49 protein-coding genes (2 of these 49 running past the window's edge) are annotated in these 56,388 nt (G+C 66.5%); 31 read left to right on the top strand and 18 right to left on the bottom strand.

Annotated features, from left to right (window positions below; all coding sequences use genetic code 11):
- The 5 genes from AC1RQC_RS01990 to clpB all read left to right on the top strand — a co-directional run.
- On the top strand, positions 1–827 hold the 3' portion of the coding sequence (locus AC1RQC_RS01990) for a branched-chain amino acid ABC transporter permease (protein WP_043347191.1). Its footprint begins 250 nt before the window's first position; 827 of the gene's 1,077 nt are visible here — the last part of the coding sequence; its start codon lies off the left edge, out of view; the stop codon is at positions 825–827.
- 62 nt (positions 828–889) lie between these two features.
- On the top strand, positions 890–2,437 hold the full coding sequence (locus AC1RQC_RS01985; protein WP_492882350.1) for an acyl-CoA synthetase: 1,548 nt from the start codon (positions 890–892) through the stop codon (positions 2,435–2,437).
- 121 nt (positions 2,438–2,558) lie between these two features.
- On the top strand, positions 2,559–4,730 hold the full coding sequence (locus tag AC1RQC_RS01980; protein WP_492882349.1) for a D-(-)-3-hydroxybutyrate oligomer hydrolase: 2,172 nt from the start codon (positions 2,559–2,561) through the stop codon (positions 4,728–4,730).
- Positions 4,730–5,659 (top strand): MaoC/PaaZ C-terminal domain-containing protein, encoded by a 930-nt coding sequence (locus AC1RQC_RS01975; RefSeq protein ID WP_492882348.1) that lies wholly within the window; start codon positions 4,730–4,732, stop codon positions 5,657–5,659. The genes AC1RQC_RS01980 and AC1RQC_RS01975 overlap by 1 nt, the downstream gene beginning before the upstream one ends.
- Positions 5,660–5,856: 197 nt before the next feature.
- Positions 5,857–8,445, top strand: coding sequence for an ATP-dependent chaperone ClpB (gene clpB / locus AC1RQC_RS01970; protein ID WP_492376398.1), 2,589 nt, complete (start codon positions 5,857–5,859; stop codon positions 8,443–8,445).
- Between the two features lie 179 nt (positions 8,446–8,624).
- Here the strand turns inward: clpB and AC1RQC_RS01965 are convergent, their stop codons facing one another.
- Both AC1RQC_RS01965 and AC1RQC_RS01960 read right to left on the bottom strand, forming a co-directional pair.
- Positions 8,625–8,987, bottom strand: coding sequence for a hypothetical protein (locus tag AC1RQC_RS01965; RefSeq protein ID WP_459371228.1), 363 nt, complete (start codon positions 8,985–8,987; stop codon positions 8,625–8,627).
- A 109-nt stretch (positions 8,988–9,096) separates the two neighbouring features.
- A complete protein-coding gene (locus AC1RQC_RS01960; RefSeq protein WP_492376175.1) occupies positions 9,097–9,738 on the bottom strand; it encodes a hypothetical protein in 642 nt (213 codons plus the stop codon).
- A 537-nt stretch (positions 9,739–10,275) separates the two neighbouring features.
- Here AC1RQC_RS01960 and AC1RQC_RS01955 point away from each other — a divergent pair.
- Positions 10,276–10,986, top strand: coding sequence for an RNA ligase family protein (locus AC1RQC_RS01955; protein WP_492882347.1), 711 nt, complete (start codon positions 10,276–10,278; stop codon positions 10,984–10,986).
- 77 nt (positions 10,987–11,063) lie between these two features.
- Positions 11,064–12,188, top strand: coding sequence for an AAA family ATPase (locus AC1RQC_RS01950; protein ID WP_492376190.1), 1,125 nt, complete (start codon positions 11,064–11,066; stop codon positions 12,186–12,188).
- A 48-nt stretch (positions 12,189–12,236) separates the two neighbouring features.
- Here the strand turns inward: AC1RQC_RS01950 and AC1RQC_RS01945 are convergent, their stop codons facing one another.
- From AC1RQC_RS01945 to AC1RQC_RS01935, 3 genes are all read right to left on the bottom strand, one after another.
- Positions 12,237–13,100 (bottom strand): cytochrome c, encoded by an 864-nt coding sequence (locus AC1RQC_RS01945; RefSeq protein ID WP_492376177.1) that lies wholly within the window; start codon positions 13,098–13,100, stop codon positions 12,237–12,239.
- A gap of 125 nt (positions 13,101–13,225) precedes the next feature.
- Entirely contained in the window at positions 13,226–15,955 is a 2,730-nt protein-coding gene (locus AC1RQC_RS01940; protein WP_492376178.1) for a UPF0182 family membrane protein, read from the bottom strand.
- 381 nt (positions 15,956–16,336) lie between these two features.
- Positions 16,337–17,239 (bottom strand): LysR family transcriptional regulator, encoded by a 903-nt coding sequence (locus tag AC1RQC_RS01935; RefSeq protein WP_492882346.1) that lies wholly within the window; start codon positions 17,237–17,239, stop codon positions 16,337–16,339.
- A 285-nt stretch (positions 17,240–17,524) separates the two neighbouring features.
- On the opposite strand from AC1RQC_RS01935, the gene AC1RQC_RS01930 reads away from it, so the two are divergent.
- The 4 genes from AC1RQC_RS01930 to AC1RQC_RS01915 all read left to right on the top strand — a co-directional run bounded on the left by AC1RQC_RS01930 (position 17,525) and on the right by AC1RQC_RS01915 (position 22,187).
- Complete coding sequence (locus AC1RQC_RS01930; RefSeq protein WP_492882345.1) at positions 17,525–18,505, top strand: hydroxymethylglutaryl-CoA lyase; 981 nt, start codon at positions 17,525–17,527, stop codon at positions 18,503–18,505.
- Positions 18,495–19,649, top strand: coding sequence for a CaiB/BaiF CoA transferase family protein (locus AC1RQC_RS01925; RefSeq protein WP_492813976.1), 1,155 nt, complete (start codon positions 18,495–18,497; stop codon positions 19,647–19,649). The genes AC1RQC_RS01930 and AC1RQC_RS01925 overlap by 11 nt, the downstream gene beginning before the upstream one ends.
- A gap of 69 nt (positions 19,650–19,718) precedes the next feature.
- Positions 19,719–20,708: a Bug family tripartite tricarboxylate transporter substrate binding protein gene (locus AC1RQC_RS01920; RefSeq protein WP_492376182.1), complete on the top strand. Its 990-nt coding sequence runs from the start codon at positions 19,719–19,721 to the stop codon at positions 20,706–20,708.
- Positions 20,709–20,930: 222 nt separating this feature from the next.
- Complete coding sequence (locus AC1RQC_RS01915) at positions 20,931–22,187, top strand: serine hydrolase domain-containing protein (RefSeq protein ID WP_492882344.1); 1,257 nt, start codon at positions 20,931–20,933, stop codon at positions 22,185–22,187.
- Here the strand turns inward: AC1RQC_RS01915 and AC1RQC_RS01910 are convergent.
- Both AC1RQC_RS01910 and AC1RQC_RS01905 read right to left on the bottom strand, forming a co-directional pair.
- Positions 22,184–23,473, bottom strand: a complete 1,290-nt coding sequence (locus tag AC1RQC_RS01910; RefSeq protein ID WP_492376184.1) for an EAL domain-containing response regulator — start codon at positions 23,471–23,473, stop codon at positions 22,184–22,186. The genes AC1RQC_RS01915 and AC1RQC_RS01910 overlap by 4 nt on opposite strands.
- Complete coding sequence (locus AC1RQC_RS01905) at positions 23,470–26,220, bottom strand: ATP-binding protein (RefSeq protein WP_492882343.1); 2,751 nt, start codon at positions 26,218–26,220, stop codon at positions 23,470–23,472. Before AC1RQC_RS01905 ends, AC1RQC_RS01910 begins: the two co-directional genes overlap by 4 nt.
- Positions 26,221–26,517: 297 nt before the next feature.
- Here AC1RQC_RS01905 and AC1RQC_RS01900 point away from each other — a divergent pair, with 297 nt between their 5' ends.
- The 4 genes from AC1RQC_RS01900 to AC1RQC_RS01885 all read left to right on the top strand — a co-directional run bounded on the left by AC1RQC_RS01900 (position 26,518) and on the right by AC1RQC_RS01885 (position 30,302).
- Complete coding sequence (locus tag AC1RQC_RS01900; protein WP_492882342.1) at positions 26,518–27,732, top strand: helix-turn-helix transcriptional regulator; 1,215 nt, start codon at positions 26,518–26,520, stop codon at positions 27,730–27,732.
- A gap of 231 nt (positions 27,733–27,963) precedes the next feature.
- Positions 27,964–28,476 carry an AmiS/UreI family transporter gene (locus tag AC1RQC_RS01895; protein ID WP_174427428.1) on the top strand — a complete coding sequence of 171 codons (513 nt, stop codon included), beginning with the start codon at positions 27,964–27,966 and terminating at the stop codon, positions 28,474–28,476.
- A 151-nt stretch (positions 28,477–28,627) separates the two neighbouring features.
- Positions 28,628–29,860, top strand: coding sequence for a formamidase (gene fmdA, locus AC1RQC_RS01890; protein WP_492376187.1), 1,233 nt, complete (start codon positions 28,628–28,630; stop codon positions 29,858–29,860).
- Between the two features lie 118 nt (positions 29,861–29,978).
- A complete protein-coding gene (locus AC1RQC_RS01885; protein ID WP_492813986.1) occupies positions 29,979–30,302 on the top strand; it encodes an FmdB family zinc ribbon protein in 324 nt (107 codons plus the stop codon).
- A gap of 41 nt (positions 30,303–30,343) precedes the next feature.
- Here the strand turns inward: AC1RQC_RS01885 and AC1RQC_RS01880 are convergent, their stop codons facing one another.
- Positions 30,344–31,012: a hypothetical protein gene (locus tag AC1RQC_RS01880; RefSeq protein ID WP_492882341.1), complete on the bottom strand. Its 669-nt coding sequence runs from the start codon at positions 31,010–31,012 to the stop codon at positions 30,344–30,346.
- Between the two features lie 189 nt (positions 31,013–31,201).
- Positions 31,202–32,179, bottom strand: a complete 978-nt coding sequence (locus tag AC1RQC_RS01875; RefSeq protein WP_492882340.1) for a D-2-hydroxyacid dehydrogenase — start codon at positions 32,177–32,179, stop codon at positions 31,202–31,204.
- Positions 32,180–32,399: 220 nt separating this feature from the next.
- Here AC1RQC_RS01875 and AC1RQC_RS01870 point away from each other — a divergent pair, with 220 nt between their 5' ends.
- The 3 genes from AC1RQC_RS01870 (at position 32,400) to AC1RQC_RS01860 (ending at position 34,963) form a co-directional block, all read left to right on the top strand.
- Positions 32,400–33,299, top strand: coding sequence for a LysR family transcriptional regulator (locus AC1RQC_RS01870; protein WP_492371720.1), 900 nt, complete (start codon positions 32,400–32,402; stop codon positions 33,297–33,299).
- Between the two features lie 117 nt (positions 33,300–33,416).
- Positions 33,417–33,800, top strand: coding sequence for a VOC family protein (locus AC1RQC_RS01865; RefSeq protein WP_492882339.1), 384 nt, complete (start codon positions 33,417–33,419; stop codon positions 33,798–33,800).
- Positions 33,797–34,963 carry a glycerate kinase gene (locus AC1RQC_RS01860; RefSeq protein WP_492882338.1) on the top strand — a complete coding sequence of 389 codons (1,167 nt, stop codon included), beginning with the start codon at positions 33,797–33,799 and terminating at the stop codon, positions 34,961–34,963. The genes AC1RQC_RS01865 and AC1RQC_RS01860 overlap by 4 nt, the downstream gene beginning before the upstream one ends.
- Here the strand turns inward: AC1RQC_RS01860 and AC1RQC_RS01855 are convergent.
- Both AC1RQC_RS01855 and AC1RQC_RS01850 read right to left on the bottom strand, forming a co-directional pair.
- Positions 34,960–36,648, bottom strand: coding sequence for a methyl-accepting chemotaxis protein (locus tag AC1RQC_RS01855; protein ID WP_492371603.1), 1,689 nt, complete (start codon positions 36,646–36,648; stop codon positions 34,960–34,962). The two genes, AC1RQC_RS01860 and AC1RQC_RS01855, sit on opposite strands and share 4 nt — an antisense overlap.
- 297 nt (positions 36,649–36,945) lie before the next feature.
- On the bottom strand, positions 36,946–37,884 hold the full coding sequence (locus tag AC1RQC_RS01850; protein ID WP_492882337.1) for a LysR family transcriptional regulator: 939 nt from the start codon (positions 37,882–37,884) through the stop codon (positions 36,946–36,948).
- 98 nt (positions 37,885–37,982) lie between these two features.
- Here AC1RQC_RS01850 and AC1RQC_RS01845 point away from each other — a divergent pair, with 98 nt between their 5' ends.
- A complete protein-coding gene (locus tag AC1RQC_RS01845; protein WP_492882336.1) occupies positions 37,983–38,345 on the top strand; it encodes a hypothetical protein in 363 nt (120 codons plus the stop codon).
- Between the two features lie 24 nt (positions 38,346–38,369).
- Complete coding sequence (gene tam, locus AC1RQC_RS01840) at positions 38,370–39,140, top strand: trans-aconitate 2-methyltransferase (RefSeq protein ID WP_492826450.1); 771 nt, start codon at positions 38,370–38,372, stop codon at positions 39,138–39,140.
- A gap of 46 nt (positions 39,141–39,186) precedes the next feature.
- Here the strand turns inward: tam and AC1RQC_RS01835 are convergent, their stop codons facing one another.
- Together AC1RQC_RS01835 and AC1RQC_RS01830 are read right to left on the bottom strand one after the other, a co-directional pair.
- On the bottom strand, positions 39,187–39,528 hold the full coding sequence (locus AC1RQC_RS01835; protein WP_492371607.1) for a zinc ribbon domain-containing protein YjdM: 342 nt from the start codon (positions 39,526–39,528) through the stop codon (positions 39,187–39,189).
- A 155-nt stretch (positions 39,529–39,683) separates the two neighbouring features.
- Positions 39,684–40,259, bottom strand: coding sequence for a MarR family winged helix-turn-helix transcriptional regulator (locus AC1RQC_RS01830; protein ID WP_492882335.1), 576 nt, complete (start codon positions 40,257–40,259; stop codon positions 39,684–39,686).
- Positions 40,260–40,534: 275 nt separating this feature from the next.
- Here AC1RQC_RS01830 and AC1RQC_RS01825 point away from each other — a divergent pair, with 275 nt between their 5' ends.
- A complete protein-coding gene (locus AC1RQC_RS01825; protein WP_492882359.1) occupies positions 40,535–41,533 on the top strand; it encodes a tripartite tricarboxylate transporter substrate-binding protein in 999 nt (332 codons plus the stop codon).
- A gap of 232 nt (positions 41,534–41,765) precedes the next feature.
- Positions 41,766–42,728, top strand: a complete 963-nt coding sequence (locus AC1RQC_RS01820) for a Bug family tripartite tricarboxylate transporter substrate binding protein (RefSeq protein ID WP_492882334.1) — start codon at positions 41,766–41,768, stop codon at positions 42,726–42,728.
- Positions 42,729–42,744: 16 nt separating this feature from the next.
- On the opposite strand, the gene AC1RQC_RS01815 is transcribed toward AC1RQC_RS01820, so the two are convergent.
- Positions 42,745–43,674, bottom strand: coding sequence for a LysR family transcriptional regulator (locus tag AC1RQC_RS01815; RefSeq protein ID WP_492371610.1), 930 nt, complete (start codon positions 43,672–43,674; stop codon positions 42,745–42,747).
- 133 nt (positions 43,675–43,807) lie between these two features.
- On the opposite strand from AC1RQC_RS01815, the gene AC1RQC_RS01810 reads away from it, so the two are divergent.
- The 3 genes from AC1RQC_RS01810 to AC1RQC_RS01800 all read left to right on the top strand — a co-directional run bounded on the left by AC1RQC_RS01810 (position 43,808) and on the right by AC1RQC_RS01800 (position 46,513).
- Positions 43,808–44,359: a phosphonopyruvate decarboxylase gene (locus AC1RQC_RS01810; protein ID WP_492814003.1), complete on the top strand. Its 552-nt coding sequence runs from the start codon at positions 43,808–43,810 to the stop codon at positions 44,357–44,359.
- A 4-nt stretch (positions 44,360–44,363) separates the two neighbouring features.
- A complete protein-coding gene (locus tag AC1RQC_RS01805) occupies positions 44,364–44,960 on the top strand; it encodes a thiamine pyrophosphate-dependent enzyme (RefSeq protein WP_492814005.1) in 597 nt (198 codons plus the stop codon).
- Between the two features lie 83 nt (positions 44,961–45,043).
- The gene (locus tag AC1RQC_RS01800; RefSeq protein WP_492814007.1) at positions 45,044–46,513 is read left to right on the top strand and encodes an aldehyde dehydrogenase; all 1,470 of its coding nucleotides are present in this window, start codon (positions 45,044–45,046) and stop codon (positions 46,511–46,513) included.
- A 41-nt stretch (positions 46,514–46,554) separates the two neighbouring features.
- Here AC1RQC_RS01800 and AC1RQC_RS01795 read toward each other — a convergent pair whose 3' ends face one another.
- Positions 46,555–47,478, bottom strand: coding sequence for a LysR family transcriptional regulator (locus tag AC1RQC_RS01795; RefSeq protein WP_492371614.1), 924 nt, complete (start codon positions 47,476–47,478; stop codon positions 46,555–46,557).
- Between the two features lie 282 nt (positions 47,479–47,760).
- Here AC1RQC_RS01795 and AC1RQC_RS01790 point away from each other — a divergent pair, with 282 nt between their 5' ends.
- From AC1RQC_RS01790 to AC1RQC_RS01775, 4 genes are read left to right on the top strand one after another with little or no spacing between them, the layout of a single operon-like run.
- Positions 47,761–48,939: a CaiB/BaiF CoA transferase family protein gene (locus AC1RQC_RS01790; RefSeq protein ID WP_492882333.1), complete on the top strand. Its 1,179-nt coding sequence runs from the start codon at positions 47,761–47,763 to the stop codon at positions 48,937–48,939.
- Between the two features lie 31 nt (positions 48,940–48,970).
- Positions 48,971–49,789, top strand: a complete 819-nt coding sequence (locus AC1RQC_RS01785) for an HpcH/HpaI aldolase/citrate lyase family protein (RefSeq protein ID WP_492814010.1) — start codon at positions 48,971–48,973, stop codon at positions 49,787–49,789.
- Positions 49,790–49,837: 48 nt separating this feature from the next.
- On the top strand, positions 49,838–50,686 hold the full coding sequence (locus AC1RQC_RS01780; RefSeq protein WP_492882332.1) for an HTD2 family dehydratase: 849 nt from the start codon (positions 49,838–49,840) through the stop codon (positions 50,684–50,686).
- 59 nt (positions 50,687–50,745) lie between these two features.
- Positions 50,746–51,906 carry an acyl-CoA dehydrogenase family protein gene (locus AC1RQC_RS01775; protein ID WP_492882331.1) on the top strand — a complete coding sequence of 387 codons (1,161 nt, stop codon included), beginning with the start codon at positions 50,746–50,748 and terminating at the stop codon, positions 51,904–51,906.
- 79 nt (positions 51,907–51,985) lie between these two features.
- On the opposite strand, the gene AC1RQC_RS01770 is transcribed toward AC1RQC_RS01775, so the two are convergent.
- From AC1RQC_RS01770 to AC1RQC_RS01760, 3 genes are read right to left on the bottom strand one after another with little or no spacing between them, the layout of a single operon-like run.
- A complete protein-coding gene (locus AC1RQC_RS01770) occupies positions 51,986–53,203 on the bottom strand; it encodes a pyridoxal phosphate-dependent aminotransferase (RefSeq protein WP_492371619.1) in 1,218 nt (405 codons plus the stop codon).
- The gene (locus tag AC1RQC_RS01765) at positions 53,203–53,865 is read right to left on the bottom strand and encodes an RraA family protein (protein ID WP_492814016.1); all 663 of its coding nucleotides are present in this window, start codon (positions 53,863–53,865) and stop codon (positions 53,203–53,205) included. Before AC1RQC_RS01765 ends, AC1RQC_RS01770 begins: the two co-directional genes overlap by 1 nt.
- The gene (locus AC1RQC_RS01760; RefSeq protein ID WP_492826434.1) at positions 53,862–54,539 is read right to left on the bottom strand and encodes an RraA family protein; all 678 of its coding nucleotides are present in this window, start codon (positions 54,537–54,539) and stop codon (positions 53,862–53,864) included. Before AC1RQC_RS01760 ends, AC1RQC_RS01765 begins: the two co-directional genes overlap by 4 nt.
- Positions 54,540–54,668: 129 nt before the next feature.
- Between AC1RQC_RS01760 and AC1RQC_RS01755 the strand changes: the two genes are divergently transcribed.
- Together AC1RQC_RS01755 and AC1RQC_RS01750 are read left to right on the top strand one after the other, a co-directional pair.
- Entirely contained in the window at positions 54,669–55,592 is a 924-nt protein-coding gene (locus AC1RQC_RS01755) for a LysR family transcriptional regulator (RefSeq protein ID WP_492371622.1), read from the top strand.
- A 199-nt stretch (positions 55,593–55,791) separates the two neighbouring features.
- Positions 55,792–56,388 carry the 5' portion of a Bug family tripartite tricarboxylate transporter substrate binding protein gene (locus AC1RQC_RS01750; protein WP_492371623.1) on the top strand. It continues 381 nt past the right edge of the window, so only the first 597 of its 978 coding nucleotides appear in the window; the start codon lies at positions 55,792–55,794; the stop codon falls past the right edge of the window.

The following is a 56,388-nucleotide window of genomic DNA, read 5'->3' as shown; positions in this document are numbered from 1 at the left end:
TGTCGCGGCTGGAGCCGGGGTGGGGCGCGCTGGCGCTCGGCACGTTGGGCGCGCTGCTGGTGTCGATGCTGCTGGCCTTCCTGATCGGGCTGTTCTCGCTGCGAGTCAGGGCGATCTTCTTTGCCATGATCACGCTGGCGGTAGCCACCGCCTTTGCCACGCTGGTGTCGCAGCTCTCCGAGTGGACCGGCGGCGAGGATGGCATCAGCTTCAAGGTGCCGGAGGTGTTCACGCCGGGCTTTTCGCTGGGCGACGCCGAGTGGCTTGGCGTGCCGCTCAACGGCAAGCTGTTTTCGTATTACTTCGTGTTTGCGAGCGCGCTGGTGTTGTTCCTGTTGCTGCTGCGCGTGGTGAACTCGCCGTTCGGCCGGGTGCTGCAGGCGATCCGCGAGAACGATTTCCGGGCCGAGGCCATTGGCTACCGCACCGTGGTGTACCGTACCGTGTCCACCGTGCTGTCGGCCGGGTTCGCCACGCTGGCCGGGGTGCTGATGGCGCTCTGGCTGCGCTACAACGGCCCGGACACCTCGTTGTCCTTCGAGATCATGGTCGATATCCTGCTGATCGTGGTGATCGGTGGCATGGGCACGCTGTACGGCGCGCTGATCGGCACCACGCTGTTCCTGGTGGCGCAGACCTACCTGCAGGACGTGATGAAGCTGGCGAGCGATGCCACCGCGGCGATCCCGCTGCTGTCGGGGCTGCTGCATCCGGACCGCTGGCTGCTGTGGCTCGGCTTGTTGTTTATCCTCAGCGTGTATTACTTCCCGCAAGGCATCGTCGGGCGGCTGCGCGGCGATCGCGCCGAGCACGAGGTGGCGTCGTAGATCTGCATGCAATAAAAGGCTAGCAAGATAACAAGAACATCCACAAGCGGAGATCCCAGACCATGTACGTAGTCGACTGGCTGCACAAGAATGCCCTGCATACGCCGGACAAAGTCGCCCTGGTTGACGTGGAGAGCGGCCGCACGGTGACCTACCGGCAGTTCGACGAGCGCGCCAGCCGCTTCGCGGAATACCTGGGCGAGCGCTTGGGGCTGGCGCCCGGGGCCCGCGTGGCCGTACTGGCCCACAACAGCTCGGACTATTTCGAGATGCTCTATGGCTGCGCCAAGGCCGGCATGGTGATGGTCTGCCTGAACTGGCGGCTGGCGGCCGCGGAGCTGCTGCCGATCCTGCGCGACTGCTCGCCCGACGTGCTGGTGGCCGGTGATGGCTTTCTTGCCACCGCCGCCGCGCTTGCCGACACCTTGCCGCTGCGCGCGGTTTTGCACCTGGCTGACGACGAGAGCGCGGACGTGCCGGGCGGCTGGACCGAGTACGAAGCGATGCTGGCGGGTAGTTCCGGGCGTGTCATCGAGATGCCGTGCCGCGATGAGCACGAGGTCTGGCACCTGCTTTACACCTCGGGCACCACGGGACGGCCCAAGGGCGTGATCCAGACCTACGGCATGGTGTTTTTCAACGCCGTCAACGCCATGCTGGCCAACAAGATCACGCGCGACGACGTGTTCCTGAACGTGCTGCCGTTCTTCCATACCGGCGGGCTGAACCTGTACGCCAATCCCGTGCTGCATGCCGGCGGCACCGTGCACATCATGCGGCAGTTCGACGCCGAGGTGACGCTGCGCAAGCTCGATGCCAGCGCCGGGGAGGGCATCACCATGTTCTTCGCCGTGCCCGCGGTCTACCTGTTCCTGAGCCAGCATGCCGGCTTCGCGGCGGCGGATTTTTCCCGCGTGCGCAGTATGTCCGCGGGCGGCTCCGCGGTGCCGCGGCCGCTCCTCGAGGCCTACCTGGCCAAGGGCGTGACGATCTGCTTCGGCTTTGGCATGACCGAGACCGGGCCAACCGTGTTCGTGTGCGACGAAGCCACGGCGCGCCGCAAGATCGGCACCATCGGCAAGCCGGTCGGCTCCATGCTGACGCGGGTGGTGGATCCGCAGGGCCGCGACGTGGCGTCCGGCGAACGTGGCGAGCTGCTGATCAAGGGGCCGGGCGTCACGCCCGGCTACTGGAACCTGCAGGAGGCCACCGAGGCCGCCATCCGTGGCGGCTGGCTGTATTCGGGCGATATCGCTTACATGGACGAGGAGGGCGACTACTACATCGTCGACCGCGCCAAGGACATGTTTATCTCCGGCGGTGAGAACGTCTACCCGGCCGAAGTGGAGAATGTGCTGTTTCAGCTTGCTGCCGTATCCGAGGCCGCCGTCATCGGCGTGCCCGATGCGCGCTGGGGCGAGGTCGGCATGGCGCTGGTGGTAGCAAAGCCCGGCATGGCGCTCGATGCCGAAGGCGTGCTCGCGCATTGCCGCGCCGCGCTGGCAAGCTACAAGGTGCCGCGCCACGTGCGGATGATCGAGGCGCTGCCGCGCACGCCGTCGGGCAAGGTGGAAAAGCACAAGCTGCGCGCGCGCTTCCAGGCGCAGTGAGGGCGGCGCGGAGTGTGAAGTCAAGCAGTGGCTGTCTCGTGAAATTCTCGTTTCTGTCGTTTCTGTATTGCGTTCCGATCGATCCAGCATGCCGGGCCGGCATGCAATAAGGGGGCACAACATGTTGCGCGGACTTGCAGGGCATAGCGAATTGACCAGATACGGCGTGCGCCTGGCGCTGGCAGGGGCGGCGGGCTTGTTGCTGGCGGCGTGCGGCTCGGGCGATAACAACACCAGCAGCGGCAATACCAATCCCAATACCAATACCAAGCCGGCCAATATCGGCGTGGTCACGATCAAGACCTACGACGGCAACACGGACGACCTGCTCACTGCTGGCCTCGGCAAGGACGGCCTGGGCTCCGCCACCGCGCCGTTGCCGCTGAATCCGGCCGCGCCCACCGCGGCCGAGCTGCGCCGCTACGCCATCTACACCAACTACCGCGCGCTGGTGGATACCACGGCGGGCGGTGGCTATGGCTCGCTGTACGGCCCCAATGTGGACGCGCAAGGCAACGTCACGACGGGGCAGGGCAAGGTCGCCGGGCGCGAGTACCTGGCCTTCTCCGACGATGGCAGCGGCCAGCAGAACGTAACCATGCTGGTGCAGATTCCCGACAGCTTCAATCTGGCCAAGCCGTGCCTGATCACCGCCACGTCGTCCGGCTCGCGCGGCGTCTATGGCGCGATCTCCACCGGCGAGTGGGCACTCAAGCGCGGCTGCGCCGTCGCCTACACGGACAAAGGCACCGGTGCCGCGCCGCACGACCTGGACACCGATACCGTTGCGCTGATCGACGGCACCCGCGCCAGCCGCGCCGCGGCCGGCGCCAACGCGCAGTTTGCCGCGCCGTTTCCCAACACCAGCCTGGCCGCGTTCAATGCGCTGGCGCCGCACCGGCTGGCGTTCAAGCACGCGCACTCGCAGCGCAACCCCGAGAAGGACTGGGGCACGTTCACGCTGCAGGCCGCCAGTTTCGCCATCTGGGCCATCAACGACCGCTTTGGCAACGTGACCACCAATGGCACGCGCCAGCGCAGCCTGGGCCCGGACAAGGTCGTGGTGATCGCGTCCAGCGTGTCCAACGGCGGCGGCGCGGCGATTGCCGCGGCGGAGCAGGACACCCAGGGCCTGATCGACGGCGTGGCGGTGGGCGAGCCGAACCTCAACCTGCCCAGCAACACGGGCGTCACCGTCACCCGTGGCGGCGTGCCGGTCAGCCTGTCCGGGCGCCCGCTGTATGACTACACCACCACGGCCAACCTGCTGCAGCTCTGCACCTCGCAGGCGAGCGCGCTGGTGAATGCGCCGGGTGTGGCGCTGTACGCGCTGCCCACCGTCGGGCTGGCGCAGCCGGCGCTCAACCGCTGCCAGTCGCTGGCCAACGCGGGCCTGGTGACCGGGCCGGATGCCGCCAGCCAGTCCGTCAGCGCGTTGCAGGCGCTGCACGCCTTTGGCTGGGAAGCCGAGTCCGATGCGCTCCATCCGTCGCTGGCCCTGTTTGAGGTGGCCAATGCAGTCTCGGTGACCTTTGCCAACGCGCTCGCGCGGGCCGGCGTGGCGGATCGCTTGTGCGGCTTCAGCTTTGCCGCGACCGGCACGGCAGTCCTGACGCCGGCGGCGATTGCGCCAGCTACGCTCAATGTGCTGTACGCGACAGGCAATGGCGTGCCGCCGGCGGCCGGCGTGCAGCTGATCAACGACAACAATCCCGGCGGCCCGCTGCGCGATATCTATTCCCAGTCGCCGAGCAACAATGTGGCCGATGCCAACCTCGACGGCGCCCGCTGCCTGCGCGGCCTGCTCACCGGCACCGGCGCGCAGGCCCAGGCGCTGCAGGCGGGCCTGGCCCAGACGCTGCGCTCGGGCAACCTGCACGGCAAGCCGGCCATCATCGTGCATGGCCGCAGCGATGCGCTGCTGCCGGTCAACCATACGTCGCGGCCTTATCTCGGCTACAACCGGCTCCAGGAGGGCAGCGCCAGCAAGCTGTCCTATATGGAAGTCACCAATGGCCAGCATTTCGACAGTTTCATCGGCGCGGTAGCGGGCTACGACAACCGCTTCATCCCGCTCCACGTCTACCTGAACCGGGCGCTCGACGCGGTCTACGACAACCTCGCCAACGGCCGCGCGCTGCCACCCTCGCAGGTGGTGCGCACGGTCGCGCGCGGTGGCACCGCGTCGCCGGCACCCGCCATCTTGCCCACCAACCTGCCGCCGTTTGCCGCAACGCCCGCCGATGCGGACCGGATCACGGTCAACGGCAGCACCGTAGAGGTACCCAACTGATGAAGGCATCCCGCCCACGCGTTCTGACGCAAGAAGATTTCGACCGCTTCGCCTCGCTCTCGCGCGATGACAACCCCATCCACTGCGATCCGGCGTTCGCCCGCACGACGCATTTTGGCGCCACGGTCGCGCATGGCATGTTCCTGTTCTCGCTGCTTTGCGCGCAGATGCAGCGCAGCAACCCCCGGCCGGTGCTGCCCATCGCGCAAACGCTGATGTTCCCGCGTCCCACCTTTGTCGGCGACGGCGTGGCCGCCGTGCTGGTGTTGAACGAAACGCCCGGGCGCGACCGGATCGCGCTGGACACGTCGGTGCGCTGCGTGCAGCGTGGCCGCAACCGCACGCCCGTCACGGATGAGCAGATAACGGCACATGGCGACGCGGTGCTGCTGGTCGACGCCAGCGCGGAATCGCTGGCCGAGGCCCAGCGCCAGGATGCCGACGAAGTTGCGCAATCCGCCGGGCAGCTTGTGGGGCAGCCAGCTGGCGACCGTACGCTCTATCACCTGAGCGTGGGCCAGGAGGCTTCGGCGGTACGCAGCTTCAGCGCGGGCGATATCGATGAATACGTGGCGTTGACCGACGATGGGAATGCCTTTTATACCGACCCGGTGTTCGCCCACAGCCGTGGCTTCGAGGGCACCATCGTGCCGCTGCCATTGCTGGCCGGCATGTTCTCGGATCTGCTGGGCACGCGCTTGCCGGGCCGCGGCACTGGCTGGATGAAGCAGTCGCTGCGGCTGCGCTCGCCCGCGCGGCTGGGCGAGCTGCTGAGCGCATCGGTGCGCATCGTGCGCCTGCGCGGCGACAAGGACCTGGTCAACCTGGCCACGGTGGTCACCGGCGACGATGGCCGCGTGGTGCTGGCCGGGGAGGCGCTGGTGCTGGTGCGCAACCTGGAGGACAAGCGGTCGCTGGCGGCCGCCTGAAGCCGCGTGGGTGGCCAAGGTGCAACGTATTTCCTGCGCCACATCAAGGGCCGTGCAGTCAGGCCTTGAAATGCACGCGCAAAGCCTTATCTTTCGATCAGACACCAGTGTCCGGCCCGCGTGGCGGGATCGGCAGGCCGGGGCGCAAGCGCCTTGCCTACCGCATCGGGCACTCATCCGAAAAAGAGGGCTCCTAAATGCGACTTGACAAACTGACTACCCGATTCCAGGAAGCGCTGGCCGATGCCCAGAGCCTGGCGATCGGCAACGACAACCAATACATCGACCCGCTGCACGTGCTGCGCGCCTTGCTGGCGCAGAACGACGGCGCCGCCCGTGCGCTGCTGGCGCGTGCCGGCGTCAACGTCGGCGGCCTGACCACCGCGCTGGATGCCGCCATCAAGCGCCTGCCGCAGGTGCAGGGCACCAGCGAGGTCCAGGTCGGGCGCGAACTCAGCGCGCTGTTCAACGCCACCGAGAAAGAGGCCATCAAGCGCGGCGACCAGTTCATCGCCAGCGAGCTGTTCCTGCTCGCGGTGGCCGATGACAAGGGCGAGGCCGGCCGCATCGCACGTGAAAACGGCCTCTCGCGCAAATCGCTCGAGACCGCCATCGAAGCCGTGCGCGGCGGCGATTCGGTCAACAGCGCCGACGCCGAAACCCAGCGCGAAGCGCTGAAAAAGTACACCGTGGACCTCACCGAGCGTGCCCGCATCGGCAAGCTCGACCCCGTGATCGGCCGTGACGACGAAATCCGCCGCACCATCCAGATCCTGCAGCGCCGCACCAAGAACAATCCCGTGCTGATTGGCGAGCCGGGCGTGGGCAAGACCGCTATCGTGGAAGGCCTGGCCCAGCGCATCGTCAACGGAGAAGTGCCGGAAAGCCTCAAGAGCAAGCGCGTGCTGGTGCTCGACATGGCTGGGCTGCTGGCCGGCGCCAAGTACCGCGGCGAGTTCGAGGAGCGCCTCAAGGCCGTGCTGTCGGACATCGCCAAGGACGAAGGGCAGACCATCGTCTTTATCGATGAGCTGCACACCATGGTCGGGGCCGGCAAGGCCGAGGGCGCGATCGACGCCGGCAACATGCTCAAGCCGGCTCTCGCGCGCGGTGAACTGCATTGCATCGGCGCCACCACGCTGGACGAGTACCGCAAGTACATCGAGAAGGACGCCGCGCTGGAGCGCCGCTTCCAGAAGGTGCTGGTCGACGAACCCAGCGTGGAGGCCACCATCGCCATCCTGCGCGGCTTGCAAGAGAAGTACGAGCTGCACCATGGCGTGGAGATCACCGACCCGGCCATCGTCGCGGCGGCGGAGTTGTCGCATCGCTATATCACCGACCGCTTCCTGCCCGACAAGGCCATCGACCTGATCGACGAAGCCGGCGCGCGCATCAAGATGGAAATCGACTCCAAGCCGGAGGTGATGGACAAGCTCGAGCGCCGCACCATCCAGCTCAAGATCGAGCGCGAGGCCGTCAAGCGGGAAACCGACGAGGCGTCGAAGAAGCGGCTCGAACTGATCGAGCAGGAAATAGGCCGCCTGGAGAAGGAATACGCCGACCTCGAAGAGATCTGGAAGGCCGAGAAGGGTGCCGCCCAGGGCGCAGCCGCGCTCAAGGAAGAGATCGACAAGATCCGCCTGGAGATCACGCGCCTGCAGCGCGAAGGCAAGCTCGACAAGGTGGCGGAGCTGCAGTACGGCAAGCTGCCAGAACTGGAAGGCAAGCTCAAGGCCGCCACGGTCGCCGAAGCCAGCGAGCAGAAGCAGCCCAACAAGCTGCTGCGCACGCAGGTAGGCGCCGAGGAGATCGCCGAGGTGGTAAGCCGCGCGACCGGCATCCCGGTGTCCCGGATGATGCAGGGCGAGCGCGAGAAGCTGATCCAGATGGAGGACTACCTGCACCGCCGCGTGGTGGGCCAGGACGAGGCCGTGCGCCTGGTGTCGGACGCCATCCGGCGCTCGCGTGCCGGCCTGTCGGACGAGAACAAGCCCTACGGCTCGTTCCTGTTCCTCGGCCCCACCGGGGTGGGCAAGACCGAACTGTGCAAGGCGCTGGCCGAGTTCTTGTTCGATTCGCAGGACCACCTGATCCGCATCGACATGAGCGAGTTCATGGAGAAGCACAGCGTGAGCCGGCTGATCGGCGCGCCGCCGGGATACGTGGGCTATGAAGAGGGCGGTTACCTGACCGAGGCCGTGCGCCGCAAGCCGTACAGCGTGATCCTGCTCGACGAAGTCGAGAAGGCCCACCCGGACGTCTTCAACGTGCTGCTGCAGGTGCTGGACGACGGTCGCCTGACCGACGGCCAGGGCCGCACGGTGGACTTCAAGAACACGGTGATCGTGATGACCTCGAACCTGGGATCGCACATCATCCAGGCAATGACCGGCGAGCCGCACGAAGCGGTCAAGGGCGCGGTATGGCAGGAAGTGAAGACGCATTTCCGGCCCGAGTTCCTGAACCGTATCGACGAGGTGGTGGTGTTCCATTCGCTCGACCAGCAGCATATCGAGTCGATCGCCCGCATCCAGCTGGAGCGGCTGACGGCACGGCTGGCGCGCATGGACATGACGCTGGAGGTGAGCGAAGCTGCGCTGGCCAAGATCGCCAGCGCTGGCTACGATCCGGTGTTCGGGGCGCGTCCGCTCAAGCGTGCGATCCAGCAGCAGATCGAGAACCCGGTGGCGCGTCTCATCCTCGAAGGCAAGTTCGCCGCCAAGGATGTGGTGCCGGTGGATTACCAGGATGGGGAGTACACCTTCGGTCCGAAGGGCCACTGAGGCACGGCACTACCACGGCACTACCACGGCAGTACGCCAGAACGAAAAACCGCCCCTTTGCCGGGGCGGTTTTTCTTTGTAATCAACATTAATAAAATGCGGTCCGGGCCGTTGCATCCGCGCCACCCTCGGGTCACGCCTGCATCACATATATCACATGCATCCCGGAGATGCGCTCGTCAGCGCCGGTAGGGGTGATGGTAGGCATACCAGTCGCGGCGACCCCACCAGCGCCGTCCATCCCAGTAGCGCTCACCGTGCCACCCGATCACCACCGCCGGCGCCACCACCACTGGCGGCCCATATCCGACATAACCGGGAGGGGGCCCATAGACCGGAGCCGGCGCAGGATAGGCCGCGGGCGGCGGGGGGGCGGGATAGGCGGGCGGAGCCTGATACACGGGCGCGGGGTAGGCCGGCGCCACCACCACCGGCGCAGGCACGCCGACGTTCAGGTCCACATCGACGCGTGCCAATGCGGGCTGGGCGAGCGCCAGGACAAATGCGCCAAGCCCCAGCGCGTAGAAGTTACCTTGCTGCATGTCGATCCTCATCTTGCAGTCGCAATAAGCTGACTCTAGCCATGCCGCCGCACTGCAGGGGATTACAACTGTAACGATATTTCACGGCGTGCCGGACGCAAGGGGGGCATCAGGCCGAGCGCTCGTTGGTGAGGCGGTACAGGGGCATCAGCTCCTTGACGCAAGCGTCCGAGGCCGATTTGCTTTCCACCCTGATTGCACGGGTCACGGCATCCTTGACCCGGCGCAGCCCGCCCTGCTCAAGGAAGGCCTTCAATGCGGGGTTCTCCATGAAGCGGTTGAATTCGAGCAGGTCGGCACCCGTAATGCCGGCTTCAGCTATCTCCTTGCCCGACAGCGCCGCCTCCTTGGTCTTGCGCCCGACCGGCGAGCCCAGCAAGCGCGCCAGCCGCATCGCCAGTCCGGCATCCTGGATCTCCGGTGCCAGCGCGGGCCGAACTGCCGCCTCGACCACCTCGGGCGAGAGCTTCGCGCGGGCGCATCGCGTGTAGCGCTCTTTGGGGATGGGCCCGATTTTCGCCGGCAGCCTGGCAAAGGCCTGGTCCAGGCCAGCCGCAAGAATGGCGCCAACGTCAAACGCACGGATCAGCGCCGTGACCGCTTCATCGTAAGTCGGGGGGAACAGCTGGGGCGGCTCCGTCGCACGCTCTTCGATGCTTAGTGTGGGCTGCTCGGCCTGGGGCGCCGCCCAGCCGTCGTGGCCGTGGCCGAGTGCCAGCGCAAGGGCGGCTGGCAGAAGTATCGCCGGCAAGATCGGCGGCTTGCCGACCGGCTTCCTGATTGGTATTGGGGCCGCAATGTCATGGGTAACCTCGCCAAGGGAAGCGGCGAGCCCTGGTTGAGCGCATCGGGGACAGTCGTTCATGTTTTGCGCCGGCTCGTCTGGGTATCTCTTGCGGATTATGCCGGGATTGGGCGCGCACGGCCCGCCCGTGCCACGCTGCAAAGCGCCAATCGGGCCGCGGCTCCGGGCGGGCGTGGTGTGGAAAGCGAACAACGCACGATTTACGCAGCCGCGCCGCCTGTGTAATATCCGGCACCTGCACGCTTGTGCAGTTGATCGTTCACCCCTTGTTCCTGGAGAGTAAAGTGCCCCGCACGTCCGCCATTACCCTCTGATGCCGACGACACCTGCACACGCAGAGTGCCGATGGCGCGCCCGCGCTCTTCGCCTGCTGTGCTTGCCTCAAGCGCTTACGCTGTCCCAGGCCTGAGTTGCCTGCCGGGGCACCGCCAATGCCACCACGCGCCATCCCATCGTCGGCTCCAATCTTTTCTGGAGTTCGAAATGACGATGCAAGAACCCGAAGCGCTTCGGGAAACCAACCCTGCCGACCCGATTGCCGATCGCGTGAAGTATCCGCGCACGCTGCATTTGCCGTGGTCGCCAGGACTTAGCGACGATGACCGGAGGATCGAGTCCCTGAATGCCTTCCAGGGCTGCCGCGTGATTGTCACGTCCAAGATGGACGGAGAAAACACCTCGCTCTACCGCACGGGCATGCACGCCAGGAGCCTGGACAGCCGCCATCATCCAAGCCGTGACTGGCTCAAGGGATTCTGGGGCGCGATGCGCATGGATATTCCGCAGGGTTGGCGCGTCTGCGGCGAGAACCTGTTCGCCATGCATTCGATCCGTTACCGCGACCTGGCTTCGTTCTTCCTTGGGTTCTCGATCTGGAACGCGCGTAACGTATGCCTCGGTTGGGATGAAACGCTGGAGTGGTTTGCCTTGCTCGGTATCGAGCCGGTGCCGGTGCTTTACGACGGCGTGTTCGACGCCGCGGCGATCCATGCCCTCTGGGGCGAACGTGAGCGCGAGCGGATGGAGGGCTATGTGGTCCGGATCGCGGGCGCGTTCCCCTATGCCGGTTTCAGGCGCTGCGTGGCGAAGTTCGTGCGCAGCGGGCATGTGCAGACGGACGCGCACTGGATGCACAACCACGCGTTCGAGCAGAACCACATGCGTGAGCGCGCAGGAGAGCCGCAATGGAAATGACCGACCTGTTGACCGCAGCGAACCAGCAATCGCTGCGCACGGCACCTGTGCTGCGGGCGCCTGCCTACACGAGCCTGATGGCACTCGTGCCTGCCCCGGGTGTCGACCCGGACTGGCAGGCCTTGATGGCGGCATTCCCATGCCTGGAGCCGTTGCGCCGCACGCCGCAGGATCCGCGTTATCACGCGGAGGGCGACGTCTGGACCCATACCAAGCTGGTGGTCCAGTCCCTGGTGGGGCTGGATGACTATGCGATGGCCACTCCCGAGCGCCGCTTTGTCCTGTTCCATGCGGCGCTGCTGCACGACATCGCCAAGCCAGCCACCACGCGGGTAGACCCGCAAACCGGGGCGATCGGCCAGCCGGGCCACTCGGCGCGCGGCGCGGTCGATGCGCGCGTGCTGTTGTGGCGCAGCGGTGTGCCCTTTGCCTTGCGCGAAGCGGTTTGCCGGCTGATCCACGTGCATCAGCTGCCGTTCTATGCCATCCGGGGAAGCCGGTCCGGCGAGTCCGCCGAGATGGTGGTGCGGCGCCTGTCGCTGGAACTCGATATACGCGAGCTGGCGGCGCTGGCCGAGGCCGACATGCGTGGGCGGGTATGCGCAGACAGCGAAGACGTGCTGGTCGACATCGCGCTGTTTCGCGAGCTGGCGCGCGAGGAGGGATGCTACGGCCAGCCGCGCGCCTTCGCGGACCGCTGGACTCGGATGCGCTACCTCCGGGGCGAAGACGTCCATCCGGACTATGCTTACCACCGCGAGGCGGGCTCCACCGTGACGGTCCTGAGCGGCCTGCCGGCCACAGGCAAGAGCACCTGGATCAAGACATGCTGCGTCGGTCTGCCGGTTGTGGGGTTTGACGACGCACGCGAGGCCCTCGGGCTGAAATACGGGAAGAACGAGGGCGCGGCGATGCACTTTGCCGTCGACCAGGCAAAAGCGCTGCTGCGCGAGGGCAGGCCGTTCATCTGGAACGCGACGCACCTGAGCCGGCAGATGCGCGCGAAAACCCTCGACTTGCTGTTCGCGTACGGCGCGGAAGTCAATGTCGTCTATCTGGAGGCCGCGGAGCAGACCATCCTGTCGCGCAACCGCAAGCGCGACACCACGCTGACCAACGCCGCCATCGAGAGAATGCTCCACAGGTGGGAGGTGGTGTCGCCGGTTGAGGCGCATTCGGTCACCTATCACATCGCCAATTGAACCGGATGCTGGCCCGTGCCATGCCATGCGGCACGGGCGCATCAGGACTCAGGAACCTGCGGGAGGCGCAGCCACCTTGCGCCCAGCCATGTGATGCAGATACGCCAGCAAGTCCTTCAGATCCGCGTCGGACAGCGTTTTTTCGTCGATCGCCGACATGCGCGCGTTGGGCCACCAGCGCAGCGACTGCGGGTCGCGGATCAGCGTGGCCAGCTTGTCGTCGCCCAGATAATCGACGGCGCTGTGCGGCACATTCAGATCGGGGCCAAGGTGCGCGTCGCCGACCCGGTTGAGGGAGTGGCACGAGAAGCAAACGCGCTGGAACGTCGCGAAGCCGCGCATGACCGCGCCGTCCGCCGGCAGGCCGGGGGCGGGCCGGATGGCCGCAAAGCGCTCCGCCGGCGGCGCGGTGATGTCGATGCGCACGATGCTGTACGTCCAGAGGCTCTCGTTGACAAGGGAAGCGGCGCGGCCCGCCGGCACTGTCCAGATCAGGCGGAACGGCCCGATGTCCTGGCCCTTGAGCGTCGGCCACGGCGCGGCAGGATTTTCCACCGCGAGCCAGGCGCGCGGCTCGTCGGCGCTATCGGCCAGCAACAGGCGCGTCGGCAGGTGAGAGACATAGCCATCGCTGGCTGCGGTCGTCGCACTCGCGTCGGCCGTCACCGGCATGCCGCGCAGCAGGGCGGCCAAGGGAATCGCCTTGAACGTCAGGCGGCGTTTCAGGTTGTCGTCGTCCACCGTCACGTCGGTCAGGCGGCGGTCTTTCAGCAGCGCATCCCGCGTCCAGTTGCGCTGTTGCGCACCGGCGGCAATGGTCAGCGTCGCCGTGTCCGCGGCGCAAGCCGGACCCGCCAGGAACGCCATGGCGCATCCAAGCGCACCAACGGCCATTGCGATCCAGACTTTCATGGGTCTTCCTCCAGGGCGAGCGAACAATGTGCGGCGGTCGTTGGCGATCATTCTAGCCGTTGCAAGCGAGCGTCGGCCTTTTTCGCCGGCTCGGCGGCGGGCGCGGTCGTTTGCATGATCGTTCGTCATTTCTGCGTATCGGCGCGCCCGGCGCCGAGCGCTTCGAGCAGTGGCTTCAGCGCATCGAGTTCCGCGCCAAAGCCGCCCCAGTCGCCTGCCTTCAATCGCTCCATGGCGCGGTCATAGTGGGCGAGTGCCTCGCGGGCGCGGCCGTCTGGTGCGCCACCGGGCGCGGCCGCCACCGGGGCCGCCTCCTTGAAGAGCGCCGCCAGGGCCGCGCCCAAGGTTTCCTCCATCACCACATGGTCGCCATAGGCGGCGATCACCCGTTTCAGTTCGGGCAACTGACCGGACTCCGCGCGCAAGTAGAGCGGCGAGACGTAGAGAATCGAGTTGTCGATGGGCACGACCTGGAGGTGGCCGCGGATGACGCGCGACCCCATCTGGTTCCACAGCGAAATCTGCTGCGAAATCTCGGTGTTTTGCTGGATGCGCGCCTCGATCTGGAATGGCCCATAGACCAGCTTGTCCTTGGGAAAGGCATAGACGACGAGCTTGCCGTAGTCAGGCGGATCGCAACGCGCCGCCAGCCACGCAATCATGTTCTCGCGCTGGCTGGGCACCATCGGCAGCATCAGCACGAATTCGGCGCGCGGCTGCGCGGGCAGCCGCACGATCATGTAGTAGGGCGTCATGGGCATGCCGGGGCCGGTGCCCGCATCGATGTCGGCCTGCTTGCGCGGGAACTGCCAGAGGTCCTCGCGGTTGTAGAAGACTTCCGGCGTTTCCATGTGATAGGCGCGGTAGACCTGCGCCTGGATCAGGAACAGGTCTTCGGGGTAGCGGATATGCTGCTGCAGGTCTTGCGGCATCGCGCCCAGCGGCTTGAACAGGCCCGGGAAAATGCGCTGGTACGTTCGTACGACGGGATCGGCGGCGTCGCTGATGTAGAAATCGGCTGTCCCGTTGTACGCATCGATCACCACCTTGACCGCGTTGCGGATGTAATTGTCGCCGTCACCGGTGCCCGGCTGGGAGTATGGGAACCAGCGGCTGGTGGTATAGGCATCCTGGATCCAGAAAAGCCGCCCGCCGCCGACGACGATGTAGGGGTCATGGTCGAGGCTGAGGAACGGGGCGATCGTGCGCACCCGGTCCTGGATATTGCGATGGAGCAGGATCCGGCTCGCGGGCGTGATGTAGCTGGTCACCAGGATGTTGGGATCGTCGAATTGCCAGGCGAAGAGGGCCTGCAGCGCCATGCTGCCGATCGCGACGCCGTCGCGCCCGTGGTAGGTCGTATAAACGTTCTCATCGCCTTTGGGGTAATCAAATTCGGGCGCGTTGCCGTTGACGATCACATAGCCCTTGCCGCCTTCACCAAAGTACAGGCGCGGCTCGACCATGGGCGGGCCGCCGTTGGAGACAGGCGGAATATCCTTCAGGTAAAGCGTAGGCAGGCCTTCCGCGGATTTCTCCGTGACCGGCGACATCACGACGCCATTGCCGTGGGTGAACAGGAGATGCAGGTTGACCCAGGTCTGGGCATTGGCAGGAAGCAGCGACGGCTCCAGCTCCCGCGCCGAGAGCATCACCTGCTGGTAACGGGCGTCGAACCGGTAGCGGTCGATGTCCGTCGCCAGGAATTTGTAATAGGTCCTGATCTCCTGCAACTGCGCGTAGGTATCGCGCAACGGTTGCAGATCCCACAGGCGGATGTTGTCGATGGTCGGGCGATTGGCCTGCAGCGCGGCGAGATCGAGGTTCTGCTCGGCGGGAAACGGCTTTACCGAGATTTGCGCCAGGCCATAGGCGTCGCGCGTCAGCGCAATGTTGTGGGCGATATAGGGCGTCTCCAGCTGCAGTTCGTTCGGCTTGACATAGAAACGCTGGAACAGCGCCGGGTAGATCAGCACCAGTACCAATGCACTGCCGAACACGGATAGCGCCGAGGCGGCAGGAATGCGATAGCCCCGCCAGCGCATATTGGCCCACGAGGCGGCTGCGGCCGCGGTGGCCAGGCCGATCAGCGGCCACAGGACTGGCAGCCCCACATGGATATCGGTATAGCTGGCGCCTACCACCACGCCGTTGTCCCCGTAGAGCAGCAGAAAGCGGTCGAGCCAGTAGGACCAGGCCTGCAGCAGGAAGAACAGGCCCAGCAGGGCCGAGCCGTGGGCCGCGGCCGCGGGTGAAAGCCCGCGCGGCGAGCGCATGCAGGCGATGTCGCCGCGCATTCCGTACACCGTGGCCGCCGCCGCAGCGCTGCAGCACAGCAGCAGTAGCAGCCAGTTCCTCAGCGCAAGATAGGCGGGCAGCGAGAAGAGATAGAAGCCGATGTCCTTGCCAAAGATCGGATCGGCCTTGCCAAAGGGCACCTGGTTGAGGTAGCGAAGCACGAGGTCCCAGTCCGGGATTTCGCTGGTGGCGAGGAGCAGGCCCAGGAGGACGGCGGCACCGGCGATGGCGGCGTGCCAGGGCAGGTGCGGCGCGACTTCGCCCACCAGCTCGCTCAAGACCTCTGCCTTCCAGGAGCCGGGCGGGCTCGCATAGCGGTGCGCCAGCGATCCCGACACCCAGATCGCGCCAGCCGACGCAGCGAAGACAGCGGCGAACAGAAGCACCTTGGTGACAAGGACCGTCCAGAAGACGTTGACATAGCCGATGGAGGAAAACCACAGCCAGTCAACCAGCATGCCGGTGAGGCGGCCGATGACGATCAGGCCGATGATGCCAACCGCAACCCTGGCGGTAATGCGCCTCAGGCGCAGGCCGGATATCCCTGGCGAGCGCATCGATCATGCTCCTTTGCCGGACCGTCATCCGTAGCCTGCGGCTGCCCGCAACAAGGCAAAGGTCCAAGCTGGCCCGGCCCGACAATTCATTGTAGGTGGGGAATCATCCGGCAGCAGATGGACATTTACGGGCTGTTTATGCCTGGCCGATAGCTTTCTACGCCATTTGCATGGACGAGTTCTTAATCTGTGGACTGTCCAAACCGGTGAGCAACATGATGCCGCACAGCCGCAATGCACTACGCACAGGCCAACCTCATCACGGTGGCGGGTATTACCTGAAACTGACCGGATGCCTGCTAGCCCTCGGTTTGTTGTACGCCTTGTCATCGTGATACCAGTCTGCGCCGACTGCGCAAGGCGATGCGCGCAGGCGTGCCGTCAGCCTGCCGCCTTTTGTTCCAGGTAGTCCACCAGCAGCCTTGCCGCTGGCGAAAGGCTTGCCTCGTCGCGCATGCAGATCGCGAAGCGGCGCTGCGCCCAGGTATCGGTGAGCGGGACCACCCGTACGCCAAAGCCGACGTAAGTGGGCTCGACCACCTCGCGGGGCATGATGGCAAGACCCAGATTCGCGCGCACGCAGCGCAGGGACGCATCGAACGAGGAAACCACCACGCGGTACGCCATCGGCTTGCCGATGATGGCCGCGGCGCGCGCGAGCATGGTGTGCACAGCCGTCTGCCCGGGCAGCCCGATGTGGTCGAACTCCAGTGTTTGCTCAAACGTGCAATCCGCCTGGCTAGCGAGCGGATGCTCGGGATGCACGATGGCCGCCAGGGCATCGCTGCGATAGGGGCGGGTCCGGAATCCTTCCAGATCCGCGGCATCCCAGCAGATACCCAACGGTGCGGATCCCTCACGCAATGCGCGGACGAGGTCGCGGCTGAGGCTTTCCTCGACGGTGACGCGGATGTCCCGATGCTCGGGCACCTGCAGGAAGCTCGCGATATCGTCGGGCAGCGACTCGGCCATGCACGATACGGTGGCCAGCAAGCGGACTTGCCCCTTGATGCCGGTCCCGTAGTCGGCCATGTCGCGCTCCACGCGATCAGCCGCGGCCAGCATGGCGCGAGCGTGCTCAAGCAGGATCTCACCCGCCGCGGTCGGGATCACGCCGCGCCGGCGCCGCTCGAACAGCGTGACGCCCACCGTGTCTTCCAGCTGCGCCAGCCGCTTGCTGATGGCCGAAGCCACGATGTGCTGCTGTTCGCCGGCGCGCGCCATGTTGCGGGTCTCGCAAACCGCAACAAACAGGCGCAGGGAGGTGAGGTCTAGATCACGCATCGAAAGCCTTCAACGGTGGATTTCCAGTCTGGAAATTAAGTGCGGCCATCTTAACGTTTCTTGTCATCACCGGAAATTCCTCGGGCTGGACACGAGCGGTGGCACTTGGCGCCTCGTGTGCGGCAGTCGGCGGGCCGCTGGCTTGAGCACGCTTCGGAGTGATTCGCTTAGATGTTCCAATCCGGAATGCTGGTGCTTCTTGATTACCGCTTCTGGCCTAGGCTGGAACAACATAGAGTGCATAGGCCAGACTGAAGCACTAATCTCCGAGGGGACACAGATCCAATGACAACGCACATTCCATCGGCACCGCGCCAAGCCGTGATCCGCGAGGTCGGGCTGCGTGACGGGCTGCAAAGCATCGCCACCATCCTGCCGACTTGCGCCAAGCGCGAGTGGATCCAGGCGGCCTATGCGGCGGGCCAGCGGGAGATCGAAGTCGGCTCGTTCGTCCCGGCGAAGCTGCTGCCGCAACTTGCCGATACCGCGGAACTCGTGGACTTTGCCAGGTCGCTGCCGGGGCTGTTCGTCTCGGTCCTGGTGCCGAACCTGCGGGGCGCGGAGAACGCCATCGCCAGCGGCGCGGACCTGATGCTGGTACCGCTTTCCGCCAGCCATGCGCATAGCCTGGCCAACCTGCGCAAGACCCCCGGCGAAGTCGTAGCCGAAGTCGCCAGGATCCGCGCCGAGCGCGACGCGGCCGGCTCCCGCACGCTGATTGAAGGCGGCGTGGGCACGGCCTTTGGCTGCACGATCCAGGGTCATGTGGATCCGGACGAGGTGCTGCGGCTGATGCAGGCCCTGCTGGACGCGGGCGCCGATCGCGTGAGCCTGGCCGACACGGTGGGCTACGCCGATCCCGGCATGGTCCGCCGCCTGTTCGAACGCGCCACGGCAATGGCCGGCGACCGCTTCTGGTGCGGCCACTTCCACGACACGCGCGGGCTTGGCCTGGCCAACGTCCATGCCGCCCTGGAGGTCGGGGTGACCCGCTTCGATGCCTGCCTCGCCGGCATCGGCGGCTGCCCGCACGCGCCCGGCGCCAGCGGCAATGTCGCTACCGAAGACCTGGCCTACCTGCTGGGCAGCATGGGCTTCGATACCGGCATCGATATCAGCCGTCTGCTGGCGCTGCGCGAGCGCGTGGCCGGCTGGCTGCCCCATGAAACCCTGCACGGCACGTTGTGGCGCGCCGGCCTGCCCAAGACATTTCCCGTATCGGTTGCCGATGCGGCTGTCCGCCTGAGAGAGAACCATGCACGCTGAACATGCCTCCTTGCCGCTCGCCGGCGTCCGCGTGGTTGAGTTCACCCATATGGTGATGGGCCCGACCTGCGGCATGATCCTCGCGGACCTGGGCGCCGAAGTCATCAAGGTCGAGCCGCCCGGTGGCGACAAGACCCGCAACCTGCCCGGCCTTGGCATTGGCTTCTTCCGCTCGTTCAACCGCAACAAGAAGAGCGTCGTCATCGATATCACCACCCCGCAAGGGCAGGCCACGGCAGCGGAGCTGGTTGGCCAGTGCGATGTGTTGCTGGAGAACTTCCGCCCGGGACTGATGGCGAAATGCGGGCTGGATTACGCGACGCTGTCCGCCAGGTTTCCCGGACTGATCTACGTCTCGCACAAGGGCTTCCTGCCCGGTCCCTATGAACACCGCCTGGCGCTCGACGAAGTCGTGCAGATGATGGGCGGCCTGTCCTACATGACCGGGCCCAAGGGCCGCCCGCTGCGCGCCGGCACCTCGGTCAACGACATCATGGGCGGCATGTTCGGCGCCATCGGCGTGATGGCTGCCCTGCGGGAGCGCGACCGTACCGGCAAGGGGCAGGAAGTGCAGAGCGCGCTGTTCGAGAATTGCGTGTTCCTGTCGTCCCAGCATATGCAGCAGTTCTCGATGACCCGCGAGCCGCCGCCGCCGATGCCGTCGCGCGTGTCCGCCTGGAGCGTCTATGACGTGTTCACGCTGGCTGAAGGCGAGCAGCTCTTCATCGGGGCCGTCAGCGACAAGCAGTTCAACACCTTGTGCGACGTGCTGCAACGTCCCGACCTGGCCGCTGATCCGGCGCTTGCCACCAACGCGATGCGGGTGGCGGTACGCCCGGCATTGCTGGAGCGGCTTGGCGAGATTCTCAAGGACCATCGCGTGGAAGCGCTTTCGCCGAAGCTCGAAGCCGCGGGCATTCCCTACGCGCCCATCATGCGTCCGGAGCAACTGCTCGATGACCCGCACCTGAGAGCAAGCGGTGGCCTGGTGCCGATGCAGACCGAGGACGGCGGCACCACCGACGTTGTGCTGCTGCCGCTGTTGATGGGCGGACGCAGGCCCGGCGTGCGCATGCCGCTGCCGGGCATTGGCGAGCACAACGACGAAATCCTGTCCGGCCTGGGCGCGCGTGCCCCGGACTGAATCCTCCCGCATTGCCACGTGGCTTCGGACGGCCACGCGGACCAGAACGATAAACATACGGAGACAGACATGGCATTCCCCCTTTCGCGCCGGGCAGCACTCGGCATGGCCGTTTCGGCGATCGCACTTATGCTTGCCTTGCCGGCCGGCACCGTGCTGGCCCAAGGCTCGGGCCGGCCGGTGCGCCTGATCCTGCCGATCAGCGCTGGCTCGGGCGTGGACGCGATCGCACGCGCTGCCGGGCCTGCGCTGGGCAAGAGCCTGGGCCAGCCAGTGGTGATCGAGAATCTTCCCGGCGCCGGCGGCATGACCGGCGCGGCGGCGGTGGCCAAGGCGCCACCCGATGGCACCACGCTGGGCCTGTTCTCCAACAACCACGTGATCAACCCGAGCGTGTACAAGAAGATGCCGTTCGACGCGATCAAGGACTTCACGCCCATCAGCGTGATCGGCTCCACGCCGCTGGTCCTGGTGGTCAACCCCAAGGTTCCCGCCAGGAACGTGCAGGAACTCATTGCCTTGCTCAAGGCCAAGCCCGATTCGCTCAACTATGCGTCGTCGGGCAACGGCACCATCATCCAGCTCGCCGCGGAAATGTTCCTCGATGAGGCGCATGTCAAGGCTCGCCATGTGCCCTACAAAGGCACCGGACCGATGATGACCGACCTGATTGCGGGCCAGGTGGAGATGGGGGTCGTGGCCTTGAACGCCGTGGCGCCCCACCTGAAGAGCGGCACCCTGCGCGCGATCGGCCTGTGCGGCGCGACGCGCTCGCCGGCCGCACCGGATATTCCGACCATCGCAGAACAAGGCTTGCCCAACTACGCGGTCGAGGGCTGGTTTGCCGTGGTAGGCCCCGCAGGGCTGCCGCCGGCCGAGGTCAAGCGCCTCAACACGTTGTTCGCCAAGGCTTTCACCAGTCCGGACGTGCTGGAAGTGATGAAGAAGCAGGGCAATACGATCAGTCCCAGCACGCCGGAGGCAGCCGCCAGATTCTTCCAGAGCGAAGCGGCGCGCTATGCTGCCCTGGTCAAGAAGGCCAATGTGACCCTGGAGTAAGGGCAGGGGCCGCATACCTCATCGCATCCTTCGGTGAGTCGATGCGATCCGTGCGGCAGGCGCCGGCCCACCGCTTCTCCGGTTTCATTGAATGTTGCCGCTGCCCGCGCAGCCCGCTTGGCGTGGGGAGGCGCCGATGTCATGATGGCGAGGTGCGAGCGAGCGGCATTTCCAGCCAGCGAGCCGGCATTTCACCTACGGTATCAATGAGGAGACACGGATATGCAAGGCAGGCAAACGCAGGGGATGTCCCGCGAGCGGCTTGGGCGGGTCGAACGTTTCATCGACGACGCCTATATCGCGACCGGCAAGTTGCCCGGCACGCTCATCCAGGTGTGGCGGCGCGGCGAGTTGGCGCTGAACTCGGTGTTGGGCCTGGCTGACCGCGAGCGGCAGGTTCCGCTGGCCGAGGATTCGATCTTCCGCATCTACTCGATGAGCAAGCCCGTCACCTCGGTGGCGGTCATGATGCTGGTCGAGGAATGCAAGATCGCCCTGGACGATCCGGTCAGCAAGTACATCCCGGCATGGGAAAACCTGGGCGTCTATGCCGGGGGCTTCATGGAGAGCTTCCAGACGCGCCCGGCTGCGCGCCCGATGCTGGTGGTCGACCTGCTGCGCCATACGTCCGGCCTGACCTATGGTTTCCAGCAGAACACCAACGTCGACGCCGCTTACCGCAAGCAGATGCTGGGCGAACTCGCCACCGGCGGCACGCTGGACGACATGATCGCGAAGCTGGGCAAGCTGCCGCTCGAGTTCTCGCCGGGCGAGGCCTGGAACTACTCGGTTGCCACCGACGTGCTGGGCTATCTTGTCGGCAAGATCAGCGGAATCCCTTTCGAGACCTTCCTGAAGGAACGCATATTCGATCCGCTGGGCATGGTTGACACTGCCTTCCACGTGCCGCAAGACAAGGCCTCGCGCCTTTGCGCCTGCTACGCCGTCGGCTCGCTCGGTTCGAAGGTAGTATCCGCGCGCGCGCCGGTCCTGCAGGACGATCCCCGCACCAGCCCCTACCTGAAACCGCCAAGCTTCATCTCCGGCGGTGGCGGCCTGGGGTCCACCGCGGCTGACTACATGCGCTTCGCACGCATGCTGTTGCAAGGCGGTGAGCTCGATGGGGTGCGCCTGCTGGGGCCGAAGACCCTGGCGCTGATGACCGCCAACCATTTGCCGGGCGGGGTGGACCTGCCGCGCATGTCGCGCTCCATGTTCAGCGAAGCCACCTATGATGGCGTCGGCTTCGGGCTCGGCTTCGCCACCACGGTGACGCCGGCGACCACGTTGATTCCCGGCAGCGCCGGCGACTTCTTCTGGGGCGGAGCGGCCAGCACCTTCTTCTGGGTCGATCCGCAGGAGGACCTGATCGGACTGTTCCTGACCCAGCTCTTGCCGTCGTCCGCCTACCCGGTGCGCCGCCAGCTGCGCACGCTGGTCTACAGCGCCATCACCGAGCCGGGTGCCGCGGCACGCTAAGCGCCTGGCGAGCCGCGACCCGTGGTCTCCCAAACGCTGCCCAGCACGTCCCCCTGCCCAATGTCGCAACCCTCCCATTTGAAGAACTGCAGTTCTTCCGAGCTGGCCAGGCCATTGGCCAGTACCTGCATGCCGAGCGTGTGCGCCAGCGCGATCACGGCACGCGCGATGGCGGCGCGTTTGGCATCGGTTGCCACGTTACGCACGTAGTCCTGGGGAATCTGCAGCCGGTCGGGCAGCAAGCGCTGCAGGTTGGCCAGCGAGATGGGCGTGTTGCCGACGTCGGCCAGCGTGACGGATGCGCCTTGCTCCTGGATGCGGGCGCAGGCAAGGCGGGCGGCTTCCGTGGCGGTGCCCAGCAGGATGCCCGGCAATTGCAGGTCGAGCCCGCTGCCGGCCTGGGCGGTCTCGCGCAGGTATTGGCGGAGCAGCTCCGGCAACGCCAGCAGTTCGGACTCCTCGGCGCCGGCCATGAGCGGCAGCAGGATGGGGACGCTGACGCGGGCCGGGCCGGATAGGGCGGCTTGCGGATCCGAGTGCCAGGCTAGCGCGAGTTCGCAGGCGCGGCGCAGCAGCACGGCATTGATCGCGCCAATGAGGCCCGGGCTGCGCACGTAGTTGGCGATCTCGGCATGCGGCATCCAGCCGGTGGGGCCCGGCCACGCCGGCAGCAGCGCGATGGCCGCAATGGCGGCGGAGCCCAGGTCGAACTGGGAGACGGCTTGCAGCCGGTATTGGCCGCTGTGCAGCGCTTGCTCGATGGCAGCTTCGACCTGCGCGTCGCTAGCTGCCTCGGAGGTGGGTAGCTCGGGCGCCCGCGGTACTGGCTTGGGCAGGGCATGGGCTTGCTGCAAGGCCTTGACGTACTGGTACGCGCGCAGGCCGCCGATGACGACGGAGGTCAGCTTCTGCGCGGTCATCTCCGTCTTGAGGAAGTAGCCATTGATCTCGTAGCCGGTCACCACCTCGCGCTCCGGCGCCATGCCGGGATGCCCGGTGCGCAGCACGATCTGGAGGTCGGGGTTGCGCAGTTGCTCGCGGATGTAGCGCACCGTGGCCAGGCCGGCATCGTCGGTTTCCATCACGACATCGAGCAGCACGAGCGCGGTATCGGGGTGACGGGCGAGGTGGGCCCTGCAGGCTTCGCCGGAATACACGCTGTGGAACTGGATCTTGCGCCCGGAGAAGGTCAGGTCCATCAGTACCAGGCGCGTGATCTCGTGCACGTCGGGGTCGTCGTCGACCAGCAGGACCTGCCACGCGGGCATGGACAAAGAGGAGTTCATGGCAGAGTCCTGGCGGATACGATCGGGATGGTGGCCTTTGCCGAGGGTGTGATGCGGGGCATGCGCAGGGTGAAGACGGTACCGCCGCCATCGGTGCCCACCGCATGGCCCACGGCGATGGTGCCGCCCAGGCGCTGCGTCACCAGGTTGTAGACCAGGTGCAGGCCCAGGCCGCTGCCACCCTTGCCGCGGCGCGAGGTAAAGAAGGGCTCGAAGATCTTCTCATGCAGGGCATCGGGAATGCCGCTGCCGTCGTCGGCGTAGCGGATCACGACTTCGTCACCGGCGGCGAGCCGGGCGGCGATGCGGATGGTGCCGCGCACAGGGCCTGTGTCGCCGCTGCCGAATGCGTGCACCAGCGAGTTCATGACCAGGTTGGTGAGGATCTGCGCGATCGCGCCGGGGTAGCCGTTCATGGCGATGCCGGCCGGGCAGTCGATCAGCAATTGCACATGCGTGTCGCGCAGGCGCGGGTCGAGGCTGACCACGGTCTCGCGGATATAGTCGCCCAGGTCGAAGCTGCGCCGTTTTTCGCTGGTCTGGTCGACCGCCATCTGCTTGAAGCTCTGCACCAGCTCGGCCGCGCGGTTGGCGTTGGACAACAGCAAACGGGCGGATTGCGCGGCATCCGACAGGTAGCGCTGCAGCGCCTCGGGTGCCAGCTCGTTGCTCGCCACCAGCGCCTGCGTGGCGCTGGTGCGGTCCTGCAGGTAGGAGGCGGCGCTGACGGCGATGCCCACCGGCGTGTTGATCTCATGCGCCACGCCCGCGACCAGTCCGCCGAGAGAGGCCATCTTTCCCGCGTCCACCAGGTTCTTGCGCGCGGACTCGAGATGGCGCAGCGACTCCATCAGTTCCGCCTGTGCCAGTTCGCGGCTTTCGTGTGAGAGTACGATCCACCATGCGCCGAAAGCCAGCAGCGGCAAGGTGGCCGAGTACACGCGCAGCAGCAGGCCGCCGATCCCGTCGGCGTGCGAGGCATGGCCTTCGCCGATCAGCCGGTAGGCGAGCAGGAACACGGCGCCCATGGCCGCCGCGGCAATCACGAACAGGCCGAGGAAGCGCGCCAGCCGCCGCAGGAAATGCGGCGGCAGTATCCGCAGGAAGCTGCCTTGCCACGGCGCCGCCTGCATTTGCGCGGCGGTGCCGGGCGCCTTGCAGGCATCGTGGCAATGGTTGTCCAGGCCGCAGCACAGCGAGCAGATCGGCCCCGCATAGAAGGGGCAGTGCGCCATGTCCGGTGCTTCGTAGTCGCGCTCGCAGATGCAGCAGCGGATCGGCTCGTCGGTGTGCTTGTCGAGGGGGTGTGGGTCTTCCCGCGCGATGTAGTACCGGCCGCGGGTCGCATAAGCGATCAGGATGGCGCTGGCGAACGAAGCGCCCAGCGCGATAAAGGCGCAATAGGCTTGCGCCAGCGCGCCAAGCAAGCCGGAGTAAGCGCCGATGCCGGCGAGCGAGGCAATCAGCATGGCGCCGCAGCCCACCGGGTTGAACGCATACAGGTAGGCCCGGCGGAACTCGATGTGCCGCGGGCTGATGCCCAGCGGCTTGAGCACGACAAGGTCGGCCACCAGGGCGCCGAGCCAGGCGATCACCAGGTTGGAATACACGCTCAGCACGGCCTCCAGCGTGCTGAAGATGCCCAGCAGGGTGAGCAACAGTGCGATCAGCACGTTGAACACCAGCCAGACCACGCGGCCCGGATGGTAGTGCGCCAGCCGCACGAACACATTGGACCAGGCCAGTGAGCCCGCATAGGCATTGGTCACGTTGATCTTGATCTGCGACACGAGCACGAACAGCATCGCCACCGCGAGCACCACCTCGGGCCGATCGAATACCTGCCCGTATGCCCACACGTACATGTGGATCGGCTCCATCGCGTGATTGGCGGCTACGCCGGCTCGCAGCGCGAGCACCGCCAGCAGGCTACCCGCCAGCACCTTGAGGCCGCCGATCACGATCCAGCCCGGGCCCGCCAGCAGCAGCGCGCTCCACCAGCTCCAGCGGTTCTGCGGCGTGCGGTCGGGCAGGAAGCGCAGGTAGTCCACCTGCTCGCCAATCTGGCCCATCAGGGAGAACAGCACGCCGGTGGCCGCGCCAAACGCGAGCATATTGAACGCCGGCGAGGCCGCATCGCGCCCGGTGAATGCCGCCCATTGCGCCAGCACGCCGGGATCGTGGCGCAGGATGTAGGCGAAGGGCAGCACCAGCAGCACCGCCCACAGCGGCTGTGTCCACATCTGCAGCTTGTTGATCAGCGTGACGCCGAAGAACACCATCGGCACGATCACCAGCGAGCAGACCAGGTAGCCCACTGTCAGGTTCAGGCCGGTGGCAATGGCGAGCGCCTGGGCCAGGATGGCCGACTCCAGCGCGAAGAAGATAAAGGTAAAGGACGCGTAGATCAGCGAGGTGATGGTGGACCCGGCATAGCCGAAGCCCGCGCCGCGCGTGAGCAGGTCGATGTCCACGTTGGCCATGCTGGCGTGGTATGCCACCGGCAGCCCGATCAGGAAGATCAGCGCGCAGACCAGCAGGATGGCCGGGAACGCGTTCTGGAAGCCAAAGCTGAGCGTGACGCTGGCGCCGATGGCTTCCAGCGCCAGGAAGGACACGCCGCCGATGGCCGTGTTGGCCAGCGTGAACGGCGACCAGCGCCGGTAAGAGCGTGCCGCATAGCGCAGCGCGTAATCCTCCAGCGTTTCATTCGCGACCCAGGATTGATATTCTCGTTTGATGCGCATGGCGTGGTGGCGTCGGGTGCGATCCGGGTCGGGACGGATGGCTGGCAGCGGGCGCTCCGATTATTGTCTGAATCCGCCCCTCGCGCAATGACATGCGCGCGGCGCGGCAAAGGGTGCGGAACGCGCTGCAGCATGCCGTACGGATGCTGCGCGGCAGCATGGCGCGGCGCCTTGACATTTAGGGTGTCAGCGCAAACACTGGCCGGCAGTCTTCATATCGAAGAGGCCGCGGGCAGCGCCGCATAGCGCTCGCCGTTGCCCGAATCCGCTGTGCCCGATGCCATGGAGAATGCGCGGTTGCCCGCCCAGAATGCCGATAGCGCCTATAAGGCCGATAGCGCCGATAGCGCCGATCCCCAGGCCGGGGAGCTGATCTACCGTATCCACGCCGCGCGCGATGATGATGGCTGGCGCGGCGTGGTTGCGCTGGTGCGCGATCAGTTCGCCGCGGGCACGGCCGTGCTGGCGCGGCGGCACCTGGCCGGCGGCCAGGGCGCGGTGCTGCACGGCGCCCCGGACGACCCGGCGTTTTTTCGCACCTTTGCGCAGTACTCCGCGCGCAACCCGTGGTTCCTCTCCAGCACGGCCTACCAGCCCCTGCAGGTGATCAGCGGCGACGACATGCTGGGCAGCGGCGACCTGGTCCGCACGGACTACTACCAGGCGTTGCTGCGGCCCCATCGCTATCTGCATCGCTTGTGCGGGGTGGTGGCGCGCGAGGCGGATGTCGTCTACTACCTTGAGTTGTACCGGCGCGAAGACCAGCGGCGCTTTGCCAGCAAGGAGAAGGCGGAGTTCCGCGGCCTGCTGGCGCATATGGCGCTGTCGCTGGAAAACCGCTGGCACCGCCACAGCGCCGCCGACCTGAGCCAGGCGCTGATGTGCGTCATCGACGGTCATCCTAACGCGACCTTCCTGGTGGAGCAGGATGGCCGCATCGTCTACTGCAACCGCAGCGCGCAGGCGCTGTGCGGGCAGGGCAGCGGCCTGTACCGGGATGGCGAGTATCTTGCCGCGGTGATGCCGACCGATCACCGCACCTTGCACGAGATGCTGGCCACGCTAGCCGGGGCTTCCCAGGGACTTCCCCCCAAGGCCGGTGACATGCGCGACGCCCACCCGGGTCACGCCACGCTGGTGCCCACGCAGGTGCTGTCGGTTTCCGCGCCCGGCTTTGCCTTGCCCACGACGCTCACGTTGCAGCCCGCCGGTGCATCCATGCGCAACGGGCTGGGCGAGGAGCGCGCGCTGGTGGTGGTCAGCGCGCGCCGGCAGGGTGCGGAGCATGCGCACCACGATTGCCTGTTCGCGCGCCAGTTCAAGCTGAGCGAGGCCCAGGCGCGGGTCAACGCGCTGGTCTTCGCCGGCCACTCCATCGCCAGCCTGGCGCAGGTACTGCACGTGTCCGAGAACACGGTGCGCAGCCACCTCAAGCAGATCTTCCAGAAGACCAACACCCATGGCCAGATGGAATTGGTGCGCCTGCACGCGCAGCATTGCCCGCCGGCCTGAACGTCCCTCACCTGGCCATCGCGCCGTTGCCTTGTCCGCTGCCTTATCCATTGCCTCATTCAATTGGGTGAGGCCACCTCACCCAGCCACATGATGCGCGGAATCCTCGTCGTGAAGGATTCGCATCTTCTCGGGCCTGCTTATAGTTGACCCGTCGCCACGCGGCCGCCGCGAGGCAGCCGGCGCCAACAGAAAAAGAACAACCAGAATCCGTCACGCAGGAGATACGCCATGCTAGGCCTGACGTTGCTTTACGTAGGTGCCGTGCTGTGCCTGAACGGCTTGTGGCTGCTGGGCAAGATTGGCGACCGTGAGATCTGGGTCGTCAATATCTTTGCCGGCGGGGTGACGATGCTGGTGTCGCTGCGGCTGATCTTCGGCGGCGAGGCGGACAGCGCATCCATCAAGGCCGGCGCGCTGACGCTGCTGTTCACCTTCACCTACCTGTGGGTTGCGCTCAACCGCTTCAACGGCGCGGACGGACGTGGCCTGGGCTGGTTCAGCCTGTTCGTGTCGGTCACGGTGATTCCCGTCGCCATTGATGCGCTGCGCCATGCCAACTCCGTCTGGGATACCTGGTTCGCCTGGTGCTGGGTCGGCTGGGGGGTGCTGTGGTTCCTGTACTTCCTGCTGCTGGCGATGCAGCGCCCGATCCTGAAGTTCACCGGCGTTGCCACTGTCCTGGCAGGTATCGCCACCGGCTGGCTGCCAGGCTATCTGCTGCTGAGCGAATCATTCAGATAGACCGCAAAGACGTACCGCAAAGATCGACCACAGCGCGGCGGCGGGCAGCCGCACGCGACCAACGCTGATCCAGGCATGCAGCCAAGGCGGCTGCATCGTTTCAAGGCCGCAATCCGGCGACTGACCGGACACACACCAAGGAGACAGGCACATGGCAGATACCCTGATCAAGGTCGATCTCGCGCAATCGGCGTACGAGAATGAACAGGTCCACAACCGCTGGCACCCGGACATTCCCATGGCCTGCTGGGTCAATCCCGGCGACGAGTTCATCCTGGAAACCTATGACTGGACCGGCGGCTTCATCAAGAACAACGAGTCGGCGGATGACGTGCGGGACATCGACCTGTCCATCGTCCACTTTCTCTCAGGGCCGGTGGGCGTGCGCGGCGTCAAGCCGGGCGACCTGCTGGTGGTCGACCTGCTGGACGTAGGCGCCAAGCCCGAAAGCCAGTGGGGCTTCAACGGCTTCTTCTCGAAGAAAAACGGCGGCGGGTTCCTGACGGACCATTTCCCGCTGGCGCAGAAATCCATCTGGGACTTCCACGGTGTCTACACCACGTCGCGCCATGTGCCCGGCGTGGAGTTCGCCGGGCTGATCCATCCCGGGCTGATCGGCTGCTTGCCCGATCCCAAGCTGCTCCATACCTGGAACGAACGCGAGACAGGGCTGATCAAGACCGACCCCGATCGCGTGCCGCCGCTGGCCAACCCGCCGTTTGCCGCGACCGCCCATATGGGCAAGCTCGTTGGCGACGCCGGCAGGCGGGCGGCAGCCGAGGGCGCGCGTACCGTGCCGCCGCGCGAGCATGGCGGCAACTGCGACATCAAGGACCTGTCACGTGGCTCGAAGGTGTACTTCCCGGTGTATGTGGATGGGGCAGGGCTGTCGGTCGGCGATCTGCACTTCAGCCAGGGCGACGGCGAGATTACCTTCTGCGGCGCCATCGAGATGGCGGGGTGGGTGCACATGCGGGTGAACGTGATCAAGGACGGCATGGCGAAGTACGGCATCAAGAACCCCATCTTCAAGCCCAGCCCGATCACGCCGACCTACAACGACTACCTGATCTTCGAAGGCATCTCGGTCGATGAACAAGGCAAGCAGCACTACCTGGATGTCAACGTCGCCTACCGTCAGGCCTGCCTGAACGCGATCGAATACCTGACCAAGTTTGGCTACTCGCGCGCGCAGGCCTACGCCATCCTGGGCACGGCGCCGGTGCAGGGGCATATCAGCGGCGTGGTGGACATCCCCAACTCCTGCGCCACGCTCTGGATACCGACGCAGATCTTCGACTTCGATATCCGGCCGCAGGCCAATGGACCGACTGTGCATATCAAGGGCGGTGCCGACGTCCTGCTTTCGCAGGATGCGGCCTGAATGCCGATCTGAGCGCCAGCCAGAGATGTGAAGTCCCGGCGAGCGCGGGCTCCCGCCTTCCTCCTCCTTACCCAAGGGGGCCCGCGCTTGCCACTTTCCACCAAGCGGAGAGACCTGTATGCCCATGTATGAATACGCCTGCGAGGCGTGCGGCAGCTTCACCGCGGTGCGCCGCATCGACGAGCGCGACGCGCCGCAGCCATGCCCCGGCTGCGGCCACGCGGCCCGGCGCCAGGTCACCGCGACCATGCTGGCCCTGATGCCCTCGTCCCGCCGCGTCGCGCATGCGGGCAACGAGCGCAGCGCCCACGCGCCATCGAGTTCCCAGGGGCACCGCCATGGGCCAGGTTGTGGCTGTTCGGGCGGCAGCGTCGGCCTGGCCGGCAAGCCGGGCGCGGCCAAGTCCTTTCCCGGCACGCGGCCCTGGATGATCAGCCACTAGGGGAACCAGCCCGATGGGAACCAGGCCGATCGCCATCCAGGCTATTCGCCAACGACGATCGAGCCGCGCACCTGGTCCAGCAGCGGCAGCCATGCGCCGCGCGCCGTGTCGCGGCACGAGAGGATGAGCAGCAGTTCCTGGTCCGGCGTATAGATGTCGAAATGCTGCACGTAGATCGTGCCTTGCGCGCCGGTGCGCACGTAGTTGATTGCAATCGCCGGCCAGCCACCGATTTTTTCGATGCGGGGCTCGTCGATGGAGAGCATTTCCCTGCCCGATGTCTTCAGGGAGTCGCGCATCCTGCGCTCGAAGCTCGCCGCGTATGCCAGAAGCAGTGACCTGTCGAACCGGCGGACCTGCTCGGGCGTGACCGGCGCTTGCGCCATCGAGTTGACGATCACGGCTGCGTACGGATTCTGCACATTGGATACGGCATGCAGGAGGTTGACCGTCTGGCCCGCCGGCGCCGGGACGATGGAGACACCCCCCGCCGCGTCCGCGATGGTGCCGTGGGTCCGTCCCCGGGACCCGGACAGGATGGTCCAGTCCTTGGGAACCTGAACGGCAACCTGCCTGGCAAGCACGATCCGCACGAAAGGCACTGGCGCGCCCCCACCGGCCTGGGCGAAACACGGCGCGGAATTCAGGGCCAGGCCCAGCGCGCAGGCAGTCGCTGCCGCCAGCACAAGCCTGCCGCATTGCGCACGCATGCTCCCTCCGTCGTGATCCCGAACAGGAACAATATAGACGCGAAGCGGCTATCCGGCACGGATCCGGGCGTCGCACGAGCGCCATCGTCGTTGTCCGGCCCGATGCCGGGGTGCACGCCAGTGGCCGCTGCGGCTGGCGGGTCCCATGCGCATGGGACAGGGGGGCAGGGGGGCGGGGCAGGAGAGGGCTTAGCCCGCCACCACATTGCGCGGCGAGCCGGCCGCGAACGCCGCGATATTGTCGATCAACTGGTCCGCCAGCGCCTGGATGGCCTCCCGGCTCGCCCAGGCCACGTGCGGCGTGAGCAGGAAGGCGGGGTGGTCGCGCAGCGCGTGGAACGGGTGGCCGGGGCCGGGGGGCTCCTGGGTGGCTACGTCGAAACCAGCCCCGGAAACCTGTCCTTGCCGCAGCGCGTCGACCAGTGCGGCCTCGTCGACCAGGCCGCCGCGCGCGGTGTTGATCAGCAGCGGGCGGCGCGTCATCTGCGCGAACTCCTCGCGGCCGATCAGCCCCGCGTTGGCGGGGGTCAGCGGGCAGTGCAGCGTGATGATGTCGCTCAGGCGCAGCATGTCCGCGAAGGGCGTGTGTTGCGTGTCGGCGCTGTGCTGGCCCTTGCGGGCGGCGTACAGCACCTTGAGTCCCAGCAGCCGGGCGATCTCGCCCACCGCGCGGCCCAGGGTGCCGCCGCCGACGATGCCGATGGTCGAGCCGGCCAGGTCGTGGATCGGATAGTCGTGAAAGCAGAACTGCCCCGAGGCCTGCCAGCGGCCCGAGCGCACCGCGTCGCAATAGGCATGCAGGCTGCGGCGCAGCGCGAAGATCAGCGCGAAGGTGTGCTCGGGCACCGTATGCACGGCATAATTGCGCACGTTCGACACGCAGATGCCCCGGGCGGCGCAGGCGCGCAGATCGACGTGGTCGGTGCCGGTGGCCGCGATCGCCACCAGGCGCAGGCTGGCGGCCTCGCGCAGCACCTCGGCCGGCAGCTTGACCTTGTTGGTGATCACGATCTGCGCGTTGGCGATGCGCGCGGCCACTTCATGCGGCGCGGTGGCGTCAAAGACCGTCAGCTGGTGCGCGAACGGCAACGCGCGCAGCACGGTCTCGGGGGCCAGCGTGCCGCGGTCCAGGAAAACGACTTCCGGCGTGGTCTGGGAGGGGTTCATGATGTTTGTGGTGTTTGCCTGTCGGTAAGCCTGGGTGGTGAATACGCCATGCCTCCGACCATCGGCCGGCGCGCGTGGACCGGCCATGGTGGCCCCGGGCGCCCAAATTGACAATGCCGTTCTCGTCCACTAGCCTTTCCCGATTCTCAAACTCGGGCATGGCTTGACGGCCCTGGCCATCCGGCCGCCATCGATGCCGCCGCCCACCGGACGCTTTCGCGTGATCAATCCCGCCCATCTCGACCTGCAGTCCCTGCGCCTGTTCCTGGTGGTGGCGCAGAGCGGCAGCTTCACCAAGGCCGCCGAGCGCACCCACATGACGCTGTCGGCGCTCAGCCGCCGCGTTGCCGACTTGGAAAAGACCACCGATTGCGCCTTGTTCGTGCGGATGCCGCGCGGGCTTGAACTCACCCCGGCCGGCGTTGGGCTGGTCGGCCATGCGCGGGCGGTGCTGGATACCGTGAATCGCCTGGCGGGCGACATGAGCGATTTCGCCATCGGCGTGCGGGGGCATGTGCGCGTGTGGGCCAACACCTCGGCCATCATCCAGTTCATGCCGCGGGACCTGGGCGTGTTCCTGCACGCACAGCCGCTGATCCGCGTCAGCCTGGAGGAGCGCATGAGCGGCGAGGTGATCGCGGCGGTGGCGGGCGGGCAGGCGGATATCGGCGTGTTTGCCGACAACGTCGCGGCCGGCACGCTGGAAAAGTTCGAATACCGTCGCGACCGCCTGGTGGTGCTGGTGCCGCCAGATCATCCGCTGGCGGCGCGCGCCGAGGTGGCCTTTGCCGATGCGCTCGAATTCGATTTCGTTGGCCTCAACCAGGGCAGCTCGCTGCTGCAGCGGCTGGCCGACGCCTCGGCCGCGCTGGAGCGCGTGCTCAAGCTGCGCGTGCAGGTCAGCAGTTTCGATGCGATCTGCCGCATGATCGAGGCGGGCCTTGGCATCGGGGTCTTGCCGGAGGGCGCCGTGCGCGCCGAGATACTTGGCGCCGGGTTGCGCGCCATCCGCCTTGCTGATCCGTGGGCCTCGCGCACGCTGTGGCTTGGCGTGAAATCGGTCGCGGCGCTGCAGCCCGAGGCGCGCAAGCTGTTCGATCACCTGCTGGCGCCGCACTGAGGCGGCCGCTTCAGCCTTGCGTTTTCGGAAAGGGTGCTGGCGCAATCCGACATGTTCATGTGCCCGCGCGACTGCCATGATGGCTCCCGGCTAAACCGCACAGAGAGCAAGCGCGACATGATTGACCACCTCGACCACCTGGTGCTGACCAGCACGGATGCCGGCGCGACCATCGATTTCTATACGCGCGTGCTCGGCATGCAGCTGGAAACCTTCGGCAAGAACCGCGCGGCGTTCCGCTTCGGCAACCAGAAGATCAACCTGCATGTGCGCGGTGCGGAGTTCGAGCCCAAGGCGCACCTGCCGGTGCCCGGCGCGCTGGACCTGTGCTTCATTGCGTCGATCCCGCTCGATGCGGTGATCGAGCGGCTGCGCGCCGCCGGCTGGCCCATTGTTGCGGGCCCGGTCGCGCGGACCGGCGCCACGCAGAAGATCCGCTCCGTCTACGTGCGCGATCCGGACCTGAACCTGATCGAGATCTCCGAGCTGGACGCGCCGTGACCGGCGCGACGGCGTTGAATAACGTGCCGGCGCGAGCGCTGCGCGTGCTGCTCGCGCCCGATTCGTTCAAGGGCAGCCTGGACGCGCCGGCGGTGGCCCGGCATATGGCCTGCGGCATCCGCCATGCGCTGCCGCACGCTCTGGTCACGCAGGTACCGATTGCCGATGGCGGCGAAGGCACGGCCGCCGCGGTGGCCGCGGCATGCGGCGGGCGCTGGCATGCGGTGGAGGCGACGGATGCCAACGGCCAGCCGGTGCGCATGCCGTTTGCCGCCTGCGAGAACGCGGCGCTTGGCACCTTTGCGATCTTCGATGTGGCGGCCGTGGCCGGCCTCCCAGATGCGGTGGCGGCGCCCGGCGCGCGCACCACGCGCGGGGTAGGCCAGGCCATACGCGGGATTGCCGCGCGAGGTTTCGCCACCATCGTCATTGGCCTGGGCGGCTCCTCGACCAACGATGCCGGCGCCGGCATGCTCTCGGCGCTGGCGTTCGACTTCCTCGATGCCGCGGGCGAGCGCATCGACCCGGTACCCGACAATCTTGCGTCGATCCGCAGCCTGCGCCCTCGGGTCGATGCGGGCCTGCTGCAAGGGCTGCGCCTGGTGGCGCTCACCGATGTCACCAGCCCTTTGTGCGGGCCGGATGGCGCCAGCATGATGTTTGGCGGACAAAAAGGGGTGACGGACCTCGCGCAAGCGGACGAGGTAATCGGCGAGTTCGCGGCCCGTTGCGAGCTGGCGCTCGGTTGCCACGCAGCGCAAGCGCAGGGCGCGGGCGCTGCGGGCGGGCTGGGCTTTGCCTTGCGGCTGCTTGGCGCGCCATTGCTGCCGGGAGGCCGCTTTATTCTCGACACTGCCGGGTTGGCGACGGTGGCCGGGTACGACTGGATCCTGACCGGCGAAGGCCGCTCTGATCGCCAGACCTTGCTTGGCAAGGGCCCGGCGCTGGTCGCGGCACTGGGGCGCCGGCACGGCGTGCCCGTGACCCTGCTATCGGGAGCGATTGCCGATGGCGCGCTGCTGCGCGAGGCATTCGATGGCTGCTTCTCGGTGCAGGCCGGCCCTGCGTCGCTGGCTTGGTCGATCGCGCAGGGCGGGGCGCTGCTGGAGGCCGCCGCCGCGCAGTTGGCCCGGCTTTATGCGGCCGCGCGGCGTTCCGCTTAGAAGGACGACCAGTCGGACGCCGGCGCCGAAGCCGCAACGGCACGCGGTGCCACCGGCGCGGCGCGGCGTGGCGACGACGCCGCGGGCCGGCTTGCGGCTCGCACGGCATGGGGCGCCGGCGCACTCGCCGCGCCGGCTACGCCATGGTTGCCCAGCCTGAACGCGGCCACCGTGTCGTTCAGCTTGGCGGCTTGCTCTTCCAGCGATTGCGCTGCCGCCGCTGCTTGCTCCACCAGCGACGCGTTCTGCTGCGTCACTTCATCCATCTGGCTCACCGCGTGCGCGACCTGGTCGATGCCGGCGGTCTGCTCGACGGACGCGGCGGAGATCTCGCCCATGATGTCGGAGACGCGCTGGATGTCGCGGATGATCTCGGTCATGGTCGAGCCCGCCTGGTCCACCAGCGCGGTGCCGGTCGTCACGCGCGCCGAGGATTTGTCGATGAGGTCCTTGATCTCCTTGGCGGCGCTGGAGGACCGCTGCGCGAGCGAGCGCACCTCGCCCGCGACGACCGCGAAGCCCCGGCCTTGCTCACCGGCGCGCGCTGCTTCCACGGCCGCATTCAGCGCGAGGATGTTGGTCTGGAAGGCAATGCCCTCGATGATGCTGATGATGTCAGCGATGCGGGCCGAGCTCTCGTTGATCTCGCTCATGGTCGCGACCACGTCGCGGATCACTTCGCCGCCGTGATTGGCGGTTTCCGATGCCGTGGCCGACAGCACCGCAGCCTGGCGCGCGTTGTCCGCGTTCTGCTTGACGGTGGTGGTGAGCTCTTCCATGCTGGCCGCGGTTTCTTCGAGCGATGCGGCCTGCTGTTCGGTACGCGACGACAGGTCGATGTTGCCGGCGGCAATCTGCCTGGTGGCCGCCGCGATCGTTTCGCTGCCCGTGCGCACGGACAAGACGGTTTGCGCCAGGCCGTCCTGCATCTTCGCGATGCCCGACAGCAACTGGCCCATTTCATCCTGCGAGCGGATTTCAACGGGGCGGCTCAGGTCGCCCGCGGTGATGTGGCCGAAGTGCGCGAGCGCCGCGTCGAGCGGGCGCGCAATGGCGCGACGCAGGGCTACCCAGCTATAGATGGCCAGCGCCAGCCCCGCCAGCAACGCGGCAATGGTGATCGTCCTGAAGGTGGCATAGGACGCCTCGGCAGCCTCATAGCTGCGCTTGGCCAGGGCTGACTGGAACTGGCTGAGCGTTTCGCCGCTGGCTTGCAGCGCAGCGTAGTACGGCGTTTGCGCGACCCCCGCCTCGATGATCTTCTGGTGGTCGGCCGACTTGACGGCGGCGGCGAAGGCATCGAGCGCGACGTACAGCGCCTTGCGCTTGGCAATGACATCCTGGGCCAGCCGCTCTTCTTCCGCGTCGCGCGGCAAGGACAGGTAACGCTGCCAGGCGGACTCTGACTGCGCGAGGAATTTCTCCGTGCGGGTCAGCAGTTCGGCAGCGTGGGGAGATTCGGGATCCATGCCAGCGCTGAACAGCGCCGTGCGGACCCGGCCCAGCCAGATATCAGCTTCCGCGATCGCCATGGCGCTCGGCATCTGGTTGGCATACGTGGCGTGGTTCGCCGCATTGCTGCGCGACATGCCGAGCAAGCCCAGTGCACCGACGACGAGCAGCAAGACGGAAAGCACGAGCATTGCAATGGCGAGCCGTGCCTTGATGGTTAAGTTGGGGAGCATTGTTTAATCCATGGATTGAGAAGGATCTCAATGCTCGTTTACGGCGACGCCATTTGAAGTTGAAGCAAGGCTTCGACGCGCACTATGTCTGCTACAACCACGAACGCGCGGAGCCAATCGGGCGCGCGCGTCGTTGGTAGCCCCCGGGCAGGCAGGAGGGCGAAGCTGTAGGTCAAACTTGTCTACCAGGGCGAACACAGATTCCCGCTGTCTGGACAATGAAGGCCTCGCGGCCGCTCGCTCGGAACGTGCTGCGAAGCCCGAGGAAGAACGCATGGGAAACCGCCACACATGCCTTCAACGGCGCATTGCGCGCGCTGGCGTGATTGGCGCAGCCACCACCATCTCGCGCACCATCGCGCGAAAGCGCGTCACGGCTGCCGGCAGCGCGCCTTGGCGCATCGCGAGGTGCAGGGGCGCGCTCAGCGGCGGGCTCTCGCCCAGCGGGCGATAGACGATGTCCTCGCCACCCAGGCGGTGCATGGACGCGGGCACCACGGACACGCCAAGGCCTGCTGCCACCAGGCTCAGCGTGGCCGGCAGGCGCGGCGCTTCCTGCGCCACCAGCGGGCTGAAGCCCGCGGCGCGGCAGGCGGTCAGGATCGCGTCATACAAGCCGGGCCCGGTGGGGCGGCGATAGAGGATGAACGGCTCGCGCGCCAGCGCTGACAGCGGCAGCGCGCCGGCCTGCGCTGCCAGCGGATGCGCGGCCGGCAACGCCGCCAGCATCGGCTCGTCCAGTACGGCCTCGAGCACCAGCCCGGCGGTGCTGCCCACCGGCGAGCGGACGAACGCGGCGTCCAGCCGCTCGTGCAGGATCGCGTCCACCAGCTCGCTGGTGCCGGCTTCCTCCAGCGTCACGGCAACGCCCGGCACGCTCTCGCGAAACCGGCGCAGCACGGCGGGCACGAAGGGGTGCAGGGCGGCGGAGCTGGTAAAGCCCACCGCCAGCCGCCCTTGCTCCCCGGCCGCGGCGCGGCGCACCACGTCGGCCACGCCTTCGGCCCGGGCCAGCACGGCGCGAGCCTCTTCCAGCAATGCCAGGCCGGCCTCTGTCGGGCGCACGCCGCGCGGCAGGCGGCGCATCAGCAAAACATCCAGCTCCTCCTCCAGCCCGCGCAACAGGCGCGTGAGCGGCGGCTGCTGCATGCCCAGGCGCTCGGCGGCGCGGGTGACGTGGCCTTCCTCGGCCAGCACGACGAAGGCGCGCAGCCGGCGTAGCTCAATCATTGCCATACTCCCAAGGTATTGAAAACGTGTTCAATATGCATTGGAAATCATAGCAGTTCGGCTCTATCCTGACGGCATGCATCGGGCATCCACGGAGCACGGCCATGCAAGAACAAGATCTGGGCAATGACAACGACAAAGACAACGACAAGGACGCCAATCTTCCCGCGTCGTCGCACCCGGGCAACCTGCTTGCGTTCCTGGCGTGGCTAGACGCCATGCCGCGCACCTTTGCCGACACCATGGAGGCATGGCGCACGTCCTGCCCAAGGCTGTCCGCGTGGGAGGATGCGACGACGGCCGGCCTGGTCGGCATGGCGTCCCGGCCCGGCGTGCCGCGCGCGCAGGCCATCGTCGCGCTGACCGCCAAGGGCAGGGCCGCGCTGCAGCAGGCCGGGCAGGCCGCGACGCCAAATGCTCCAGATACCTACGATGCGCCAGATACTCCCGATCTTCCGAGGCACTAGAACCGAACCCGCAAAGGAGCAGCAATGACTTGGTCAGCCAAGCAATACGTGAAATTCGAGAACGAACGTACCCGTCCGGTGCGCGACCTGCTGGCCGCGGTGCCGGGGCGCGAGCCGCGCGTCGCGGTAGACATCGGCTGCGGCCCGGGCAATTCGACGGAAGTGCTGGCCGCCTGCTTTCCCGGCGCGAGCGTGACCGGGCTGGACAGCTCGGCCGACATGGTCGAAGCCGCGCGCAAGCGGCTACCGGCGTTGAAATTCGAGGTGAGCCGCATCGAAACCTGGTATGACCCGGGCCCTTACGACGTGATCCTCGCCAATGCCGTGCTGCAATGGCTGCCCGACCACGGCCGCCTGCTGCCCGCGCTTGCCGCCAAGCTGGCGCCCGGCGGCAGCCTCGCGATCCAGGTGCCCGACACGCTGGACACGCCCGCGCACCGCCTGATGCGCGAAGTCGCCGCCGACGGCCCGTGGGCCGCCAAGCTGGCCGCCGCTTCGCAGGCGCGTACCGGGCTGCAGGGGGCTGGCTGGTACTACGAACTGCTGCGCGCGCATTGCGCAGCGGTCGATGTCTGGCACACCACCTACCACCACGCGCTGGCCGGTGGCCCTGCCGCGATCGTGGAGTGGTTCAAGGGCACCGGCCTGCGTCCCTTCCTGGATCCGCTGGATGAAGCCGAGCGCGCTGCCTACCTGGAACGCTACACCGCGCAAGTGGCGTGCGCTTATCCGCCGATGGCGGACGGCACGGTGCTGCTGCCGTTCCCGCGGTTCTTCATCGTGGCCACGCGCTGACCGGAACCGGGGCCGCAACCAACAGCGTGCGCAGTCTCAAGCAGCCTCAGGCCTTGCGCAGGTAGCAGGCCTTGAGCATGAAGCTGCCGGCGTCCATCTTGCAATCGACCTCGTGGTCGCCGCCCACCAGCCGGATGCTCTTGACCTTGGTGCCCATCTTCAGCGTGATGGACGAGCCCTTGACCTTCAGGTCCTTGATCAGCACCACGGCGTCGCCGTCGTTCAATACGGCGCCGTTGGCATCCTTCACCACGGCCTGGTCGCTGTCATCATCCTGCGCGGCGGCCACCATGGCCCACTCGTGGCCGCAGTCGGCGCAGACGTAGTTGTCGCCGTCGGGGTAGGTGTTCTCCAGGGCGCATTGGGGGCAGGCGGGGATAGTGGGCATGACGGCTTCCGGTTACTTGAGGCTTGAGGCTTTTGAGGGGCTAGAGTATAGCGGGCGGCGTTGCCGCCCAAAGCCGCTTAGCTTTTCCCAGCGGCCGCGTTACGCTGGCGCGCCACGAGGCGCAGACGCGCGGGACGTTGGTGCGCCAGGCCGGCCTAGTTGCCGTTGCCGGCTTCCTTCGCATCGCGCAATGCCCGCGCCTGGCGGTTGCGTCCGCTGCCGCCGCGCCGCCGGTCCGCTAGCGGCAGGCCGCCGCGCGCGGCCATCTGCCGGGAGCGCTGCTCCAGCCGCATCAGCATGTCATCCAGTTGCGCCACTTCCTTGTCTTCGAGCGCATCCAGCAGTTCAAGGTTGACCTGTTTCGTCAGCGGGAAGATCTCGCCGTACAGGGCTTCGCCCGCAGCGGTCGGCGCCAGCGTGACCTGCCGCGCATCATCGGGCCGCGCCACCCGGCTGATCAGCTTCTTGTCCACCATCGCCGTGATCGTGCGCGAAGCGCGGGGACGGTCCAGGTGGGCCAGTTGCGCCAGCTCGGACGAGCTCATCGCGCCGTGCGCGCCCAGCAGCGCAAGCAAGCGCCATTCCCTGCGGGTAATGCCGAATTGCCCTTCGCAATAGCGGATCACGATGCCGCCGGCATCCGCCAGCAGACAGCTCAGCCGGTAGAGCAAGAGGTCTTCGATCGATTGCGGCTGGCTCAGGCGATCGGAGGCGGGATTGGAAGCTGGCATGGAGGCGGCCCAGGTGAATCGAATCATAGGTTCGTGATCGCGCGCCCTGGCAAGGCGGCGCGCGAGAAGCCGCATTACAGGCCAGCGGCGCCACGGCGTCAAGAAATGCGACGAATGCTACACCGCCGCTGGCGCGCGTTCGGCCACGCCGTATGACCCGTTCAGATAATCCTGATTCTCTCGCACCGGCTTATCCGGCAACCTTCGGCCAACACCCTAGAACAGGCAAGCGCCCCAGCTTGCCGGCCTGAGTTTCGGAGACAACGATGATTGGCATGACCGCGATGAAGCACGTAGGCACTGGCTTGAAGTGGATGGTTTTCGGACCGCTTGCGGCGGGGCTTGCCTCGGGCGCGATGGCCGTGGATGCGTTCCCATCCAAGCCGGTCACGCTGGTGGTTCCCTTTTCGGCGGGCGGCCCGACGGATGTCGTGGCGCGGGCACTTGCGCAGGCGATGTCCAGGGATCTCGGGCAAAGCGTGATCGTGGAGAACCGCCTCGGTGCCGGCGGCACGGTCGCGGCGGCCTATGTCGCGCGGGCCCAGCCGGATGGCTACACGATCCTGATCCACCACAACGGGATGGCGACGGCGCCCGCGCTGTACAAAAAGCTGTCGTACAGCCCGCTGAGGGACTTCGAGTACATCGGACAAGTCGCGGATGTCCCGATGACCCTGCTCGGGCGCAAGGACCTGCCCCCGGCCACCACGCAAGACCTGGTGAAGTACGTCGCCCAGAACAAGGACAAGGTATCTCTGGCCAACGCCGGCCTGGGGGCGGTATCCCAGCTGTGCGGGCTGCTGTTCGAGGAGGCAGTGCATGTGAAGCTGAACGCGATTCCCTACCAGGGCACCGGGCCGGCGCTCACGGCGCTGCTCGGCGGGCAGGTCGACCTGCTATGTGACCAGACCACATCGACACTGCCGCATATCAATGCCAACCGGCTCAGGTTCTACGGCGTGACCACGCCCAAGCGCATCAAGGCGCTGCCCAATGCCCCGACGCTGCAGGAGGGCGGCCTCAAGGGCTTCGAGATGAAAGTCTGGCATGGTGTCTACGCGCCCAAGGGCACGCCGCCAGTTGTCACCGCGCGCCTGACCAAGGCGCTGCAGAAGGGCTTGCAGGACCCGATGGTAGCGAAGCGCCTCGATGACCTTGGCGCCGAGATCGTGCCCGTCGACAAGCAGACGCCGGACGGGCTGCATGGCTGGCTCAAGACGGAAAGCGACAAATGGCAACCGCTGCTGAGAACGATGAAGGTGGAAGCGGACTAACGTTGGAGATGACAGCGGGCCATGGCTCGCCGCCATGGCAAGCACGCCGCCGTGCAACCGCAGCGCGGCGTTTTTGCGTTCGGCGCCGCCTGGGCGCGCGCTGCAGGCATGTCGTTCGCTGATGGCAGCAGCGTCATTTTCTATTTCACCATTCACGCACCCGCTGGCTACCATCGTCTCCACGGGCTTGGCGATTTGCCCCGAGCCCGCACCATAACAATCTGGAAGAGACATGAAACGCTTGATTGTGCAAGTCGGGGTGGGTGCGCTCGTCGGCGTTGGCGCGCACGCCCAGCCGGCATACCCCGACCATCCCATCCGCATGGTGGTTGGCTTCGCCGCGGGCGGCAGCACGGACCTGGTGGCGCGTATCGTCGCCAACAAGGTTGGCATGCTGCTGGGCCAGCCGATCGTGGTCGAGAACCGGGCAGGCGCGGGCGGCAGCATTGCCACCGACGCCGTCGCCAAGAGCAAGGCCGATGGCTACACGCTGCTGTTCGGCACCAGCTCGCACGCCATCAACGCGTCGCTATACAAGACGCTTCCCTATGACAGCGGCGCGGTCGTGCCCGTGTCCATCGTGGCCGCCGTGCCGATGGTGCTCTCGGTGAACCCATCGGTGAAAGCCAGCACGGCAAAGGAGCTGGTCGACGATATCAAGAAGAAGCCCGGCAAGTACAGCTACGGCTCCGCCGGCAAGGGCAGCGCGTTGCATATGGCCGTGGAGCTGCTGAAGTACCAGGAGCACCTGGACGTCGTCCACGCGCCTTACCGGGGTGCCAGCCAGGCGATCCAGTCCGTGATGTCCGGCGACCTGCAGTTCATCACCGATGCCGTATCCACCTCCGCGCCCATGATCAAGGCCGGGCGCCTGAAGGCGCTCGCGGTCACCACCGGTACGCGTTCTAGCGTGCTGCCGAATGTTCCGACGATGAAGGAGGCGGGCTTTCCCAACTACGAGGCATCGATCTGGAACATGGTGATGGTGCCGCGGGGCACGCCCGCGCCCGCGATCGAAAAGTTGAGCGTGGCCCTGCAGCAGGCCGTCAAGGATCCTGAAGTGCGGGAGCGGATGGAGAAGATCGGCGTGCAGCCCGTGGTGGATTCCAGCCCGGATAAGGCCGCCAGGTTCGTGCAGGCGGAGACGCGCCGCTGGGCGGAGGTGATCAAGGCGGGCAACATCCAGGCGGACTGAATGCGGGCCCGGCAGGCTATGCGCCAATCCAGGTGGCGCCCGGCCAGGCGCCATCCAGCACCAGGCGCTTGATCAGCGTGACCAGTTCCGCCGAGGCGAAGCTTGCGGCAGGCGACATCCGGCGTGTGGCCGGATGCGCCAGCACGATACGCCGGGAAAGGTTGGGCGAGGTGATCGGCGCCGCGGCCAGCGTCCCTTTTTCCAGCTCTTCGGAGACGGCGGAGCTGGGCAGCACCGTATAGCCAAAGCCCTTGGCAACCAGGGATTTCTGCACGCTCAGGGAGTTGGTCTCGACGGCGATCGTGAGCGTCACCCCCGCCACCGCGCACGCATGCTCGACCACAGTGCGCAGGCCGTGCGGCGCATTGGGCAGCACCAGCGGCAGGTCCCGCAGGCTCTCGATGGTATGCGCGGCGCCCGCGGGCACGGTGCCGGGGGCGCCAATCAGGCAGAGCTGCTCGTCGAGCAGCGCCTCGACCTGCAAGCCGGGGGACGCCTTGATGTCGTACAGCAGCGCGATCTCGACGTCGCCCGCCTCCAGCCATTGCAGGAGGTTGCCCGCGTAACCCACGTTGAGCCGCACGACCAGTTGCGGGTGCTTGCCTTTGACGGTAGCGACCAGCTCCGCGGCCAGCAGCTCGCACGTGCTGGGCAGCAGGCCGACGGCGGCCATGCCGGAGATCGCCCCGGCCACCGGCTGGATCTCCGCCTTGGCCCGGTCGAGCTCGCGCAGCGCGCGGCGCCCGTACTCAACCAGCGTCCGGCCCGCGTCGGTGAGGACCATGCCGTGCCGTTCGCGCTCGAACAGCTCTACGCCGAACTCCTCCTCAAGCAGCCGCACATGCCGGGAAACGGCCGGCTGCACGATGCGAAGAAGCTCGGCGGCCTTGGTGGCGCTGCCGGTCTCGGCAATGGCCAGGAGGGCGCGAAGCTGCTTGATGTCCATGGGCGTGATCCTGTGATTCTGGTGGTTGGCCGGCTATCCAAATTACTGATGTAGGAATCAAATTATTCTATTTCATATGAGATTCCATTCAATTTTATGATAACAGCGTTGTTCCCTACCCAGATCACTTCCCATGACAAATCCAAATCCAAATCCAAATCCAAATCCTGAGCCTCTTGCCTGGCAAGAGGACATCTTCCAAGTCATCAAGCAAGCCGGGGTCCGGCAAATTGCCTATGTGCCGGATGCCGGGCACTCGCACGTCATCAAGCGGGCCAAGGCCGACCCGGCGATCCGCGACATTGTCCTCACCACCGAGGAGGAGGGCGTCGGCGTTGTCAGCGGCGCGTGGCTGGGCGGCGAGCGCGCGGTCCTGCTCATGCAGAGCAGCGGCGTGGGTAACTGCGTGAACATGTTCTCGCTGCTGGAAAGCTGCCGGTTCCCGTTTTTCACCATCGTGACCATGCGTGGCGAGTACGCCGAGTTCAATCCCTGGCAGGGGCCGATGGGACTGGTTACCGAGGCGGCGCTCAAGCTGATGGGCATCACGGTGTACCGCGTGGACTCGCCGCAAGACGCTGCCGAACTGGTCGACGCGGGCCTGGCTAGCGCCTTCGACGCCGGGCAACGCGTGGCGATTCTTCTTTCTCAAAGCCTCATCGGCCGCAAAAACTGGGTGCGCTGAACCTATGACTACCTTGACCTCCAAGCCGGCGATCGACCGCCGCGAATTTGTTGCCACGCTGCTCAGGCAGTTTCCCGATGCGCTGGTCGTGACCGGTCTCGGCTCGCCTTCGTACGACGTCTTTGCCGCCGGCGACCGCCCGGGCAATTTCTACCTGTGGGGCGCCATGGGCGGCTCAACGTCGGTGGCGCTGGGGCTGGCCCTGGCACAACCGCAAAAGCAGGTGATCGCCATCACCGGCGATGGCGAGCAGTTGATGGGCATCGGCAGCCTGGCGACCGCCGCGGCGCAGAACCCGAACAACCTCGCGGTGGTGATCCTGGACAACGGCCACTTTGGCGAGACCGGCATGCAGCAAAGCCACACCAGCCTGGGCACCAACCTGGCAAAGGTGGCCAAGGCGTGCGGCGTGCCGTCCACGCTGGAGATCTTTGACATGGAAGAAGTGCAGACGCTGGTGCAGGCGATCAGGAATGCCGACGGCATGACCGTGGCGCAGGTGCGCATCGCCGCCGAAGAGCACCAGCGCGCCTTGCCGCCGCGCGATGGCGTGTTCGTCAAGAACCGGTTCCGCCAGCATCTGGGCTTCGCGCCGTTCTAGCCGTCCCGCCGCAGCTTTCCATCCTGTGCCTCCATCCTGCGAGTCCATCCTGCGCTTTCAATCTGACCGGACAACATTGCACCATGAAGCAATATCAAATGTTCATCGACGGGACCTTCGTGAATGCAAGCGACGGTCGCTGGTTCGAAACCCAGAATCCTTTCACGGGTAAAGCCTGGGCAGAGGTAGCCCGCGGCACGGCGGCCGATGTGGACCGCGCGGCCGGCGCAGCCGATCGTGCGTTCCGCGCGGGCCCCTGGGCGGCGCTGACAGCCACCCAGCGTGGCGCGTTGCTGCGCAAGCTCGGCGACCTGATCGCCAGGGACGCGGAGCGCCTGGCTGAGTTCGAAGTGCAGGACAACGGCAAGCTGCTCGCCGAGATGAGCGGGCAGGTAAAGTACCTGCCGCAGTGGTTCTACTACTTTGGCGGCCTGGCCGACAAGATCGAGGGCACGGTCATCCCGCTCGACAAGAAGGGCTACTTCAACTACACGCGCAGCGAGCCCCTGGGCGTGGTGGCCGCCATCACGCCCTGGAATTCCCCGCTGATGCTGCTGGCGTGGAAGATTGCGCCGGCGCTGGCCTCCGGGTGCACGGTGGTGGTCAAACCGTCGGAGTTCACCTCGGTTTCCGCGTTGGAACTGGCGCTCCTGTTTCAGGAGGCAGGCTTTCCGCCCGGCGTCTTCAACGTCGTGACGGGTTTCGGCGCGGAGGTCGGGTCGCCGCTCGTCACGCATCCGCTGGTCAGGAAGGTCACGTTCACGGGGTCCGATGCCACCGGCCGCGTCATCAACCAACAGTGCGCGGCACAGTTCAAGCATGTCAGCTTGGAGCTTGGCGGCAAGTCGCCTAACATCGTGTTCAACGACGCCAATCTGGACGATGCCGTCAACGGCGCCGTCTCCGGGATCTTCGCGGCCAGCGGACAAACCTGCATTGCCGGTTCCCGCCTGCTGCTGCAGCAAGACATCCACGATGCCTTCGTCGAGAAGCTGGTGGCGCTGGCCAGGACGGCAAAGCTTGGCAACCCCATGAATGCCTCGACGCAGGTCGGCCCCATCACCACGCCGGCGCAGTACGACAAGGTGCTTTCCTACATCCGGATTGCCAGGGACGAGGGCGCCCGCCTTGTACTGGGCGGGCAGCCTGCGTCGTGCGGGCAAGGGTGGTTTGTCGAGCCGACCATCTTCTGCGGGGTGACGCCGCAAATGCGCATCGCGCGCGAGGAGGTCTTTGGCCCGGTGCTCTCCGTCCTGAAGTTCAAGGATGAAAGCGAGGCGATAGCGATCGCCAACGATAGCTGCTACGGCCTTGGGGCGGGCGTGTGGACCAGCGATATCGGCCGGGCATTCCGCATGTCCGAGAAGATACAGGCCGGCACCGTGTGGGTGAATACCTATCGGGCGGTCAGCGTCATGTCGCCCTTCGGCGGTTACAAGGATTCCGGCCTGGGGCGGGAGAACGGCATCGACGCGATCCGGGCGTATCTCCAGACCAAGAGCGTCTGGATCAATACCGGCGCGGGCTCCGGCAATCCGTTTGCCATGCGGTAGGCGCCAGATTGGTGGGAGAGATCGGCGAGACGTTCACGTGCTTAACCGATCAGCTTTGCCGGGCTCCCGCCGGCAGCCTGCGCCACGCTGATCAGCTCGTCGATCAGGGCGCGCGCGCAGCCGGGCAGCCCCTGCAGTTCGCGCACGATGACCGCGCGCTCGCGGATCACCCATGGTTCGTCCAGCTCGACGATGGCGAGCTTCATGGTCTGGCGGTGCCGCAGCGCCGCGGACAGCGGCACCACGCCAATGCCCACGCCCGCTTCGATCATGCGGCACATGGCTTCGAAGCTGCGAATCTGGATGCGGATCTGCAGCTTGCGCCGTTGCTCGTGGAGCAGATCGGTGAGGAAAGCATGCAGGGTGCTGCCCTCGTGCAGGCTGACGTGCTCGTACTCGAGGGTGTCGGCGAGCGAGACCTTGCTCTTTTGCGTGAGGGGATGGCCGACGGGCGTGGCAAGCACGAGCTTGTCCGTGCTGAAGTGCACCACTTCAAGCCCTTCCGGGTTCACGGGCCCGGAGATGATGCCGAGGTCGGCGCTGCCGTCGAGCACGCCGCGGATGATGTCCCGCGTCAGGCGCTCCTGCAGGTCGACGGTCACGGCGGGGCGCACCGCCATGAAGCGCGAGAGCACTTCCGGCATGAACTCCGTGACCGCGGTAGTGTTCGCGAAGATGCGGATGTGACCGACGGAATCCTTCGAGAACTCCTCGAAATCGCTGCGCACGTGTTCGAACTGCCGCTCGATGACCCGCGCATGGCGCAGCAGCCGTTCTCCGGCGGGCGTCAGCGCCAGCCCCCTGCTCTCCCGGTAGAACAGCCGGGTGCCCAATTGCTCCTCCAGGGACTTGAGGCGCGCGCTGGCCGCGGCGGGGGACAGAAATGCCTTTTTCGCACCGCGAGAGAGGTTTTCTTCCTCGGCGATGCGGGCAAAGAGCCTGAGGTCGGCAAAGTCAAAGTGCATGGATACTCCTTCGCCGCCACTGTACCAAGGGGTCGCCGGTGCCGCAATTCATGCGGCGGGCCCGCTGGCAAAGCGATGGTTTCCATTGAAGCGAATGGCTGGTTCGAGAAAACGAGATGGTCCGATGCCCTCCACTCTGGGAGACTAGCTTCGGTGCGCATTGCACCAGGCGTGCTGCCCATGCGTGGCGACTTCCGGCCGGGCCGGGGCGCCGTGGACCCACTTCTCCCGTTTGCCGCTGCACTGCGCAGGGCAGGCGGGCCCAGACTGAACAAGGCTGCTATGCGTCCCCTGGATGGCATCACCGTCGTTTCCCTCGAGCACGCCATTGCCGCGCCGTTCTGTACCCGGCAACTGGCGGACCTCGGCGCCCGGGTCATCAAGGTCGAGCGGCCCAAGGTGGGTGATTTCGCGCGCGGCTACGATGAGCGGGTGGATGGCCTGTCCTCGCATTTCGCCTGGACCAACCGTTCCAAGGAAAGCCTGGCGCTGGACCTCAAGCACAGCGAGGCCCCGGCCATCCTGGGCAAGCTCCTCGGCCAGGCCGATGTGCTGGTGCAGAACCTGGCGCCGGGCGCGGCGGACCGGCTCGGCCTTTCCTATGCGGCGCTGTCGCAGCGCTATCCCGCCATGGTCGTCTGCGATATTTCAGGCTATGGCAGCGATGGCCCCTACCGGGACAAGAAGGCCTATGACCTGCTGATCCAGGCGGAATCCGGCTTCGTCTCGATCACCGGCACCCCCGATAGCCCCGCCAAGGCTGGCTGCTCCATTGCCGATATCGCGGCTGGCATGTATGCCTACTCCAACATCCTGGCGGCGCTGCTGCAGCGCGGCAGGAGCGCAAAGGGCGCGCATATCGACGTGTCGATGCTGGAGAGCATGGTCGAGTGGATGGGCTATCCGCTTTACTACGCGTTCGATGGCGCCACGCCACCGCCGCGGGCCGGCGCCTCTCACGCCACCATCTTCCCGTATGGCCCGTTTGTCGCCGGCGACGGCAAGACCATCATCCTGGGCCTGCAGAACGAGCGCGAGTGGGATGCCTTTTGCCGCGTCGTGCTGGAGCGGCCGGAACTGACAACCGACGAACGCTTTGTCTCCAACTCCCTGCGCACCCAGAGCCGCGCGGCGCTCACCGACATCATCACGACGGTGTTCTCCGCCCTGACCATCGAGGCGGTGATCGAGCGGCTTGAGCGCGCCCAGATCGCCAATGCCCGCATGAACGACATGCGCGACGTCTGGAACCATCCGCAGCTCAAGGCGCGCGAGCGCTGGACGTCCGTGCCGTCGCCCGTGGGCATCATTCCGGCGCTGCTGCCGCCCGGCACGCCACAGTCGTTCGCGCCGCGGATGGACGCGATTCCCGCGCTCGGCCAGCATAGCAAGAGCATCCTGCTCGAACTTGGCTACACCGCGGACGACGTGGTTCGGCTCAGTGCCGAAGGCGCGATCTGACCCTATGCCTTCCATCCCGGATAAAGATCCCATGGCCGCCGCCGCTATCGCCCGTTCCTATCTCTTCGTGCCCGCCAATCGTCCCGAGCGTTTCGCCAAGGCCAACGCCTCGGGCGCGGACGCGGTCATTCTCGACCTCGAGGACGCGGTGTCCGACGAGGACAAGTGCCGGGCTAGGGGGCTGCTGGAGGCGTACCTGGCCGACGGCGGCTGCGCCATGGTGCGGATCAACGCCACGCAGACCGAATGGTTTGAGGATGACGTGCGCCTTTGCCGCGAGAAAGGCGTGACGGGCATCGTGCTGCCGAAGGCGGAAAGCGCGGCGGACGTCGCGCTGGTGACCAGGCACCTTCGGCCCGGCGTGCAGGTGCTCCCGCTCATCGAGACCGCCAGGGGCATGGCCAACGTCAAGGAGGTGGCCGGTGCACCGGGCGTCGACCGCCTGATTTTCGGGACCGTGGATTTTCGCACCGAGCTGGGCATCGAGGGCGACGACCAGGAGCTGCTGTTTTTCCGCTCCATGCTCGTCCTTGCGTCGCGGGTCGCGGGCATTGCGCCGCCGGTGGACGGGGTGACGGTTGCGCTCTCCGATGCCGAGGCGCTGCGCAACGCTGCCGAACGCGGGCGGCGCCTGGGCTTCGGGGCAAAGCTCTGCATTCACCCTGCTCAGGTGGGCGAGGTCAACGCCGCCTACCGGCCAACCGAAGCGCAGCTTGCCTGGGCCACGCGAGTGGTCGAGCAGGCAAGGTCAGGCCCGGGCGCATTCCAGCTCGACGGCGAGATGATCGATGCGCCTGTCATTGCACGCGCTATGAGCCTGCTCGAGCGCGCGGGCCGGGCGCCGGCCTGATCCGCATCAACGACTGACCATGACCAGAACATAACCACAGAGAGATTGATGGACACTGCCAACCTGAAGGCGTGGATCGGTAAGTCAACCGAGTCCCAGGACGACATCACCGCGTTTCCCGTCAAGGCGCTTAGCGCGACCCTGGACCGCGAAGACGCGGCGCCCGTGCACGGCGATGCCTTGCCCCCGCTCTGGCACTGGCTCTACTTCTTGCCGCTGCACCGGCAGTCCGAGCTGGGCATCGACGGCCACGCCAATCGGGGCGGGTTCCTGCCGCCCGTGCCGCTACCGCGCCGCATGTGGGCCGGCGGGCGCCTGCGTTTTCACCAGCCGCTGCGCCTGGGCGATGCCGTGTCGAAAACTTCCACCATCCTGGATGTAAGCGCCAAGGCGGGCCGCACCGGCTCGCTGGCCTTTGTGACCGTGGAGCATCGGTACTCGGGGCCGCAGGGCCTTGCGGTGACGGAGGAGCACGACATCGTCTACCGCGAGGACGCCATCCCGGGCGCGGCCGCGCCGGACCCGATCGCCGCGCGCACGGACGAGGACTGGTCCCGCGAAATCGTGCCCGACCCGGTGCTGCTGTTCCGCTTTTCCGCGCTGACCTTCAATGGCCACCGGATCCACTACGACCACGACTACGTGACCACGGTCGAGCACTACCCGGACCTGATCGTCCACGGCCCGTTGCTGGCCGTGCTGCTCCTTGACCTGGTACGCAGGAACCTGCCGGACGCCACCGTCAGCCGTTTTTCCTTCAAGGGCGTGCGGCCGACCCATGTGCCCCAGCGTTTCCAGGCCTGCGGCAAGCTGAGCGAGGACGGCAAGACGGTCGCGCTGTGGATTCGCCAGGCGGGCGGCGCTCTCGCCATGACCGCCACCGCTGAGCTTGGCTAAGCCAGGCACCTCCAGATCCAGCCGAACCAGGCAAAGACGAACACTCACGGAGACATCTCGTGCTGAACAAAGTCGATGAACACCAGGAAATCCGCGAAGCCATCCGCGACTTGTGCGGGCAGTTCTCGTCGGAGTATTTCCGCAAGATCGACGAGGCCCGGGGCTATCCCGAGGCATTCGTCAATGCGCTGACCACCGCTGGCTGGCTGGCGGCCCTGATCCCCGAGGAATACGGCGGCTCGGGGCTGAGCCTCACGCAAGCCTCGGTCATCATGGAAGAGATCAACCGTGCCGGCGGCAACTCGGGCGCCTGCCACGGCCAGATGTACAACATGGGCACGCTGCTGCGCCATGGCTCAGGGCAGCAGAAGCGCGAGTACCTGCCGAAGATCGCGAGCGGCGCGCTGCGCCTGCAATCCATGGCGGTCACCGAGCCGAGCACCGGGACGGATACCACCAAGATCAAGACCACCGCGGTGCGCAAGGGCGACAAGTATGTCGTCAACGGGCAGAAGGTCTGGATCTCGCGCGTGCAGCACTCGGATCTCATGATCCTGCTGGCGCGGACCACGCCGCTGGCGGAGTGCAAGAAGAAGTCGGAAGGCATGTCCATCTTCCTCGTCGACCTGCGCGAAGCGATCGGCAAGGGCCTGACGGTGCAGCCGATCCTCAACATGGTCAATCACGAGACCAACGAGCTCTTCTTCGACAACCTGGAGATCCCGGCGGAGAACCTGATCGGCGAGGAGGGCAAGGGCTTCAAGTACATCCTGGATGGCCTGAACGCCGAGCGCACGCTGATTGCCGCGGAGTGCGTCGGCGACGGCTACTGGTTTATCGACAAGGTGACCAGCTACGTCAACGAGCGCATTGTGTTCGGCCGGCCCATCGGCCAGAACCAGGGCGTGCAGTTCCCCATCGCAAGGGCGTTCGTCAACGTGGAGGCGGCGAGCCTGATGCGCTTCAAGGCTGCCAGGCTGTTCGACGAGCACCAGCCCTGCGGCGCCGAAGCCAACATGGCCAAGCTGCTGGCCGCGGATGCCTCCTGGGAGGCCGCCAACGCCTGCCTGCAGTATCACGGCGGGTTTGGCTTTGCCGCGGAATACGACGTGGAGCGCAAGTTCCGCGAAACCCGCCTGTACCAGGTCGCGCCGATCTCGACCAACCTGATCCTGTCCTATGTCGGGGAGCACATCCTTGGCATGCCGAGGTCGTTTTGACGCTTCGTTGGGAGGATTGGATGGCAGCGTAGCGCCGGTGCCTGGCGCCACGCCGCGCAGCGCCCAGCCGCCCAGCTGCTCAGCCACTCAGTGATATGCAGAACCGCTGGATCGCTTGGCATGCCTGGCGCAGCGACTCGGTGTCCAGCGCGTAGGCAAGGCGGATGTAGGGCGCAAGGCCGAAGGCGCTGCCGTGCACGACGGCCACGTTGGCCTCGTCCAGCAGCGCAAGCGCAACGTCCTCGTCCGTGCTCAGCAACGTGCCGGCGGGCGTGCGCCGGCCGAGCAGGCCTGCGCAGGAGGCGAATGCATAGAACGCCCCGCCGGGTACCGCGCAGGCCATCCCCGGTGTTTCGTTGAGCAGCCGGACCATCAGGTTGCGCCGCGCCTCGAATATCCGCCGCGTGTCGGCGACGAACGCCTGCGGCCCGCTGAGCGCTGCCAGCGCGGCGTGCTGGGAGATGGCGCTGGCGCCGGAGGTTTGCTGGCCCTGGAGCTTTTCCATGGCCTCAAGCAGCCAGCGCGGGCCAGTGCCAAAGCCGATGCGCCAGCCGGTCATGGCGTAGGCCTTGGATACGCCGTTCATCGTCAGCGTGCGCGCCGCCAGGCGTGGCTCGACCGCGGCGATGGTATGGAAGCGCTCGCCGTCAAACGTCAGGTGCTCGTAAATGTCATCCGACAGGATCAGCACATGCGGGTGCGCCAGCAGCACCTTGGCAAGCGCCGCCAGCTCGCCGTGCGTGTAGACCGCGCCTGTGGGATTGGAGGGCGAATTCAGGATAAGCCAGCGTGTCGCCGGGCCGATCGCCGCGGCGAGGACGGCCGGCGTCAGCTTGAACCCGACGTCCGCATCGCACGGCACCACCACGGCATGCGCCCCGCACAGCTGGACCATCTCCGGGTAGCTGACCCAGTAAGGCGCGGGCACAATGACCTCGTCGCCCTCGTTCAGGGTGGCCGCCAGGGCGTTGTAGATCACCTGCTTGCCGCCGCTGCAGACGATGGTGTCCTGCCAGGCCACGTCGAGCCCGTTCTCGCGCCTGAACTTGGCGGCAACGGCTTCGCGCAGGGCGCGCAGGCCAGCGACTTGCGTGTACCGGGTGTGGCCCTGGCGAATCGCGTCGACCGCGGCGTCGCAGACATGCACGGGGGTATCGAAGTCCGGCTCGCCCGCGCTGAGCGAAATCACCTTCGCGCCGGATGCGCGTTTTGCCGCCACGCGGTCCATCATCCGGTAAGTGGCCGAGGGCAGGGCGCTGGCCAGGTTCTCATTCAAGCGTTGTACATCGGTTGTCATCAGGCCTTCCTCTGCAGCGTGTGGTAGCCCAATGCCGCGCGGGCTTCCCCGAGGGTTTTCCCATTGGCGATGTGCTCGCGGATCCGCGCTTCCACGGACTCGATCTGGCGTGCCAGTTCGGCAACCTCGCGAGCCCGGTCGCGCGGGACGACGACCACCCCGTTGGCGTCCGCCACGACGATGTCGCGGGCGCAGACGCGCGCCGTGCCGATGGAGACCGGCGCATTGATCGCTTCGACCTGGACACGGTCCTTGCCGGTGCGCATGAACCGGCCCCGCGTGAACAACGGATAGCCGTCGCCGAGCGCCTTGGCCACATCCCGGCACACACCGTCGATGACGGTAGCCGCGATGCCGCGCGCGCCGGCGTACTGGGTCATGATGTCGCCCCAGACCGTGCAGTCGGTGCGGCCGTCGTTGTCGATCACCACCACGTCGCCTTCGGCCACGTCATCGATGAAGTCGCCGACCGTGCCCGGCGGCGTGCTGGCGGACACGTATCTGACGGTGTAGGCCGGCCCGACCACGACTTGGGCGTAGTTGTCCAGCGGCGCAATGCCAAGGCACTGGCCGGGCAGGCCCAGCTTGTCCATGGCGTCGGACACACCCGGTGTATCCAGGCCTGCGAACAAGGCCGATAGTTCTTTGTCTGCTGCGTTCATTGGGTATTTCCACTGTGGATGGCGTCGAATTCCTTGTCATGCATGACTTCAGCGACCGAGCGTCCGGCGCGCACGGCCTTGACCATCGAGTCCTGGCGACGTGCAATGCGCTCGCCAAGCGCCACGATGTCTTCGATGCGCTCGGCCGCCACGAACACCGTGCCGCAGCGATCGGCTAGCACGTAGTCATCCTGATGAACAACCACGCCCGCAAAGTTGACAGGTTCTCCGGCGCCCACCTGCACAACCCGGTTGCGCGCGCTGATCATGGTGACACCACGCCCGAACACGGGGTAGCCGATCGACTCGCTGCCTTCGATGTCGCGGCTCAGGCCGTCGATCACCGAGCCGCGCACCTGCCTGGCGGTGGCGGCATTGGCCAGGATGTCGCCCCAGCAGGAGACGCCATCGATGCCGCCTGCAATCACAAGCACACGGTCATCGGTGTGGATCGCGGCGACGACCGGGGTGATCAGGTGCACCGTCGGTTGGGCATCCGTCTTGTGGCCCAGCTGGATGGTGCTGGCCCGGCCAACGATCTTCGGGCAGTCCCAGAGCGGGCGAATGCCGAAGGTCGCGCCGGGGAGGCTGTAAAAATCGAGGGCATCCGACACCGTGTTGGTATCGAGTGCGGCGAGGCGGTCGAGCAAGGAGCGTGAGGTGGGGGAGGTCATTTCGAGCCTGCTAAGCGGGTTGCCAGGGGGTTACCAGCGGTTGCCAGGCTTGCACTTTCGGCGATGGAGCCCAATCTGTAAATTCCGAATCCGGTAAGCTATCCATATGTAAAACCTATCAAGGCAGCCATGATCAATTTCCGGCTTGTCCGTCACCTCTGGGTGTTCCTGGCTGTCGCCGAGGAGCAGCATTTCGGGCGTGCCGCCAAACGGCTGGGCATGTCCCAGCCGCCCGTCACCGAGCAGATCCAGATACTGGAGCAGGCACTCAAGGTGAAGCTCTTCGAGCGCTCAAGGCGAGGCGCGCAGCTCACGCCGGTTGGCGCGGCGCTGCTGCCGGCGGTGCAAAAGCTCGCGGAGCAGCTGGAGCGGCTCGACGTGGCGGTGCGCGAAGCCGTGCATGGGCAGACCGGGCTCCTGACGATCGGCGCGATCTCGTCCGCGATGCTCGATACGCTGCCTGCGCTGATCGACCATCTCAAGGCCGCGTACCCGCAGCTGACCATTTCCGTGACGGAGATCGATAGCGTCGACGCCGTGCCCGCGCTGGAGCGCGGTGATGTCGATCTGGCCTTCGCGCGCCTGGAAGGGGAGCTGGGCCCGTCGATCCAGTCCATTGCTCTCAAGCAGGACCGGCTGGCGGTCGCGCTGCCGCGGTCGCACGCCCTGGCCGAGGTGCCACGTGTCAGGCTGGCGGCGCTGGCAGATGAAGAGTTCGTGATGTTTGCCCGGCAGGTCAGCCCGGTCTACTACGACAGTCTCATCGCGACCTGCCGCACTGCGGGCTTCTCGCCGCGGGTGCTGCACCAGGTGCGCACGGTGTCTTCGCAGATCGCCTTCGTCGGGTGCGGGCAGGGCATCGCGCTCGTTCCCGCCTCCTTGAAGAAGGCCGCGCCGGACAATGTCGTGGTCCGGCCGCTGAAGGAGCCCGTGAACGTGGTGACCACCGCGATGGCGTGGTCCACCACGCGGGAAAACCCGATGGTGGCTAACGTCGTCGCTGCGCTTTCGGCCGGGAAAGCAACGGCGCGGTTGCGCAAGGCCAGGGCTTGAGCGGGCGCTTCGGCGCGTGGCGTGTGACATCGCGCGCAACCTGTCCATCCCGGCGTGGCCGGTGGGCCGCGATGGACCGTCGATGGGGCCGGAAATGATTGATTAGAACAATCGACGGCATGGCAAGTAGAGTTGTCCGGCATGATGGCGCCGTGAGGCGCCGCAGTGCCAGTGCACACATAACAACGGAGACCATGCCATGTTCCATCGCCTTGCCGCCCCGCTGCGGGCCGCAACCCTTGTGCTCCTGCTCTGCGCGCCGGGACTCGCTGCGCACGCCCAGGAGCGCTATCCGGCCAAGCCGGTGCGCTTCGTCAACTCATTCCCGCCGGGCGGCCCGTCAGACCTGCTCGCCCGCTCGGTGGCCGAGGTGCTGCAGGGCGAGCTCAAGCAGGCCTTTGTGGTAGAGAACAAGCCTGGGGCGGGCGGCAACCTGGGCGCGGGCGCGGTGGCCAAGAGCCCTGCCGATGGCTACGCGGTGCTGTTCGGCATCGATACCACCTTTACCGTCAATCCGCATATCTACAGCGCCATGCCGTTCCGGCCCGGCGAGCTCAAGCCCTTGATGATACTGGCCAGTTCGGGTTTGCTGGTAGGCACGTCGCCGTCGTCCGGCATCGCTTCCTTGCCGGACCTGGTCAAGCAGGCCAAGGCAAAGCGCCTGAACTTCAGCTCCGGCGGCAGCGGCAGCCCGGGCCACCTGGCCATCGAGGAGTTCCAGCGCGCCACCGGCCTCAAGCTGAACCATGTGCCTTACAAGGGCAGCACGCCGGCGGTGACCGCCGTGGTGGGCAGC

It is taken from the genome of Cupriavidus sp. GW822-FHT03E04 (assembly GCF_058801495.1).
The sequence above is the reverse complement of the archived record's forward strand: the minus strand, read 5'-3'. Positions and strand labels throughout refer to the sequence as shown.

Excerpts from the sequence above, each read along its gene's own strand:
- AC1RQC_RS01780 (WP_492882332.1), top strand. The coding sequence starts at position 49,838 with ATGGACACTGCCAACCTGAAGGCGTGGATCGGTAAGTCAACCGAGTCC.
- AC1RQC_RS01950 (WP_492376190.1), top strand. The coding sequence starts at position 11,064 with ATGGCACTCGTGCCTGCCCCGGGTGTCGACCCGGACTGGCAGGCCTTG.
- AC1RQC_RS01955 (WP_492882347.1), top strand. The coding sequence starts at position 10,276 with ATGACGATGCAAGAACCCGAAGCGCTTCGGGAAACCAACCCTGCCGAC.
- AC1RQC_RS01785 (WP_492814010.1), top strand. The coding sequence starts at position 48,971 with ATGGCCGCCGCCGCTATCGCCCGTTCCTATCTCTTCGTGCCCGCCAAT.
- AC1RQC_RS01765 (WP_492814016.1), bottom strand. The coding sequence starts at position 53,865 with ATGAACGCAGCAGACAAAGAACTATCGGCCTTGTTCGCAGGCCTGGAT.
- AC1RQC_RS01865 (WP_492882339.1), top strand. The coding sequence starts at position 33,417 with ATGATTGACCACCTCGACCACCTGGTGCTGACCAGCACGGATGCCGGC.
- AC1RQC_RS01825 (WP_492882359.1), top strand. The coding sequence starts at position 40,535 with ATGACCGCGATGAAGCACGTAGGCACTGGCTTGAAGTGGATGGTTTTC.
- fmdA (WP_492376187.1), top strand. The coding sequence starts at position 28,628 with ATGGCAGATACCCTGATCAAGGTCGATCTCGCGCAATCGGCGTACGAG.
- tam (WP_492826450.1), top strand. The coding sequence starts at position 38,370 with ATGACTTGGTCAGCCAAGCAATACGTGAAATTCGAGAACGAACGTACC.
- AC1RQC_RS01930 (WP_492882345.1), top strand. The coding sequence starts at position 17,525 with ATGACAACGCACATTCCATCGGCACCGCGCCAAGCCGTGATCCGCGAG.
- AC1RQC_RS01845 (WP_492882336.1), top strand. The coding sequence starts at position 37,983 with ATGCAAGAACAAGATCTGGGCAATGACAACGACAAAGACAACGACAAG.
- AC1RQC_RS01800 (WP_492814007.1), top strand. The coding sequence starts at position 45,044 with ATGAAGCAATATCAAATGTTCATCGACGGGACCTTCGTGAATGCAAGC.
- AC1RQC_RS01925 (WP_492813976.1), top strand. The coding sequence starts at position 18,495 with ATGCACGCTGAACATGCCTCCTTGCCGCTCGCCGGCGTCCGCGTGGTT.
- AC1RQC_RS01755 (WP_492371622.1), top strand. The coding sequence starts at position 54,669 with ATGATCAATTTCCGGCTTGTCCGTCACCTCTGGGTGTTCCTGGCTGTC.
- AC1RQC_RS01830 (WP_492882335.1), bottom strand. The coding sequence starts at position 40,259 with ATGCCAGCTTCCAATCCCGCCTCCGATCGCCTGAGCCAGCCGCAATCG.
- AC1RQC_RS01855 (WP_492371603.1), bottom strand. The coding sequence starts at position 36,648 with ATGCTCCCCAACTTAACCATCAAGGCACGGCTCGCCATTGCAATGCTC.
- AC1RQC_RS01945 (WP_492376177.1), bottom strand. The coding sequence starts at position 13,100 with ATGAAAGTCTGGATCGCAATGGCCGTTGGTGCGCTTGGATGCGCCATG.
- AC1RQC_RS01910 (WP_492376184.1), bottom strand. The coding sequence starts at position 23,473 with ATGAACTCCTCTTTGTCCATGCCCGCGTGGCAGGTCCTGCTGGTCGAC.
- AC1RQC_RS01810 (WP_492814003.1), top strand. The coding sequence starts at position 43,808 with ATGACAAATCCAAATCCAAATCCAAATCCAAATCCTGAGCCTCTTGCC.
- AC1RQC_RS01920 (WP_492376182.1), top strand. The coding sequence starts at position 19,719 with ATGGCATTCCCCCTTTCGCGCCGGGCAGCACTCGGCATGGCCGTTTCG.
- AC1RQC_RS01835 (WP_492371607.1), bottom strand. The coding sequence starts at position 39,528 with ATGCCCACTATCCCCGCCTGCCCCCAATGCGCCCTGGAGAACACCTAC.
- clpB (WP_492376398.1), top strand. The coding sequence starts at position 5,857 with ATGCGACTTGACAAACTGACTACCCGATTCCAGGAAGCGCTGGCCGAT.
- AC1RQC_RS01795 (WP_492371614.1), bottom strand. The coding sequence starts at position 47,478 with ATGCACTTTGACTTTGCCGACCTCAGGCTCTTTGCCCGCATCGCCGAG.
- AC1RQC_RS01975 (WP_492882348.1), top strand. The coding sequence starts at position 4,730 with ATGAAGGCATCCCGCCCACGCGTTCTGACGCAAGAAGATTTCGACCGC.
- AC1RQC_RS01805 (WP_492814005.1), top strand. The coding sequence starts at position 44,364 with ATGACTACCTTGACCTCCAAGCCGGCGATCGACCGCCGCGAATTTGTT.
- AC1RQC_RS01940 (WP_492376178.1), bottom strand. The coding sequence starts at position 15,955 with ATGCGCTCGCCAGGGATATCCGGCCTGCGCCTGAGGCGCATTACCGCC.
- AC1RQC_RS01880 (WP_492882341.1), bottom strand. The coding sequence starts at position 31,012 with ATGCGTGCGCAATGCGGCAGGCTTGTGCTGGCGGCAGCGACTGCCTGC.
- AC1RQC_RS01895 (WP_174427428.1), top strand. The coding sequence starts at position 27,964 with ATGCTAGGCCTGACGTTGCTTTACGTAGGTGCCGTGCTGTGCCTGAAC.
- AC1RQC_RS01770 (WP_492371619.1), bottom strand. The coding sequence starts at position 53,203 with ATGACAACCGATGTACAACGCTTGAATGAGAACCTGGCCAGCGCCCTG.
- AC1RQC_RS01985 (WP_492882350.1), top strand. The coding sequence starts at position 890 with ATGTACGTAGTCGACTGGCTGCACAAGAATGCCCTGCATACGCCGGAC.
- AC1RQC_RS01820 (WP_492882334.1), top strand. The coding sequence starts at position 41,766 with ATGAAACGCTTGATTGTGCAAGTCGGGGTGGGTGCGCTCGTCGGCGTT.
- AC1RQC_RS01815 (WP_492371610.1), bottom strand. The coding sequence starts at position 43,674 with ATGGACATCAAGCAGCTTCGCGCCCTCCTGGCCATTGCCGAGACCGGC.
- AC1RQC_RS01850 (WP_492882337.1), bottom strand. The coding sequence starts at position 37,884 with ATGGCAATGATTGAGCTACGCCGGCTGCGCGCCTTCGTCGTGCTGGCC.
- AC1RQC_RS01935 (WP_492882346.1), bottom strand. The coding sequence starts at position 17,239 with ATGCGTGATCTAGACCTCACCTCCCTGCGCCTGTTTGTTGCGGTTTGC.
- AC1RQC_RS01965 (WP_459371228.1), bottom strand. The coding sequence starts at position 8,987 with ATGCAGCAAGGTAACTTCTACGCGCTGGGGCTTGGCGCATTTGTCCTG.
- AC1RQC_RS01885 (WP_492813986.1), top strand. The coding sequence starts at position 29,979 with ATGCCCATGTATGAATACGCCTGCGAGGCGTGCGGCAGCTTCACCGCG.
- AC1RQC_RS01875 (WP_492882340.1), bottom strand. The coding sequence starts at position 32,179 with ATGAACCCCTCCCAGACCACGCCGGAAGTCGTTTTCCTGGACCGCGGC.
- AC1RQC_RS01790 (WP_492882333.1), top strand. The coding sequence starts at position 47,761 with ATGCGTCCCCTGGATGGCATCACCGTCGTTTCCCTCGAGCACGCCATT.
- AC1RQC_RS01980 (WP_492882349.1), top strand. The coding sequence starts at position 2,559 with ATGTTGCGCGGACTTGCAGGGCATAGCGAATTGACCAGATACGGCGTG.
- AC1RQC_RS01760 (WP_492826434.1), bottom strand. The coding sequence starts at position 54,539 with ATGACCTCCCCCACCTCACGCTCCTTGCTCGACCGCCTCGCCGCACTC.
- AC1RQC_RS01915 (WP_492882344.1), top strand. The coding sequence starts at position 20,931 with ATGCAAGGCAGGCAAACGCAGGGGATGTCCCGCGAGCGGCTTGGGCGG.
- AC1RQC_RS01905 (WP_492882343.1), bottom strand. The coding sequence starts at position 26,220 with ATGCGCATCAAACGAGAATATCAATCCTGGGTCGCGAATGAAACGCTG.